General features: G+C 33.5%; 53 protein-coding genes and 3 tRNA genes (1 of these 56 running past the window's edge). 34 read left to right on the top strand and 22 right to left on the bottom strand.

Annotated elements, in window-relative coordinates:
• On the top strand, positions 1-3644 hold the 3' portion of the coding sequence (locus tag ACWA1F_RS17515) for an alpha-2-macroglobulin family protein (protein ID WP_456895501.1). 2650 nt of this gene lie to the left of the window's left edge; only the last 3644 of its 6294 coding nucleotides appear in the window; the start codon falls outside the window, past its left edge; its stop codon occupies positions 3642-3644.
• Between the two features lie 416 nt (positions 3645-4060).
• Here the strand turns inward: ACWA1F_RS17515 and ACWA1F_RS17510 are convergent, their stop codons facing one another.
• Complete coding sequence (locus ACWA1F_RS17510) at positions 4061-6205, bottom strand: S46 family peptidase (RefSeq protein ID WP_456895499.1); 2145 nt, start codon at positions 6203-6205, stop codon at positions 4061-4063.
• 315 nt (positions 6206-6520) lie between these two features.
• Between ACWA1F_RS17510 and ACWA1F_RS17505 the strand changes: the two genes are divergently transcribed.
• A complete protein-coding gene (locus ACWA1F_RS17505; protein WP_456895497.1) occupies positions 6521-7048 on the top strand; it encodes an outer membrane beta-barrel protein in 528 nt (175 codons plus the stop codon).
• 98 nt (positions 7049-7146) lie between these two features.
• On the opposite strand, the gene obgE is transcribed toward ACWA1F_RS17505, so the two are convergent.
• The 4 genes from obgE to hpt form a co-directional block, all read right to left on the bottom strand.
• On the bottom strand, positions 7147-8148 hold the full coding sequence (gene obgE / locus ACWA1F_RS17500) for a GTPase ObgE (protein WP_306158286.1): 1002 nt from the start codon (positions 8146-8148) through the stop codon (positions 7147-7149).
• Positions 8149-8265: 117 nt separating this feature from the next.
• Positions 8266-9540 carry a hemolysin family protein gene (locus ACWA1F_RS17495; protein WP_456895495.1) on the bottom strand — a complete coding sequence of 425 codons (1275 nt, stop codon included), beginning with the start codon at positions 9538-9540 and terminating at the stop codon, positions 8266-8268.
• 189 nt (positions 9541-9729) lie between these two features.
• Entirely contained in the window at positions 9730-10302 is a 573-nt protein-coding gene (locus ACWA1F_RS17490) for an adenylate kinase (RefSeq protein WP_306158290.1), read from the bottom strand.
• Between the two features lie 66 nt (positions 10303-10368).
• Positions 10369-10899 carry a hypoxanthine phosphoribosyltransferase gene (gene hpt, locus ACWA1F_RS17485; protein WP_306158292.1) on the bottom strand — a complete coding sequence of 177 codons (531 nt, stop codon included), beginning with the start codon at positions 10897-10899 and terminating at the stop codon, positions 10369-10371.
• A gap of 186 nt (positions 10900-11085) precedes the next feature.
• Here hpt and ACWA1F_RS17480 point away from each other — a divergent pair, with 186 nt between their 5' ends.
• From ACWA1F_RS17480 to ACWA1F_RS17440, 9 genes are all read left to right on the top strand, one after another.
• The gene (locus ACWA1F_RS17480; protein ID WP_456895492.1) at positions 11086-12360 is read left to right on the top strand and encodes a PQQ-dependent sugar dehydrogenase; all 1275 of its coding nucleotides are present in this window, start codon (positions 11086-11088) and stop codon (positions 12358-12360) included.
• Positions 12361-12804: 444 nt separating this feature from the next.
• Positions 12805-14907: a TonB-dependent receptor gene (locus tag ACWA1F_RS17475; RefSeq protein ID WP_456895490.1), complete on the top strand. Its 2103-nt coding sequence runs from the start codon at positions 12805-12807 to the stop codon at positions 14905-14907.
• A 22-nt stretch (positions 14908-14929) separates the two neighbouring features.
• The gene (locus tag ACWA1F_RS17470) at positions 14930-15481 is read left to right on the top strand and encodes a hypothetical protein (protein ID WP_306158296.1); all 552 of its coding nucleotides are present in this window, start codon (positions 14930-14932) and stop codon (positions 15479-15481) included.
• 213 nt (positions 15482-15694) lie between these two features.
• Positions 15695-15943: a DUF6364 family protein gene (locus tag ACWA1F_RS17465; protein WP_456895488.1), complete on the top strand. Its 249-nt coding sequence runs from the start codon at positions 15695-15697 to the stop codon at positions 15941-15943.
• The gene (locus ACWA1F_RS17460) at positions 15940-16362 is read left to right on the top strand and encodes a type II toxin-antitoxin system VapC family toxin (protein WP_456895486.1); all 423 of its coding nucleotides are present in this window, start codon (positions 15940-15942) and stop codon (positions 16360-16362) included. The genes ACWA1F_RS17465 and ACWA1F_RS17460 overlap by 4 nt, the downstream gene beginning before the upstream one ends.
• 34 nt (positions 16363-16396) lie before the next feature.
• The gene (locus ACWA1F_RS17455) at positions 16397-17551 is read left to right on the top strand and encodes a 5-(carboxyamino)imidazole ribonucleotide synthase (RefSeq protein ID WP_456895484.1); all 1155 of its coding nucleotides are present in this window, start codon (positions 16397-16399) and stop codon (positions 17549-17551) included.
• Between the two features lie 303 nt (positions 17552-17854).
• Positions 17855-18340, top strand: a complete 486-nt coding sequence (gene purE, locus ACWA1F_RS17450; RefSeq protein ID WP_456895482.1) for a 5-(carboxyamino)imidazole ribonucleotide mutase — start codon at positions 17855-17857, stop codon at positions 18338-18340.
• A gap of 115 nt (positions 18341-18455) precedes the next feature.
• Positions 18456-20483: a M3 family metallopeptidase gene (locus ACWA1F_RS17445; RefSeq protein ID WP_456895480.1), complete on the top strand. Its 2028-nt coding sequence runs from the start codon at positions 18456-18458 to the stop codon at positions 20481-20483.
• Between the two features lie 152 nt (positions 20484-20635).
• Positions 20636-21295 (top strand): SanA/YdcF family protein, encoded by a 660-nt coding sequence (locus ACWA1F_RS17440; RefSeq protein WP_306158310.1) that lies wholly within the window; start codon positions 20636-20638, stop codon positions 21293-21295.
• 14 nt (positions 21296-21309) lie between these two features.
• On the opposite strand, the gene ACWA1F_RS17435 is transcribed toward ACWA1F_RS17440, so the two are convergent.
• The 3 genes from ACWA1F_RS17435 to ACWA1F_RS17425 form a co-directional block, all read right to left on the bottom strand.
• Positions 21310-21660: a type II toxin-antitoxin system HicB family antitoxin gene (locus ACWA1F_RS17435; RefSeq protein WP_456895477.1), complete on the bottom strand. Its 351-nt coding sequence runs from the start codon at positions 21658-21660 to the stop codon at positions 21310-21312.
• Position 21661: 1 nt separating this feature from the next.
• Positions 21662-21904 (bottom strand): type II toxin-antitoxin system HicA family toxin, encoded by a 243-nt coding sequence (locus ACWA1F_RS17430; RefSeq protein WP_456895475.1) that lies wholly within the window; start codon positions 21902-21904, stop codon positions 21662-21664.
• 192 nt (positions 21905-22096) lie between these two features.
• Complete coding sequence (locus tag ACWA1F_RS17425; RefSeq protein WP_456895473.1) at positions 22097-23359, bottom strand: cation:proton antiporter; 1263 nt, start codon at positions 23357-23359, stop codon at positions 22097-22099.
• A gap of 138 nt (positions 23360-23497) precedes the next feature.
• On the opposite strand from ACWA1F_RS17425, the gene ACWA1F_RS17420 reads away from it, so the two are divergent.
• The 6 genes from ACWA1F_RS17420 to ACWA1F_RS17395 all read left to right on the top strand — a co-directional run bounded on the left by ACWA1F_RS17420 (position 23498) and on the right by ACWA1F_RS17395 (position 27835).
• Positions 23498-24001, top strand: coding sequence for a GbsR/MarR family transcriptional regulator (locus tag ACWA1F_RS17420; protein ID WP_456895471.1), 504 nt, complete (start codon positions 23498-23500; stop codon positions 23999-24001).
• A gap of 73 nt (positions 24002-24074) precedes the next feature.
• Positions 24075-24812 (top strand): YqjF family protein, encoded by a 738-nt coding sequence (locus ACWA1F_RS17415; RefSeq protein WP_456895469.1) that lies wholly within the window; start codon positions 24075-24077, stop codon positions 24810-24812.
• Positions 24813-24842: 30 nt separating this feature from the next.
• Positions 24843-25661, top strand: coding sequence for a thiol-disulfide oxidoreductase DCC family protein (locus tag ACWA1F_RS17410; protein ID WP_456895467.1), 819 nt, complete (start codon positions 24843-24845; stop codon positions 25659-25661).
• A 68-nt stretch (positions 25662-25729) separates the two neighbouring features.
• Positions 25730-26635, top strand: coding sequence for a TIGR01777 family oxidoreductase (locus tag ACWA1F_RS17405; protein ID WP_456895465.1), 906 nt, complete (start codon positions 25730-25732; stop codon positions 26633-26635).
• A gap of 279 nt (positions 26636-26914) precedes the next feature.
• Positions 26915-27370 (top strand): SRPBCC family protein, encoded by a 456-nt coding sequence (locus tag ACWA1F_RS17400; protein WP_456895463.1) that lies wholly within the window; start codon positions 26915-26917, stop codon positions 27368-27370.
• Positions 27371-27439: 69 nt separating this feature from the next.
• A complete protein-coding gene (locus ACWA1F_RS17395) occupies positions 27440-27835 on the top strand; it encodes a DUF1090 family protein (protein WP_306158324.1) in 396 nt (131 codons plus the stop codon).
• A 352-nt stretch (positions 27836-28187) separates the two neighbouring features.
• Here the strand turns inward: ACWA1F_RS17395 and ACWA1F_RS17390 are convergent, their stop codons facing one another.
• The gene (locus ACWA1F_RS17390; RefSeq protein ID WP_456895461.1) at positions 28188-29000 is read right to left on the bottom strand and encodes a UbiA prenyltransferase family protein; all 813 of its coding nucleotides are present in this window, start codon (positions 28998-29000) and stop codon (positions 28188-28190) included.
• 197 nt (positions 29001-29197) lie between these two features.
• Here ACWA1F_RS17390 and gcvP point away from each other — a divergent pair, with 197 nt between their 5' ends.
• The 6 genes from gcvP to ACWA1F_RS17360 all read left to right on the top strand — a co-directional run bounded on the left by gcvP (position 29198) and on the right by ACWA1F_RS17360 (position 36989).
• Positions 29198-32047, top strand: a complete 2850-nt coding sequence (gene gcvP / locus ACWA1F_RS17385; protein WP_456895459.1) for an aminomethyl-transferring glycine dehydrogenase — start codon at positions 29198-29200, stop codon at positions 32045-32047.
• Between the two features lie 631 nt (positions 32048-32678).
• Positions 32679-33737, top strand: coding sequence for a 3-oxoacyl-ACP synthase III family protein (locus ACWA1F_RS17380; protein WP_456895457.1), 1059 nt, complete (start codon positions 32679-32681; stop codon positions 33735-33737).
• 163 nt (positions 33738-33900) lie between these two features.
• Positions 33901-34428 carry a methyltransferase gene (locus tag ACWA1F_RS17375; RefSeq protein WP_456895455.1) on the top strand — a complete coding sequence of 176 codons (528 nt, stop codon included), beginning with the start codon at positions 33901-33903 and terminating at the stop codon, positions 34426-34428.
• Positions 34429-34553: 125 nt separating this feature from the next.
• The gene (locus ACWA1F_RS17370; protein ID WP_456895453.1) at positions 34554-35402 is read left to right on the top strand and encodes a glycosyltransferase family 2 protein; all 849 of its coding nucleotides are present in this window, start codon (positions 34554-34556) and stop codon (positions 35400-35402) included.
• Positions 35403-35481: 79 nt separating this feature from the next.
• Positions 35482-36228 (top strand): MlaE family ABC transporter permease, encoded by a 747-nt coding sequence (locus tag ACWA1F_RS17365; protein WP_012022541.1) that lies wholly within the window; start codon positions 35482-35484, stop codon positions 36226-36228.
• A complete protein-coding gene (locus ACWA1F_RS17360; protein ID WP_306158338.1) occupies positions 36228-36989 on the top strand; it encodes an ABC transporter ATP-binding protein in 762 nt (253 codons plus the stop codon). Before ACWA1F_RS17365 ends, ACWA1F_RS17360 begins: the two co-directional genes overlap by 1 nt.
• Before the next feature lie 122 nt (positions 36990-37111).
• Here ACWA1F_RS17360 and ACWA1F_RS17355 read toward each other — a convergent pair whose 3' ends face one another.
• The 5 genes from ACWA1F_RS17355 to ACWA1F_RS17335 form a co-directional block, all read right to left on the bottom strand.
• Positions 37112-37711, bottom strand: coding sequence for a SprT-like domain-containing protein (locus tag ACWA1F_RS17355; RefSeq protein ID WP_456895450.1), 600 nt, complete (start codon positions 37709-37711; stop codon positions 37112-37114).
• 12 nt (positions 37712-37723) lie between these two features.
• Positions 37724-38092: a four helix bundle protein gene (locus ACWA1F_RS17350; protein WP_456895449.1), complete on the bottom strand. Its 369-nt coding sequence runs from the start codon at positions 38090-38092 to the stop codon at positions 37724-37726.
• A 27-nt stretch (positions 38093-38119) separates the two neighbouring features.
• The gene (locus ACWA1F_RS17345) at positions 38120-38797 is read right to left on the bottom strand and encodes an SDR family NAD(P)-dependent oxidoreductase (RefSeq protein WP_306158343.1); all 678 of its coding nucleotides are present in this window, start codon (positions 38795-38797) and stop codon (positions 38120-38122) included.
• 35 nt (positions 38798-38832) lie between these two features.
• The gene (locus ACWA1F_RS17340) at positions 38833-39810 is read right to left on the bottom strand and encodes a M20/M25/M40 family metallo-hydrolase (RefSeq protein WP_456895447.1); all 978 of its coding nucleotides are present in this window, start codon (positions 39808-39810) and stop codon (positions 38833-38835) included.
• A 136-nt stretch (positions 39811-39946) separates the two neighbouring features.
• Complete coding sequence (locus ACWA1F_RS17335; RefSeq protein WP_456895445.1) at positions 39947-41089, bottom strand: acyl-CoA dehydrogenase; 1143 nt, start codon at positions 41087-41089, stop codon at positions 39947-39949.
• 491 nt (positions 41090-41580) lie between these two features.
• Here ACWA1F_RS17335 and ACWA1F_RS17330 point away from each other — a divergent pair, with 491 nt between their 5' ends.
• The 3 genes from ACWA1F_RS17330 to ACWA1F_RS17320 all read left to right on the top strand — a co-directional run bounded on the left by ACWA1F_RS17330 (position 41581) and on the right by ACWA1F_RS17320 (position 45084).
• Positions 41581-42156, top strand: a complete 576-nt coding sequence (locus ACWA1F_RS17330) for a chalcone isomerase family protein (RefSeq protein WP_456895443.1) — start codon at positions 41581-41583, stop codon at positions 42154-42156.
• Positions 42157-42298: 142 nt separating this feature from the next.
• Positions 42299-43525, top strand: coding sequence for a Glu/Leu/Phe/Val dehydrogenase dimerization domain-containing protein (locus ACWA1F_RS17325; protein ID WP_456895441.1), 1227 nt, complete (start codon positions 42299-42301; stop codon positions 43523-43525).
• 659 nt (positions 43526-44184) lie between these two features.
• On the top strand, positions 44185-45084 hold the full coding sequence (locus tag ACWA1F_RS17320; RefSeq protein ID WP_456895439.1) for an energy transducer TonB: 900 nt from the start codon (positions 44185-44187) through the stop codon (positions 45082-45084).
• 455 nt (positions 45085-45539) lie between these two features.
• On the opposite strand, the gene ACWA1F_RS17315 is transcribed toward ACWA1F_RS17320, so the two are convergent.
• Both ACWA1F_RS17315 and ACWA1F_RS17310 read right to left on the bottom strand, forming a co-directional pair.
• The gene (locus ACWA1F_RS17315; protein ID WP_008464192.1) at positions 45540-45935 is read right to left on the bottom strand and encodes an ExbD/TolR family protein; all 396 of its coding nucleotides are present in this window, start codon (positions 45933-45935) and stop codon (positions 45540-45542) included.
• Positions 45936-45938: 3 nt separating this feature from the next.
• Entirely contained in the window at positions 45939-46634 is a 696-nt protein-coding gene (locus ACWA1F_RS17310; protein ID WP_306158357.1) for a MotA/TolQ/ExbB proton channel family protein, read from the bottom strand.
• Between the two features lie 130 nt (positions 46635-46764).
• Between ACWA1F_RS17310 and ACWA1F_RS17305 the strand changes: the two genes are divergently transcribed.
• From ACWA1F_RS17305 to ACWA1F_RS17275, 7 genes are all read left to right on the top strand, one after another.
• Positions 46765-47991, top strand: a complete 1227-nt coding sequence (locus ACWA1F_RS17305; RefSeq protein ID WP_456895436.1) for a bifunctional folylpolyglutamate synthase/dihydrofolate synthase — start codon at positions 46765-46767, stop codon at positions 47989-47991.
• A 178-nt stretch (positions 47992-48169) separates the two neighbouring features.
• Positions 48170-48244: transfer RNA gene (locus ACWA1F_RS17300), tRNA-Val, on the top strand.
• A gap of 211 nt (positions 48245-48455) precedes the next feature.
• Positions 48456-48734: a GIY-YIG nuclease family protein gene (locus ACWA1F_RS17295; RefSeq protein WP_456895434.1), complete on the top strand. Its 279-nt coding sequence runs from the start codon at positions 48456-48458 to the stop codon at positions 48732-48734.
• Positions 48701-48773 (top strand) — tRNA-Leu (locus tag ACWA1F_RS17290). The genes ACWA1F_RS17295 and ACWA1F_RS17290 overlap by 34 nt, the downstream gene beginning before the upstream one ends.
• Positions 48774-48998: 225 nt before the next feature.
• Positions 48999-49520 (top strand): hypothetical protein, encoded by a 522-nt coding sequence (locus ACWA1F_RS17285; RefSeq protein WP_456895432.1) that lies wholly within the window; start codon positions 48999-49001, stop codon positions 49518-49520.
• 156 nt (positions 49521-49676) lie between these two features.
• A tRNA-Val gene (locus tag ACWA1F_RS17280) sits at positions 49677-49751 on the top strand.
• A 130-nt stretch (positions 49752-49881) separates the two neighbouring features.
• Entirely contained in the window at positions 49882-50781 is a 900-nt protein-coding gene (locus ACWA1F_RS17275; protein ID WP_456895430.1) for an alpha/beta hydrolase family protein, read from the top strand.
• An 8-nt stretch (positions 50782-50789) separates the two neighbouring features.
• Here ACWA1F_RS17275 and ACWA1F_RS17270 read toward each other — a convergent pair whose 3' ends face one another.
• The 3 genes from ACWA1F_RS17270 to ACWA1F_RS17260 all read right to left on the bottom strand — a co-directional run bounded on the left by ACWA1F_RS17270 (position 50790) and on the right by ACWA1F_RS17260 (position 53701).
• Entirely contained in the window at positions 50790-51152 is a 363-nt protein-coding gene (locus tag ACWA1F_RS17270) for a MerR family transcriptional regulator (protein ID WP_456895428.1), read from the bottom strand.
• Between the two features lie 230 nt (positions 51153-51382).
• On the bottom strand, positions 51383-52438 hold the full coding sequence (locus ACWA1F_RS17265; RefSeq protein WP_456895426.1) for a hypothetical protein: 1056 nt from the start codon (positions 52436-52438) through the stop codon (positions 51383-51385).
• A 162-nt stretch (positions 52439-52600) separates the two neighbouring features.
• Positions 52601-53701 (bottom strand): acyltransferase family protein, encoded by a 1101-nt coding sequence (locus ACWA1F_RS17260; RefSeq protein WP_456895423.1) that lies wholly within the window; start codon positions 53699-53701, stop codon positions 52601-52603.
• Positions 53702-54047: 346 nt separating this feature from the next.
• Between ACWA1F_RS17260 and ACWA1F_RS17255 the strand changes: the two genes are divergently transcribed.
• Positions 54048-54938 carry a DMT family transporter gene (locus tag ACWA1F_RS17255; protein WP_456895421.1) on the top strand — a complete coding sequence of 297 codons (891 nt, stop codon included), beginning with the start codon at positions 54048-54050 and terminating at the stop codon, positions 54936-54938.
• A 62-nt stretch (positions 54939-55000) separates the two neighbouring features.
• On the opposite strand, the gene ACWA1F_RS17250 is transcribed toward ACWA1F_RS17255, so the two are convergent.
• The 3 genes from ACWA1F_RS17250 to ACWA1F_RS17240 form a co-directional block, all read right to left on the bottom strand.
• Positions 55001-55594 (bottom strand): YdeI/OmpD-associated family protein, encoded by a 594-nt coding sequence (locus tag ACWA1F_RS17250; protein WP_456895419.1) that lies wholly within the window; start codon positions 55592-55594, stop codon positions 55001-55003.
• A 48-nt stretch (positions 55595-55642) separates the two neighbouring features.
• Positions 55643-56416, bottom strand: a complete 774-nt coding sequence (lpxA, locus tag ACWA1F_RS17245; protein ID WP_456895417.1) for an acyl-ACP--UDP-N-acetylglucosamine O-acyltransferase — start codon at positions 56414-56416, stop codon at positions 55643-55645.
• A gap of 63 nt (positions 56417-56479) precedes the next feature.
• Positions 56480-57043 carry a Crp/Fnr family transcriptional regulator gene (locus ACWA1F_RS17240; RefSeq protein ID WP_456895415.1) on the bottom strand — a complete coding sequence of 188 codons (564 nt, stop codon included), beginning with the start codon at positions 57041-57043 and terminating at the stop codon, positions 56480-56482.
• Positions 57044-57671 lie beyond the last annotated feature (628 nt).

Raw genomic sequence — 57671 nt, 5'->3', positions numbered from 1 at the left:
AAACAATTTCAGCATCTGAATTTGAACGGCTGTTTCCTTATGAACAAAGGCAAAATGAGTTCGCAGAAAAAACAGATGATGTTCTAGTCTTTTCTAAAAAAATTGATACTGAAAAAGAAAAAACTCTAGCGCTTGACTTTATTTCCAATTACAAATCAGGGAATTATAAAATTGTTTTTTCTTCAAAAGATTCATATAATAATCCTATAGAAGCGGTTTCAGTTTTTCAAATTAAACAAAGTAAAGACAAATTTGATCCTGGAAAATTATTTACCGCAACACAACTGAATGCCGATCCTAAAAAAGATGGTTTTATAGAAGTCCAATTATCTTCTGTAATTCCAGAGCTTTATATTATGGCAAGCGGCAATTACGAAAACAAAAGGTATTTTGAAAACACGTATCATTTAGAAAATAACCAAATAACAATCAAAATTCCGTTGCAGAAAGAATTTGAAAAATCGGTACGTTTGGGTTTTGAAAGTATTTTCGAAAATGAAATTTTTGTTGATGAAATAGAAAGCACCTTAAAATCTGATGAATCTAAACTAGAATTATTGGTAGAAAGTTTTAGAAATAAAATTGAACCTGGAAGCAATGAAAAATGGTCATTTAAATTAAAAAACACTAATACAAAAGCTGAAGCAGAAGTATTGGCGTCGATGTACGACAGCTCTTTAGATCAATTTACTCAAAAAGACTGGCAAAACTTAATTATAGACCGATACCGTTACAATACTGCAAATTTTAGATCTGGAATAGGTTTTGAGAAAAGCTACACCTCTATCAGAAATCTAAATAAAATTAAACCCGAAATTGAATTTCGAGACGAAGAAACAAAATTAAACTGGTTTGGGTTTGATTTTACTAACAGCACATATGGTTATGCTGCTGTAACAATAATGGATCTAAAAGATAAAAAAGTGGGCAGCGAAATGATAAAAGGAGAGGCTCATGCGGTCATGGCAGCTAGCGCACCTCCACCAGCTGGCGCTCCAAATGAAGAAGTTCAGGAAGACAACGCTGTTTACAATTATTCATCTAGTGATAAAAAAGCTAATTCAGTAAAATTTGTTAAACCAGTCATTAGAGGCTTAAGCTCAACCGTTGGCGGGACATCTATGTTGTATATCGTCGATGGAGAAATTTCATCAGAAAGTGCAGTAAACGCTATAAATCCAGCAGATATTCTTTCGGTTGATGTTTTAAAAGATGCTAAAGCAACTGCTCTTTACGGAGCAAAAGCTGCAAACGGAGTAATTATTATTATTACCACAAAAAAATCTCTTGAAGCCTTAACACAAGTAAAAGCTAGAAAAAACCTTTCTGAAACAGCTTTCTTTTATCCAAATTTAAGAACAGATGAAAAAGGAAAAGTAAGTTTCAATTTTACATCTCCAGAAGCTTTAACGGCTTGGAAACTTCGTTTGCTTGCGCATAACAAAGATGCTGTTTCTGGCTATTTGAAGAAAAGCGTTGTTACTCAAAAAGAATTGATGGTTTTGCCAAATTTCCCTCGTTTCTTTAGAGAAAAAGATACCATCGTAATTAGTGCTAAAATTTCAAATATTACCGCTGAAGAGAAAACTGGAATTGCAAGTCTACAGTTTTTTGATGCTGTAACGATGCAGCCAATTGATGCGAAAATGCTTAATGCGAAAAACATTAAAAACTTTACAATTTCAGCGTATGGAAATACAACTGCAAATTGGAAAATTACAATTCCAGAAGGATTGCAAGGCATTCAATATAAAATAGTCGCCAAAGCTGGTAATTTCTCAGATGGAGAAGAAAGCATTCTTCCAGTTTTAACCAATAATATGCTGGTTACAGAAAGCATTCCGATTTGGGTTCGCGAGAATTCAACCAAAGAATATACGTTTGAGAATTTAAAAAACAATAATTCGACCACTTTAAGAAATCATCAGTTTACTTTAGAATATACTTCAAATCCGACTTGGATTGCGATTCAGTCTCTACCCTATTTAATGGAATACGAACACGAATGCGCCGAACAGACTTTTGCTCGTTATTACGCCAATGCGTTGGCTTCGGAAATTATTTCGAGTAATCCGAAAATTGCAACTGTTTTTGATAATTGGAGAAAAAATGGAAAACCGATTTCTAAACTAGAAGAAAATGAAGAATTAAAATCATTGATTCTTGCCGAAACGCCTTGGTTAAAAGATGCTCAAAGTGAAGACGAAAAGAAAAAAAATCTGGCGCTATTATTCGATTTAGAAAAAATGAAAACTTCTCAGGAAGCAGCTTTCGAAAAATTAAAACAAAAGCAAAAAGCCTCTGGCGGATTTACGTGGTTCGGCGGAGATTATGAAAGTGAGTATATCACAAGACACATTTTGGCAGGCTTAGGTCATTTAGAAAAACTAAGTAAAATCAACACGGCAAAAATAGATGAAATTGCTAAAAACGGAATTCCGTTCTTAGATGACAAATTTTTAGAATATCATAAAATAAGAACAAAAAACTTAAAAACAACCGATAAATTAATTTGGATCAATCCGTACTCTGATTTGCATTATTTGTATACCAGAAGTTTTTATTTAAATAAATATCCGTTGTCTGATACTTTGAAAAAAGCTACAAAAGTATATTTGGAAATCGCTAAAAAAGATTGGCTGAATTATTCGATTTATGAAAAAGGTCTAGCGGCTTTGACCTTGAATCGTTTTGGAGAAAAAGAAAGCGCTAAAAAAATCATCGAAAGTTTAAAAGAAACTTCATCCAATAATGAAGATTGGGGAATGTATTGGATTGCCAACAAATCGGGTTGGTATTGGTATCAGGCGCCAATAGAAACTCAGTCTTTATTAATTGAGGCTTTCTCCGAAATAAGCAACGACAAAAAATCTGTCGATGCGATGAAAGTCTGGTTATTAAAAAACAAACAAACCAAAAACTGGCCAACAACCAAATCTACAACCGAAGCTATTTATGCTTTATTAATGCAAGGAACTGATTGGCTTTCGGTAAAAGACAACACGGTTATAAAATTGGGAGACGAAAAAATCATCACCAAAAAACTAGCCGAAAAAGAAAAAGAAGCCGAAACAGGTTACATCAAACTTAACTGGAAAGCCGATGAAGTGAAAAAAGAAATGGCTTCAATAAGCGTTCAAAACAAATCGAAAGTTCCAGGTTTTGGAGGCATTTATTGGCAGTATTTTGAAGATTTAGATAAAATTAAAACGAACAAAGGAGCTGTTTTATCTGTTTCGAAAGAATTGTATCTGAAGAAAAACACTTTAAAAGGAAATGAATTAGAAAGAATAACTTCTAAAAACCCATTAAAAACTGGAGATTTAGTAACCGTGAGATTGGTTATTTCTTCTAAAGAAGATGTCGAATACATTCATTTAAAAGATATGCGAGCTTCTTGTTTTGAACCTGTAAATGTACTTTCTGAATATCAATACAAAGATCGTTTAGGATATTATATAAGCACAAAAGATGCTGCAACGCATTTCTTCTTTGATCAAATCAATAAAGGAACGTATGTTTTAGAATATGATATTCGCGTAAATAACAGTGGTGAATTCTCTAACGGAATTACAACTATTGAAAGTATGTATGCGCCAGAATTTACAAGTCATACAAAAGGAATTCGAGTGAAGGTAAATTGATAATAAATTCCAAACCAAAAACTCCAAATTCCAAATAGGAATAGAATCTGTTTTTTTAAAACGTAAAAAGCCCGACAGGCTTTAAAAACCTGTCGAGCTTGTATATATAAGCTAACGACCATTATTCATTCCGTAGGAATGTCTCATCGGTAGAACAAAATTTGAATTGTGATTTTACGTTCCGTAGGAACGTTTGATTAATTGCATTTCATTTCCGTAAAACAGGTGTCCCTACAGGACACAAAACATCCTATAATTCTTTTTCTACCGATGAGATATTCCTACGGAATATAAAATCGCTCACACTGTGATACGTTTTAAAACGAAAAAAACCCGACAGGTTTAAAACCTGTCGGGTTTGTATATAAAAGCTAACGACCGTTATTCATTCCGTAGGAATGTTTCGGCGGTAGATATTATTTTGTAATCGTCAATTCGTCGATAATGTTTTTAGCACCAGCGTATTTGTCGATGATCCAAAGCACATAACGAATATCTACGTTGATTGTTCTTTGTAAATTAGAATCAAAAATTACGTCTCCAGCCATTGCTTCGATGTTTCCGTCAAAAGCAATACCGATTAATTCTCCTTTTCCGTTAAGAACTGGCGAACCAGAGTTTCCTCCTGTAATATCATTATCAGTCAAGAAGTTTACTGGCATGTAACCTGCTTTGTCAGCATACTGACCGTAATCTTTTTTCTTGTTCAATTCTAACAAACGAGCAGGCAAATCAAACTCAGCATCTCCTGCTTTGTATTTTTTCACCATACTCTCCATTGTAGTATAGTTGTTGATTTTTGCATCGTTGCGAGGATCTGCAGGTAAAGCGCGAACTTTTCCGTAAGTCAACCTCAACGTAGAGTTTGCATCTGGATATTTAATTGCATTTAATTTAGATTCTCTTAAACCTTCAACCAATTTGCGGTAAGCAGTTGCAAAACCATCATCAGCTTTTGCTTGGTCGTCTGTTTTAGCGCGGTATTTTGTCAATAAATCATTAGAAATAATATACAACGGATCGTGTACAATTGCCAATGGTTTTGGATCTGCTAAGAACGCTAATACTTTTTCTTTATTTGTAAAATAACTAATCTCCGTTGCTTTTGCTACATCTGCAGTAAAATCACCATTATTAGCTGTTTTCATTTTTGCAATTTCTGGAGCAAGTCCGTACTCAGCACCTTTAGAAGCGTATAAATTTAATTGCGCCGCTAAAATATCTTTTTCTAATGGAGCGTAAAACTCACCATAAATGCTTTCAACCATCGCATTGATTTTAGGAAGCATTTCTGCTTTCTTAGCATCATTTTCTTTGTAGTAAGCAATTAATGCATTTCCTAAATTAGCTGGTCCAGTTGCATAACTAGAAGTACGTAAAAGCTGCATCAAATAATTATCGTGGCGTGCTTTTAAGTTTGTTTCTCTATAATAATCGTTGATTGTCGGAATTACATTTTCATATTTCTCTTTGTTTGCAGGTTTGCTTGCCCACTCGTAGAATTTATCTTCTTGTTCTGCTTTTGTATCTACAGTTCCAGCTTTTGTTAAAGCATCGATCATTCCTTGACGGTTTTTCCAGTAGTTTGCAGTCGAAGCATATTTAGAAGCGTACTGTAAACGAACAGTTGCATCTTTATCCATATACTTTTTCATTACATCCATTCCTGTTTTTGCACCTTCAACCCACGCAGGATAAGCATATTTAATGTTTTGCTCAATTCCTCCAGCTGGCATCCAACGGTTTGTTCTTCCTGGATAACCTAAGATCATAGCAAAATCATTTTCTTTAACTCCTTTTAAACTTACAGGTAAATAGTGTTTTGGTTTTAAAGGCACATTGTCTTTAGAGTAAGCTGCAGGATTTCCGTCTTTGTCAGCATAAACTCTAAACATAGAAAAATCTCCAGTTTGACGAGGCCACTCCCAGTTGTCTGTATCTCCACCAAATTTACCAACACTTTCTGGCGGTGTTCCTACTAAACGAACATCTGTGTAATCTTGGTAAACAAAATAGTAATATTCATTTCCTTGAAAGAAAGGACGAACAGAAACCGTATATTTTCCATTTTCGCTATTTTCTTTTTCAATCAAAGCGATTTCTTGCTGAATGATTTTGTTTCTTTCAGTTTCAGTCATAGTATCGTTTACTTTAGACAAGATTCTTTTAGAAACGTCATCCATACGCACGAAGAAACGAACGTATAAAGATTTTGGTTTCATTTCGGCACTTTTATCTTTTGCCCAAAAACCATCTTTTAAATAGTTTTGTTCTGCAGACGAAAGTTCAGCAATTGCATTATAACCACAGTGGTGATTTGTTAAAACCAAACCGCTGTTAGAAACGATTTCTGCAGTACAGCCACCGTTGAATTGTACAATTGCATCTTTCAAACTGTGATGATTAATACTGTAAATTTCTTCGGCTGTCAACTGCAAGCCCATTTTCTCCATATCTCTATGGTTCAATCTTTCGATAAACATCAAAAACCACATTCCTTCATCAGCTCTCATTGGGAAAGCCATAAGGCACATGGTCAAGAATAAAATTACTTTTTTCATGTTATTTTGTTTAAGTGATGCGAATATAAGCCATTTTCACAATAAAAATAAATTTAAAGGTTCAAAACAAAATTTATTAAGGCTATTTGTTTCCAATTTTACGAAATTCACAATTTTTGTAAGTCTACAATTTAACTTAATTTTTAGAGTAAAAGTGTAAATTAAAGATTAAAAAATCAGCATAAATTATAAAGATCCATTTAAACACCATTATAATTTGTAAAAATTAAGCTTCAAAGTAAAAATAATAATTTAAAATATTTCTTACAAATATTATTCTTCTAAATTTGTAATTGTATTTAAACATAAATGAAAATGAAAAAATTATTATTTGCATTACTTTTTGCTACAACAATTGTAAGTGCACAAAAAGGCTCCATTTTATTAGGTGGAAATGTTGGTTTTTCTTCAGAAAAGATTGGCGATTCTAAATTAGAAAATTTTGAATTCTCTCCGAAAGTCGGGTATCAATTTGCAGAAAAATGGACGTTGGGAGTTGAAGGTTCTGTTATGAATGTTAAAAAGCCTGGAGAAGACTCTACAGAAAAATACAAAATTGGTGGCTTTTTACGTTATTCGACGCCACTTTCGGACTTGTTTTCTATATATGCAGATTTAGGAGCTGGCTACCAAAGTGCCTCTTTGAACGACGCCAAAGGAATGTACGCCAATTTAACTCCAGCCTTATTCATTAATATGAAAAACGGATTTGGATTGAATTTTTCTATCGGAGGAATTAATTATGACAACCTAGATGGAAAAAATGATCCGAGACAAGAACGCCTTGGTTTCGATTTTGGAAAAACCTTCAAAGTTGGTGTTTCTAAAAACTTTGGTTTGTAATTCTTACTTAAAATTTTATAAAAGGCTCTTATTTTTTTGTTACAAAAGGAAAAACCCGGCAATTGTTAATTGTCGGGTTTTATTTTATTCTTAAAAATTTACTCATTAAGCATTTTCCAAAGCCTGTCTTTCAAATCTGTAAGACCTTGCTGGGCAACAGATGAAATAAACATGTAAGGAACACCTTTAAAAGAAACATCCAATTCTGCTTTCAATTCTGCCTTCAATTCATCATCCAGCATATCGCATTTTGAAATAACAACAAGACGTTCTTTGTCTAGCATTTCAGGATTATATTTAGTCAGCTCGTTAACTAAAATATCATATTCTGCTTTAATATCTGCTGTATCAACAGGAATTAAAAACAATAATGTTGAGTTACGCTCAATATGGCGCAAGAAATAATGTCCTAAACCTTTTCCTTCTGCAGCACCTTCAATAATTCCAGGAATATCGGCAATTACAAAAGACTGAAAATCTCTGTAAGCCACAATTCCTAAATTTGGTTTTAAAGTCGTAAACGGATAATCTGCAATTTTTGGTTTTGCCGAAGTTAAAACAGAAAGCAAAGTTGATTTTCCTGCATTTGGAAAACCTACCAAACCAACATCTGCCAAAACTTTAAGTTCCAAAATTACATCCATTTCTAAACCTGGCAAACCTGGCTGTGCGTAACGAGGCGTTTGGTTAGTCGAACTTCTAAAATGCCAGTTTCCTAAACCTCCCTTTCCTCCTTTTGCTAGAATTCTTTTTTCTCCGTGTTCTGTAACTTCAAAAAGTGTCTCTCCAGTTTCTTTGTCTTTTACAACAGTTCCTAGAGGCACTTCAATTATTTTATCTTCACCGTCTGCTCCAGTACTTCTGTCAGAACCTCCATCTCCGCCGTGACCAGCTTTAATGTGACGCGCAAACTTTAAATGAAATAATGTCCAGAGTCCTTTATTTCCAACTAAATACACATGTCCTCCACGGCCACCGTCTCCACCGTCTGGACCTCCTTTTTCAATAAATTTCTCTCTATGTAAATGCGTAGATCCTTTTCCTCCTTTTCCGGAAGAAACATATATCTTAACGTAATCTACAAAATTTCCTTCTGTCATTTTTCTGAATTTCAGATTTTAGATTTTAGATTTTAGATTGCAACCAAACTAAAACTAATTTCCTCCTCTATTTTAATATTATGTTCAGTTGAAAGTTTCGAACTCTTAACTTAATTTTTATTCTTTTAATGCTTTTACAAGCACTTTGTCAATTTTAACTCCGTCCATGTCAACTACTTCTAGAACAAATTTCTGCCAGATCAGTTTTTCGCCTTCTTTAGGAATATGCGAAAGCTCCGTCATGATCATTCCGCTTACGGTGTTTACTTCGTAATCGTTTGTCAATTCGTCCAATTCGAAATACGTTAAAAAGTCGTGTAACGAATAATGTCCATCAACTAGCCACGAACCATCTTCTCTTTCAATTAATTGAAATTCGTCTTTATAAAATTCTGCGGCATCACCTACTAAAGCTTCTAAAATATCATTCAACGTAATCATACCCTGAAAAACACCATATTCATCTGAAACTAAAGCATAGTGAACACCTGTTTTTTTGAAATTTTCTAAAGCTTTGTAAGCTGTAGTTTGTTCCATTAAATAGGGCGCGTCTGACAATATCGATGATAAATCGAAATTATCTTTTTCGATATTGGCGAAGATATTTTTAAGTGTTACCACCCCAACAATATCATCGTAATTATCATTATAAACAGGATAAACGGCATGAAGATCCTGAACAACCAATTCTTTAATTTTTTCTTTATCTTCTTTTAATGGCAACATGTCAACCGACTTGCGGTGCGTCATTAAAGAATTTACTTTTCGGTCTCCAATATGGAAAACACGCTCCACGATATCTTGTTCAATTTCTTGAACTTCGCCTACTTCTGTTCCTTCTTTGATAATCGCTTTAATTTCTTCCTCAGTCACTTTTCCGTCAGCAGTTGGTTTTATTTGAAGAACATTCAATAAAAAATCTGTTGAAGAAGTCAATAACCAAATAAATGGAGCCGTAATAATCGAAATTACTTTCATTGGCATCGCTACCATTTTTGCAATTGCTTCTGGATAATTTAATCCAATTCGTTTTGGAAGCAATTCTCCTAAAACCAATGAGAAAAAAGTTAAAACCACCACTACAATTCCTACTGCGATAGAATGTGCATAAGGTTTAAGAGCAGCAAATCCGGCTACAAAAAGTTCAACATCGGCCGTAATTTTATCTCCAGAATAAATACCTGTCAAAATTCCGATTAAGGTAATTCCGATTTGTACTGTAGATAAAAACTTATTTGGCGAGTTGGCTAAATCGAGTGCCGTTTTAGCACTTTTATTGCCTTTTTTCGCAGCTGTTTCTAGCCTGTTTTTACGGGCCGAAATCAGGGCGATTTCAGACATGGAGAAAACTCCGTTTAATAGAATTAGAAAAAATATAATTAGTATTTCCAATTGATAGGGGATTCGTTATAAAATAGTCTCGTTACTATAATTTGCATTCTAAATTTAAATATTCCTGATGGAAGTAAAAAGTCCACAACCAAAAAAACTAATTTTCATGAAACAATCAATGTTACGACTGCTTCGCACAAAAAATAGTTTTTTTAGTCAGGACCTTAAAACGGCAGCTGGAATAAGCTTCTACAAATTATCTATAACTGACGTTAATCGCTCTGTAATTTGTTCAATAGTTCCGATACCATCTACGGCGTGAAACTTGTTTTGTTCTTTATAATATCCAATAAGAGGAGCTGTTTTTTCGTTGTATTCTTGGTATCTCACACGAATTTTTTCTTCGTCTTGATCGTCAGCTCTTCCGCTTGTTTTTCCTCTTTCCAATAAACGTTTTACCAAAATCTCATCATCAGCTTCTAAAGCAATTGTTGCTGTTACACTTGAGCCGATTGTTGGTAAAAATTGATCTAAAGCCTCAGCCTGATTAATTGTTCTTGGGTAACCGTCGAACAAAAATCCTGCAGTATCTGGATGTTTTTTTACCTCATCAATTAACATTGCAGTCGTTACTTCGCAAGGAACCAATTCTCCATTGTCCATAAAAACTCTTGCTTTTTTTCCTAGTTCAGTATCATTTTTTAAATTGAAACGAAAAATATCTCCTGTTGAAAGGTGTGTTAAATTGTATTTCTCTTTTAAAAATTCTGCCTGAGTTCCTTTTCCTGCACCAGGCTTTCCAAATAAAACGATGTTAATCATAATTGAAATGAGTGTTGTTACTTCTGTCTTTCAGAAGTCTTTAAATGAATATTTAGTTGTGTTTTGTTATTCTGCTAATTTATACACTTCGGTTAAGTTTCTTCCTAAACCATCATAGTCCAAACCATAACCCACAATAAATTTGTTCGGAATACGAATTCCGACATAATCTATTTTAATGTCTTTTTTATACGCTTCAGGTTTAAAAAACAAAGTTGCAATTTTAAAATGCTTTACATTTTGTGCTTTAAACAAGTGCTTCAATTCTTCGATTGTATTTCCGGTGTCAATAATATCTTCAATAATTACAACCGTTCTATCGGTCAAATCTTGATTGATTCCTATTAATTGTTTTACCGATTCTGTCGATTCCGTCCCTTCATACGAAGCCATTTTGATAAACGAAACCTCGCATGGTTTTTTATATTTTTTCAAAAAATCCGACACCACCATAAAAGCACCATTCAAAACTCCAATAAAAATTGGTGTTTCATCTCCAAAATCATCTTCTACTTGAGCAACCATTTTGGTCAAAGCAAAATCAATTTCTTTAGCCGAAATAAACGGAACAAATTGTTTATCGTGAAGTTGTATCATTATTTTTCTTTTTAAAATAATGGACAAAGATAAAGAATTAGAACTTAACAGCTTCTATCAAAATAAACTGTATCGAGATATTTTTTCGGAATGTTAAATATCAGTTAATGTTTACAAATTATTTTTTGACGCTATTTGATTTTTAAGTAAATTGTTGTTATGTAAATATTTAACTCCAAAAAACCGATGAAAAAATCCTTAACCCTACTTTCAATACCCTTATTAGCCTTAATGACAGCCTGCAACGGACAGGTAAAAAAAGAAGAGAAAGAAGCTCTAGCCAAACAGCCAGACAACATTGTAAAAACAGCTATCGGAGACATTACGCTGCCTCCGCCCTACGCGACAGAATCGAAAACCAATAATAGTAAAGTTATTGGATGGCCTGCAGGCAAAACTCCAAAAGCGCCTGAAGGTTTTACGGTTACTAAATTTGCAGATGGATTCGAAAATCCGCGCTGGACGTATATTGCATCAAACCAAGATATTTTTGTTGTAGAAAGTGGCACAAGAACTAGTAAAAACCAGATTACAGTTTTACGAGATAAAGACAAAGACGGAAAATTTGAAACACGCGAAGTTTTTATTTCCGGTTTAAACAAACCTTTTGGAATGCTGGTTTTAAAAGACTTTTTCTACATTGCCAACACCGACGGATTATACCGTTATCCTTATAAAAACAATCCTTTGAAATTGGAAACTAAAGGAGAAAAAATTCTTGAACTTCCTGCAGGTGGTTACAACAATCACTGGACAAGAAATTTATTGGCTAGCCAAGACGAAAGCAAAATTTATGTTTCTGTTGGTTCTGGAAGCAATAATGCAGAACACGGAATTGACAAAGAAGTGCGCCGTGCCGCAATTTTAGAAATTAATCCTGACGGAACGGGTGAAAAAACCTATGCTTCGGGACTTAGAAACCCTGTGGGAATGGACTGGAATCCTGTAAACAAAGAATTATGGACTGCTGTTAATGAACGTGATGATTTGGGAGACGATTTGGTTCCCGACTATATTACGAGTGTAAAAAGAGATGGTTTCTACGGTTGGCCCTATTCTTATTTCGGAAGCATTCCTGACCCAAGAATGAAAGGCGAAAGAAAAGATTTGGTCGAAAAAGCAATTGTTCCCGATGTTCCAGTTGGCGCTCACACCGCTTCTTTGGGATTGGCTTTTTACACCAAAGATAAGTTTCCGGCGAAATATAAAAACGGAGCTTTTGTTGGTCAGCATGGATCTTGGAACCGTTCTAAAATTTCTGGTTATAAAGTACTTTTTGTTCCGTTTAAAGACGGAAAACCTTCAGGAAAACCAGAAGATTTTTTAACTGGTTTTATCTCCGATCAAAATAAAGCCGAAGTTTACGGACGCCCTGTTGCGGTAACTGTTATGAATGACGGATCGCTTTTGGTAAACGATGATAGCAGCAATACTATTTGGAAAGTTACTGCGAATAAATAATCAAATTTGGTTTAACCACAAATTACACAAATTTTCGCAAAATTAATTTGTGTGAATTTGTGTAATTTGCGGTTAAAAAACTTTCAAATTAAATATTTTAAACACATAGAGACATAGATTTTATTTAAAAAGAAGTTGATAAAAGAAAACTTAGTTTTCACACATAGATTGCTATGTGACTTTTATAAGTAAAACGCCTTTTTTGCCTCAATGAAATGCTGTGTCTCTATTTGTTAAAAAATAAATTTCAATTTTCATTCGCCTAGATAAAATTCCAAATTCCAAGAATTGAGATAAAAATTTAAACACATAGATTTTCACAACATAGCCCACGGTTTCAACCGTGGTAGCGCAACGCATATCGCAAACCGAGTTCCCACGGTTGAAACCGTGGGCTATGTTTAAATTCTATATCAATAGTTGTGTTTAAACACAAACCTTTTTATGATTTTTAAAAAAAATTACCTGCCTCTTTTTGCAATCATTGCTTCTCTAAACATTTTTGCACAACAAAAAGAAACCCACAATATTGACTCCACCAAAACTCAAAAACTCCAAGAAGTTTTAATCAGTCCGCTTCATATCAATCGGGATTTGCAAAATAGTCCAGCTTCGATTGGCATTTTATCCCAAAAAGAATTACTTCAAAATAATACGACTGACATTAGTAATGTGATTAATACTATTCCTGGTGTTTTTATGCAGTCTTCTAATATTACAACAACCCGAATTTCGATTCGAGGCATTGGTGCGAGAACTCCGTACGGAACCAATAAAATCAGAGCTTTTTACGGCAGTATTCCGCTAACTTCTGGAAACAGTGAAACCGTAATTGACGATATTGATCTTCAAAACATCAATCAAATTGAAATCATAAAAGGACCGCTTTCGAGTGTTTACGGCGCTGGATTGGGCGGTGCAATTTTAATTTCGCCTCAATCTTTAAAGAAAGGGAATTATCAAACGGAAATCAGTTCTGTTTTTGGCTCTTTCGGATTATTGAAAAACAGAGTCAGTTTTGATTTGAATGAGAAAAATTCCTCCCTAAATCTGAGTTATCACAATTTAAAAACCGACGGCTGGCGCGAAAACAGCGCTTACAATCGGGAAGGAATTACGCTTTCTGGAGAATTGTTTCGAAAAGAAAAAAGCAAACTGACTTACTTTTCTAACTATACTTATTTAAAAGCTTACATTCCTAGTTCGATCAACAAAACCACTTTCGAAAATAATCCGCAGGCTGGCGCACCGACTTGGGTCGCTTCACAAGGATTTAAAGAATACAAATCGACTTTGGCAGGATTGGCGTATGATTTTAAACTAAATGACCATCTAAACAATTCAACTTCGGTTTTTATCAATTATAAAGACAGCAACGAACCACGTCCTTTCGATGTATTGCGTCAATACACTTTTGCATCGGGCGTACGAACGCAGTTCTCGGGTGATTTTGAAATCGGAAAAATCAAAAATCAATTTATTGCCGGATTAGAATATTTCAGGGATAATTACAGCGGTAACACTTTCGAAAATCTCTATCAGCAAAATAATGGAAACGGAAGTTTACAAGGCGATCAGCTTTCAGCAACCGATCAGAAAAGGCATTTTTATAATGTTTTTTCACAAATTAGAACTTTACTTTCTGATCAATTTGAAATTCAAGCAGGATTAAATTACAACAAAACCAAATTTGAATTGCAAAATGATTTTCCCGCTTCCGCGAATGATCCAAAGGAAACTTATAGTTATGATGGCATTTTTTCGCCACAGCTTTCTTTTCTATACAAACCTAGCGAAGTCCGAACTTTATACATTTCTGTAAGCCGAGGTTTTTCTCTTCCCGCGACTGAAGAAACTTTAACCAGCACCGGAAATATTAATCAGGACATAAAACCAGAAACCGGTTATAATTTTGAATTTGGCGGCAAGTTTCATTTTTTCAATAAAAAACTATACACCGAAATTGCTGTTTTCAGAATGGAAATAAAAGATTTATTGGTTGCCAAAAGAATTGGAGATGATCAATATGAAGGCGTGAATGCTGGAAAAACTTTTCATGAAGGAATTGAAGTTTCATTAAGACACAATTGGACAATTAATAGAACTTTAAATTTGAACTCTTATGTTGGCGCTTCCGTCGGAAATTATGAATTTAAAGAATTTGATGACAACGGAAATGACTATTCGGGAAATAAATTGACTGGAGTTCCTGCCAATACCGCAAGTGCAGGTTTTAATTTGAATACCAATTCAGGATTTTATTTTGCAGCCGATTTTCAATTCACAGACAAAATTCCGATGAATGACTCAAACGCTAATTTTTCAGATTCTTATTCTTTATTGAATTTAAAAACTGGCTATCAATTTGAAATTTTGTCTGGGCTAAAAGCTCATTTTGATGCAGGAATAAACAATGTCACAAACGAAAAATATGCTTCTATGATTCTTACCAATGCAACAGCAGTTGGAAATGCACAGCCTAGATTTTATTATCCTGGACTACCTATAAATTATTACGGAATTATCTCATTAAATTACTTATTTTAGCAGTGTATTAAACATCATAAGAATGCTTTCTGAATTACAAAAAAAACTAGATTATGTCAATGCTTACAGAGAAAACCGTCTAAAAGTAGCGCAGGATATTTTAGAGAATCCTTTGCTTTTTAGCGAGCTCATTTCAATATGTTTTTCGCCAGAAGACAAAAACAACCATAAAGCCTGCTGGATTCTAGAATTTGTTTCTTATGAAGAATTGCTTTGGCTACAGCCACATCTTGATTTTTTCTGTTCCAATTTGAAAGTTTTAAAAGACGAAAGTTCACTGCGTCCAGTTGCAAAAGTCGTTCAGCTTCTGGTAAAATCACATTATAAAAAAGGCGAAAACTGTATTAAACTTTCAGAAGAAAACCTGCAGGATTGTATTGAAGCTTCTTTTGACTGGTTAATTACAGATGTCAAAGTGGCGACAAAAGCATACTCTATTCGAACTCTATATATTTTAGGCAATCATTACGATTGGATTCATCCCGAACTAAAAGTTATTATTGATAAAGATTTTGGAGATCATTCAGCCGCCTATAAAGCCGTTGCCAAAGAAGTTTTGAAGAAAATGAAATAAAGTTTTGCCACAGATTAAACAGATTTAAATGTTGTTAGCCACGACCCGAGCGATAGCGAACAGGCGAAGCAATTTCACGAAGTACACTAATTTATTCTGGTAGAAAAAATCCTAAAAATCTTTTTAATCTGTGGCTGAAAAAAATTCGAGCAATTCGTGTAATTCGTGGCAGAAAAAAAAATATTACGTACATTTGTAAAAACTTTACGTATCATGAATACTAAACTCACATTATCGCTAGAAAAAGAAGTTATCGAACAGGCAAAATCGTATGCAAAAAAAACTGGCAGAAGTTTATCTGAACTTGTCGAAAGTTATTTTAAGAATCTAACTGAAAAAGAACAAACATACGATGACATTCATCCTAAAGTAAAAAAACTTATTGGAATTGTTACTTTGCCAGATGATTTTGATGAAGAAAAAGTAAAAGAGAAGCATTATAGAGAAAAATATGGTCTATGAAAAACGTATTTATAGATACAAATATTTTAATGGATATTTTTGCAAACAGACAACCTTTTGTCCATAATTCTTTAAAAATTTACACTTTAGGAGTTGACAAAAAAATTCAGCTTTTTTCAACTTCAAACACTATTATTACATTGCATTATCTTTTGAAAAGGCTAATTCCTGAAGAAAAGATAAGAATGGCATTAGACGAGATTATACAAAACATAGAAATAATTCCGGTTGACGCGACGATTATAAAGAAAAGTTTAAAATCTAATCATAAAGATTTTGAAGATGCTATTCAGATTGTTTCAGCTCAATCAATCCATAATATGGATTGCATTGTAACGAGAGATTTGAAAGACTTTAAATTTTCTGAAATCAATGTATTCACACCAGATGAATTTTTAACAAAAATAAACAACAATTAACTAAGTGAATTTCACAAAATTCAAACAACACACAATGAATTATTTTTCTTCTGATTTTAAATTAGGAATATTAGGCGGCGGACAATTAGGCAAAATGCTTTTGTTCGATACACGCAAATTTGACATACAAACTTACGTTCTCGATCCAAGCGACGAAGCGCCGAGTAAAATTGCCTGCAACAAATTCTTCAAAGGCGATTTAATGGATTATGAAACGGTTTATAATTTCGGAAAACAGGTTGATGTTTTGACTTTCGAAATCGAATTGGTTAATCTTGAAGCTTTAACACAATTAGAAAATGAAGGCGTAAAAGTATATCCATCTCCAAAAACTTTAAAAGGAATTCAGAATAAAGGTGTTCAAAAACAATTTTATGCTGAAAATGATATTCCAACAGCATCTTTCTTGAGATTCGACAGTCCGGAACAATTGATAAAATCGGTTGGAAATAATGAAATCACAATTCCGTTTGTATGGAAATGCACGGAATTTGGTTATGACGGAAACGGTGTAAAAGTAATACGTCAAACTTCCGATTTAGATAATCTTCCAAATGTAGAATGTATTGCCGAAACTATGGTTCCGTTCAAAAACGAATTAGCGGTCATTGTTTGTAGAAGTCCGTTAGGCGAAATCAAAACGTATCCGGTTGTTGAAATGGAATTTCATCCAGAAGCCAATCAGGTAGAATACGTAATTTGCCCAGCAAGAATCGACGAAAAAGTAGCAGAAAAAGCAAGAGCGATTGCCCTGAATGTTTCAGAAAAATTCAATCACGTCGGACTTTTGGCAGTAGAAATGTTCCAAACCAATGAAGATGAAATTTTAGTGAATGAAGTAGCGCCGCGTCCGCACAACTCTGGACATTATTCAATAGAAGCGAGTTACACTTCACAATTCGAAAATCATTTGCGCGCTATTTTAAATCTTCCGTTAGGAAACACTGATAGTAAAGTGGCTGGAATTATGGTAAACTTAGTTGGCGCCGAAGGACATTCTGGAAATGTAGTTTACGAAAATATTGAAACCATTTTAGGTTGGAACGGTGTTACGCCGCATATTTACGGTAAAAAAGAAACGCGTCCGTTTAGAAAAATGGGGCATGTTACGATTGCAAACGAGGATATGAACGAAGCAAGAAGAATTGCTGAACAAGTTAAAAACACTATTAAAGTGATCTCTCAGTAATTAACATTCGAAAATGGATTTTGTAGAAATCATAATGAATATTTTAAATTTATCTAGCATTTCAAATCTGTTTAAAACTCATTTTGAAAAATTTACAGATAAATATGAATACAAAGGAGAAAGAATAAAAAGTTTTATAGCTTTTGCAATTCTTTGTCTTTGCTTCATACTATTTTCAATCGGAAGCACATTTTTGTTTTATACAATCTTACTTAAACTAAAATCATAATTATTTAAATACTTCAGTTACAGCGCTCAACTTGAAACCTGAAACCTGAAACAAAAATAAACAACACAAAAAAAATGAGCAAAGTAGCCGTTATCATGGGAAGCATTTCAGACATGCCAGTTATGCAGGATGCAATTGACATGTTGAAACAATTTAATATAGAAGTTGAAGTCGATATCGTTTCGGCACACAGAACACCAGAGAAATTGGTAGATTTCAGTAAAAATGCACACACACGCGGAATTTCCGTAATTGTTGCCGGTGCGGGCGGTGCTGCACATTTACCAGGAATGGTGGCTTCGATGTCTCCGCTTCCTGTAATTGGAGTTCCTGTAAAATCTAGCAACTCGATTGATGGTTGGGATTCAGTTTTATCTATTCTTCAAATGCCGGGTGGCGTTCCAGTTGCTACTGTTGCTTTAAACGGCGCAAAAAATGCCGGAATTTTAGCGGCACAAATTATTGGAAGTTCTAATAAAACTGTTTTAGATTCTATTATTGTTTATAAAGAAGAATTGAAAGCGGCGGTTAATAAAGCCGCTGAAGGATTAAAAAAATAAAAGTTAATTTCACAGAGATTCACAAAGCAAACACAAAGCTTCGCAAAGGTTAATTTAAAAAACTTTGCGAAGCTCTGTGCCTTCTTAGCGGAACTTTGCGTAACACAACAACACTATGAGCGTATTAACACAATATTTCAACACCAAACATAACACAGCACCTTTTTCGCAAATCAAAATCGAAGATTACGTTCCTGCTTTTCAGGAAGGAATTAAATTGGCTAAAGCTGAAATTGATGCGATTGTAAATAATCCAGACGCACCGACTTTTGAAAACACAATTGTCGCGATGGATTATTCTGGCGATATTTTGGATCGTCTTTCTAGTATTTTCTTCAATTTGAATTCGGCTGAAACCAATGACGAAATGCAGAAAATTGCTCAGGAAGTTTCGCCTTGGCTTTCTGAACTCGGAAATGACATTCGCTTAAATGCTGAATTATTTGCTCGTGTAAAATCGGTTTACGATCAAAAAGAAAGTTTGAACCTCAACGCAGAGCAAACTACTTTATTAGACAAAAAATATAAAAGCTTCTCAAGAAACGGAGCAAATCTTCCAGAAGACAAAAAAAATCAACTGAGAGAAATCGACAAAGAATTATCGAAACTGAGTTTGCAATTTGGTGAAAATGTTTTGGCAGAAACCAATAATTTTGAATTGCATCTAACTGATGAAAAAGACCTTTCAGGTTTGCCAGAAGGAACAATCGAAGCCGCAAGATTATTAGCCAAAAATCAGGAAAAAGAAGGCTGGATTTTCACTTTAGATCATCCAAGTTATGTTCCGTTTTTAACATATGCAGATAATCGTGAATTGCGTAAAAAAATGGCAATTGCTTTTGGTGCGAAAGCTTTTCAGAAAAATGAATTCAATAATGAAGAAAACGTTCTGAAAATTGCAAAACTGCGTCACGAAAGAGCCAATCTTTTAGGTTATAAAACCCATGCTCATTTTGTTTTGGAAGAAAGAATGGCTGAAAGTCCAGAGAAAGTTTTTTCTTTTTTGAATGATTTATTAGCGAAAGCAAAACCTGCAGCTCAAAAAGAATTTGCGGAATTAACCGCTTTCGCGAAAGAATTAGACGGAATCGAGCAGTTAGAAAAATGGGATGGCGCTTATTATTCTGAAAAATTAAAACAACAGCTTTTTAATTTAGATGATGAAAAACTGAAACCATATTTTCAGTTAGAAAAAGTTTTAGACGGCGCTTTTACGGTTGCTAAAAAATTATACGGTTTAACTTTTACGGAAGTTTTTGATATTGACAAATACCACGAAGAAGTTACAACTTACGAAGTTCGTGATGCAGATAATAATTTAGTTTCGATTTTCTATGCCGATTTCTTTCCAAGAAAAGGAAAAAGAAATGGCGCCTGGATGACTTCATTCAAATCACAATACGTAAAAGATGGCGTGAATGAAAGACCACATATTTCGAATGTCTGCAACTTTACTAAACCAACCGAAACAAAACCTTCATTATTAACTTTTAATGAAGTGACGACTTTATTCCACGAATTTGGACACGGTTTACACGGAATGTTAGCTGACACGGTTTACCCAAGTTTATCCGGAACTTCTGTTTACTGGGATTTTGTAGAATTGCCAAGTCAGATTATGGAAAACTGGTGTTACGAACCGGAAGCTTTGGCTTTGTTTGCGAATCATTATGAAACGGGAGAAATCATTCCGATTGAATATGTGCAGAAAATTAAAGAAAGTGCCAGTTTCCAAGAAGGTTTGGCTACTTTACGTCAGTTAAGTTTTGGACTTTTAGATATGGCGTGGCACGGACAAGATCCGACAAACATTACCGATCTTAAAACTTTCGAAACAGAACAATTTGCAAATACACAATTGTATCCAGACGTAAAAGAAAATGCAATGAGTACAGCATTTTCTCATATTTTCCAAGGCGGATATTCTTCTGGATATTACAGCTACAAATGGGCAGAAGTTCTAGACGCTGATGCTTTCGAATTTTTCCAAGAAAAAGGAATCTTTAACGAAGAAGTCGCGAAAAAATTCAAAGACAATGTGCTTTCAAAAGGAGGAACAGAACATCCGATGACTTTGTACAAACGTTTTAGAGGTCAGGAACCAAAACCTGAAGCGTTGTTGAAGAGAGCGGGATTATTATAAAGCGCCTAAGATACTAAGTCTCTAAGTTGCTAAGCTTCTTTGAGATTCAAATACTAGAACCGAAGTTTTCCGCTTCGGTTTTTTTATTGTATTTTGTCAAAAGCAAATTTAGCTATCTTCGCATTTTAAATCTTAATCTTACAAAATAAGCCGTGAAAAAATATTTCAAAATCTTTCTTTACCTCGCCATTATCGGAATAATTACAATCCTTTCTGTAAACTATCACATCACCTCATCAACTAAAAAATACATTCATTATTCGATAAAGAAATTCCCAAAGAATGATGTTGGAATTATTTTTGGCGCAGGAATTAACGGAGATCAGCCTAGTAAATATTTAAAAGATCGTTTGGACGCAGGAATAATGCTTTGGAAAGCAAAACGTATCAATAAAATTTTACTTTCGGGAGATAATGGCCGTGAAGAATATGATGAATTAACCGTGATGAAAAATTACTGTTACAGAAATGGTGTTGACACCACAAAAATCTTTATCGATTATGCTGGATTTGACACGTACTCTACAATGTACCGCGCAAAACATATTTTCAAAATCAGAAAAGCAACTTTAATTTCGCAGGAATATCATTTAAATCGAGCAATTTACATTGGAAGAAGTCTGGGAATAAAATCGGCGGGATATTCTGCCAACAGAGGAGAATATTTAGGTTATAAATATGTAACATTTAGAGAATATCTTTCTAGATTTAAATCATTTCTCGATGTTCTGAGAAATCGCGAACCTCATTTTCTAGGCGGAGAAATTAATATTAATGGAGAATCGAATTATTCGAAAGACGATAAAAGATAAGCTCTTGAATGTTTTTAATTTAAAACCTCTTCATGTTTTACAACATAAGATATTGCTTCTTTTACAATTTCATTTAAATTGAGTCCTTTCTTAACTGCCAAAAGAGCAATTTTTTGGTGTAACTCTTGAGAAACTCTAACGTTAAAAGATCCTTTATAAATTTTTTCCGGAGATTTATTCAACATCTTGCATGTCTCTAAATAATCTTCGACAGCCTCTTTAAAAGATTCTTCCAAATCAGTAACTGAAGAACCTTCAAAGGTTACTAAATCATTGATACCTTGAATTTTTCCAAAGAATATTTTATCATCTGCAGAGAATTCTAATGTACCAATATATCCGTTATATTCTAAATAGTTTTTCATCTTACAATTCTAAATGTTCAATAATAATATTAAGCTGATACACCTTCAAAACCTTCTGTGGATGTGGTTCGTGTAAACTTATAATTTGTTTATTTTCATTTACAAATTTCCTTCTTGATCCACCTGTTTTTCCTTGCGAAATCTGTGTATATCCAAAATGATTTAGAACTTTCAGCATTTCATCCCAAGAAAAATCTTTTGGTTTTGATTTTAACTTCTCAATAAGTTTATCAATTTTACTCATACAAATTTATCATTAAATTTCAATTTAGCAACTAAATTTTAGTCGCAGAATTAAATCAAGATTAAAAATTAAGAAAAATCTTTCAATAAGCGTAATTTTGTAACGTTGTTCATTTACGAATAAATAATAAAGCCTGCAGAATATACAGGCTTTTCAATCTATGATGATTTTTGAATAGAGAATCTTGCCACTCTATTCTTTCTCTAAAACTCGTTTAGCCAGTTTTCCAACAGTTAGTCCCTGTACCACAATTGAGAATAAAACGACGATATACGTTATTTCTAGCAATAAGTTTTTGTATTCACTTTCTGGCATCGAAAGTACTAAAGCAATAGAAACTCCTCCGCGAATTCCTCCCCAAACCAAAACCATTAAAGAACCTTTGTTGTAAGCCGATCTAATTCCGAAGAACTTGAAAATATCAAAGAATTTCCATGGTAAAACTATAGAGGTAAGTCGTGAAAACAGTACGATAAAAATAGCCACAAAACCTGTTAATAATTGTTTGTTCAAGTCTGGAAGCAATAACAATTCGAAACCAATAAAAAGGAATAAAACAGCATTTAGAATCTCATCTATAAGTTCCCAGAATTTACCTAAGTAATCTTTTGTGACTTCACTCATCGCCACTTTTTTGCCATAATTTCCGATAATTAATCCAGAAACTACCATCGCAAGCGGACTCGAAACGTGCAAACTTTGAGCTACTAAGAACCCTCCTGTTACAATAGAAAGCGTTATTAAAACTGAAACTTTATAATCGTCAATTTTCTTCATGACTTTTGAAGCTGTGAATCCGAAAACTGCTCCTAATAAAAGCCCGCCAATTCCTTCTTTTATAAACAACCACGTAATCGAGCCAAAAGTCGCATCAAATGTCGGATCTGTTGCCATTTTTAAAACAACAGCAAACATTACTACCGCTACTCCATCATTAAACAAAGATTCTCCCACAATTTTAGTTTTGATTCTTTTAGGAACTTTAGCTTCTTTTAAAACTCCCAAAACCACAATTGGATCGGTTGGAGAAATTAATGTTCCGAAAACTAAGCAAAATATATAAGGTATTTGGATTCCAAAAAGTGGTGCTATATAAAACAGAAGCATCGAAATAATTAAAGCAGAAAGCACAACACTTACCGTAGAATAAATCATAATCGGCACTTTTTGCTCTTTAAGATCAGCCATATTCACATGCAGTGCACCTGCAAACAGAAGAAAGTTTAGCATGGCGCCCATCAAGATTTCGTTGAAATCAAATTGTTTTATTAATTCAAAAAAATGTTTGGTGGTTGCCGGAAAATAAGAATCTCCCAAAAGACGAATTCCGACAGAAACAAGCATCGCAATAATCATAATTCCGATTGTTCCTGGAAGTTTTAAAAATCTTAAATTTAAATAGGCGAAGAAAGATGCTAATACAATAAGCACCGAAAAAGTGTAGTATAATTCCATAAAATGTGATTTTTACAAAAATAGCTGTATCATTATTTAATCAAAAATTTCGTGGGTTGAATTAACATAACTTTACAACTTGTTAAATATGTTTCAATTATTTTTGAAAGTTTAAAAACTTTTGCCTACATTTGAACTATGGAATTCAAAGAAGCAAAAAATAAATTCATTCAAACTTGGGGAGCTTTAGGTTCTCAATGGGGCATTAATAAAACCATGGCACAGATCCATGCTTTATTAATGGTCTCTAACGAAGCGGTTTCTATGGAAGACATTATGGAAGAATTACAAATTTCGCGAGGAAACGCAAGCATGAACCTTCGTGCTTTGATGGACTGGGGAATTGTTTACAAAGAGCTTAAAGCGGGAGAAAGAAAAGAGTTCTTTACTGCTGAAAAAGATTTAGACGAATTGGCTGTAAAAATTTCGAGAGAAAGAAGCAAAAGAGAAATTAAGCCTGCGCTTAAAATCTTAAAAGAGGTTTCGACAATTGAAGCCAAAGATTCTTCGGAAGAAAAACACTTTGTTGACCAGACTTCTAAACTGTATGATTTTGTTTTAAAAGCAGATAATGTCTTAGATAAAATGACCGAATTAAATGATAATTGGTTGGGAAAATTGGTTATAAAAATGATGAAGTAAAACTCAAAAGTAAAAAAATTTTAATTCAAACTTTCAATTTTTTCTGAAAGTTCAAAACTTAAAAACAATTGATATGAATTTTTTAAACGCAAAATGGAAAAATTTAGCCTTATTTAATTATGAGGTTAATCGCGAATACTTAGAAAAATATGTTCCCGCGGGAACTGAGATTGATATCTGGAATGGCAAATGTTATGTGAGTTTAGTCGGATTTCTTTTTAAAGAGACAAAAGTTTTAGGATTGAAAGTTCCTTTTCATATCAATTTTGAAGAAGTGAATTTAAGATTTTATGTGAAGCGTTTTGAAAATGGAGAATGGAAACGCGGCGTGGTTTTCATTAAAGAAATTGTTCCTAAAAAAGCAATCACTTTTATTGCGAATACTTTGTATCAGGAACATTATGAAACTCGAAAAATGAAACACGGAATCTTCGAAAATGAAAGCACGAATACTTTTGTTTATCAATGGAAAAATGATAAAAAGTGGAATACAATTCAGTTAGAAACTCAAAAAAATCCAACGGAAATTAAAGTTGATTCTGAAGCTGAATTTATTACAGAGCATTATTTCGGATATACAAAAATCAGCGATGAAACTACTTTTGAATATGAAGTTACACATCCGCGTTGGGAGCAACTGGAGGTTCTAAATCATTATGTTGATATTGATTTTAGAAAAACATACGGAGACGATTTTGAATTTCTTCAAAACTTAAAGCCGACTTCTGTTTTTCTTGCAAAAGGCTCTAAAATAGGAGTTAAGAATAAAAGGAAATTGCAAATAATGCCTGTTTTAGAAGAAATGTACTAAGCTATTTTTTAATCCAAAAAACCAAAAATTATGAAAACGCTCGAAAACCAAACTTTACTTTACGATCAAGATTGTCCGCTTTGCAATTTATACACAACAGGTTTTGTGAAAAGTGGAATGCTAGATCAAAACGGCAGAAAATCATATTGCGAATTATCTGTTGAAGAACAGAATTTTGTAGATCTGAATCGCGCTCCAAATGAAATTGCTCTGGTTGACAACAAAAACAAAACAGTAATTTATGGAATCGATAGTTTGATAAAAGTGGTTGGATTTTCTTTTCCGTTGATTGAAAAAATTTCAAACCTAAAACCAATTCATTTCATCCTCAAAAAAATGTATTCTTTTGTTTCTTACAATCGAAAAGTAATTATTCCGGGGAATGCAAAGGAAGAAAACAAATTACAATGCACGCCCGATTTCAATTATAAATATCGTTTTCTGTTTATTGGTTTTGCTTTGGTTGTGACTACTTTTATTTTATTCGGCTATTCTAATCTGATTCTGAATTTCCCAAAAAGCACTATTACGAGAGAATTTATTTTGGCTTTTGGGCAAATTGTTTTTCAAAGTCTGTTTCTTTTTAAATTGGACAAACAAATGATCATCAATTATGCAGGAAATCTAATGACGGTTTCTTTGATGGGAAGTTTGATACTAAGTCCGATTTTGATATTGAGTCAATTCATTAATCTTCCACAAATGATGATTTTAGGTTGGTTTGGCGTGACGGTTTTCATTATGTTTTTGGAACATTCTCGAAGAATTAAAATTTTAAAACTTCCATTTTACTTAACTTTCACTTGGGTTTTGTACCGAATTATCGCTTTAATTCTGATTTTAAATTAATTTTATTCGCCACGAATTCACCAATTTTTTAATATGTAATTCGTGAATTCGTGGCTAAAAAAAATCTTATGAGCAAACTTATCATAGCAGCTGGAACTGGATTTCTAGGACAAGTTTTAGTAAATCATTTCAAAAATAGATTTAACGAAATTATAATTCTAACCCGTGGAAAATCTAAAAATATTGACGGAGTAAAATATGTAAACTGGAATGCCAAATATTTTTCTGGTTGGGAAAAGGAATTAGAAAACGCTGCCGTTTTAATTAATCTCGTCGGGAAATCTGTGGATTGCCGTTACACCAAAAAGAACAAACAGGATATTTTATGGTCAAGAATTAAAAGTACCAAAATATTGAACGAAGCAGTTTTAAAATGCCAAAATCCGCCGAAACATTGGTTGAATTCTTCTACAGCGACAATTTATCGTTTTTCTTTGGATAAAGAAATGGATGAAATTGACGGCGAAATCGGGAATGATTTTTCTATAAATGTTGCTTTGTCTTGGGAAAAAGCATTTTTTAAAACCGAAACGCCAAAAACTTTAAAAACCGCTTTACGAACTTCTATTGTTTTAGGAAAAAATGGTGGCGCTTTAATTCCGTTGAAAACTTTGGCTAAGATTGGTTTTGGAGGAAAACAAGGAAATGGAAATCAGTTTGTAAGCTGGATTCATGAAGAAGATTTTGCTCGCGCAGTCGATTTTATTCTTGAAAAAGAATTGACGGGAAAAATAAATATTGTTTCTCCTAAACCAATTCGGAACAAAGATTTCATGCAAAAGCTGAGAAAAGCTGTTGGTTTTCCATTTGGGATTCCGTTAAGTAAAACGCTTTTGGAAATTGGATCATTTTTTATTCGCACCGAAACGGAATTGGTTTTGAAAAGTAGAAATGTAATTCCGAAAAGACTTTTGGATAGTGGGTTTGAGTTTAAATTTGGAAATATTGACGAGGCTTTTCGAGATTTATTGTAATATTTCAATACGTTTCCCACGATTGAAAACGTGGGCTATGTTTTTAAATTCTAATTTTTTCTTATTTCAGCATAGCCCACGATTTCAACCGTGGGGACACAATCAAAATCCGCAGCGATTTGTCATTTCGACGAAGGAGAAATCGCACTAGAAATTCCGTTCTGAATGTCGCCAATCTTTGTCGATTTACGAGTGCGATTTCTCCTTCGTCGAAATGACAAGATCGCGCAAAAACTTTGTCAAAGTTCCAAACTTTGACAAAGTCAAACCTCAACAATTATGACTATAATTAACTTAACAACAAAAATAAAAGCTCCAATAAAAACCGTTTTTGATGCTTCAAGAAATATTGATGTTCATCAGCAATCTGCCAGTAAGTCAAAAGAAAAAGCAATTGCGGGAATAACTTCGGGTTTAATTAATTTGGATGAAACGGTAACCTGGCGCGGCAAACATTTCGGATTTTATTTACAGCACAAAAGCCGAATTACTGCGATGAATTTTTACGATTATTTTGTTGACGAAATGGAAGAAGGCCATTTTAAATCTTTCAAACATGAACATTTTTTTGAAGAAGAAAATGGGTTTACAATTATGAAAGACCAATTGCAATATGAAACTCCGTTTGGGATTTTTGGGGAGTTGTTTGATGTTTTGTTTTTGAAAAAGCATTTAGTTTATTTTCTTCTGGAAAGAAATACGATTTTGAAAAAGGTCTCTGAGAATCAGAATTAAAATAATTTTCTTACTTTTAAAGTATCATGAATTTAAAATGATATAATTAAAACTTTCAAAAATATATTTATGAAATTAAAATTCTTATTATCAGCACTTCTTTTTTCAATTTCGTTTATCGGATTTTCTCAAAGCAATTGTACGACTTTAAAAGGCTGCGAAAGAAAATTATGCGAATTGAACACAAAATTGGCTGCAGCTAAAAAAGCAGGAAATCAAAATCAGATAAAAGGTGTTGAAGATGCTATTGCGCAGACAAAGAAAAACTGCACTACTAAATCTGTAAATAAAGATCTTGACAAGAAAGTAAAAGAGAAACAGCAGAAAGTTAATGAAAGAACAGCCGATTTGAATGAAGCGATTAAAGACAACGAAAGCAAAGAAAAGATCGACAAAAAAAGAAAGAAACTAAATGAAGCAAAAGCTGATTTGAATAAGGCTTTGGCGGAACAGAAAACGAAATGATTTTTTACCTCTCGCAGATTTAGCGGATTTGGCAGAATTAAAATATATTATTAATTGCCTCCAGCTTTAGCTGGAGGTATGAAAAGTATTCCATTTTGGCTTTAGCCTAACTAATTAAGTTGGGCTAAAGCCAAGATTTTTTTGTCTTATATTATTCCACCAGCTAAAGCTGGAGGCAATTGATTTATTTCTCTTGAAAATGAATTTTCTCGTTTTACGTTTGCGTGAGGGATAGTAGCAATCCGCCGCAGCGGAGCGGATAGCCCGACCCCGATCTGGTAAGCGGGCGAATAAGCGCAAAGAATGTTTGCCCGCTTACCAGATCGGGGGCACGCCCAAAATAAATTTACTCTTAGAAATAAACAATCATCAACCACCAGAAAATTGGCACGGCTTCTACCCAAAAAGAAGTATAATATTTGGATCTGTTTGGGTTGGCAAAAGCGATAAATAGCATTAGGGTTATGACCATAATCAAATTGATAATGGCATCGTGATAATTGAATGTTGAGATAAAAACTTCTAAAAACCAAAACGGAACAAGAAGTGCAAATCCTAAATATTTTGTTTTTTGAACGCCAATTGTCTGCGGAACGGTTTGCAAATGCGGATCGTCATTGGCGAGGTCTAAAATTTCGAAAACCAAAATAAGTACAAAAACCAAAACAAAACGCTGCAGGCATTTGATAAAGAAATCTGCTGTAAACGGAATTTCGGCATTTATAAAAGGCAGAACTAAAGTAGCGCCAACCCAACAGATGGCAACAATGTAGATTTTTACTCCAGCCCAGTTTCGGGCATTTCTTCGGTTTGGAAAAAAGGGTAAAGTATACAGTGCCGTTATGGCAAAGATTCCAAACGAGACAATTTGGGTGATTCTTTTTAATTGAAAAAAATAATAGCCGACTAAAATCACCGAAATAAAACTCAAAACAGCGATAATTTTGAGCTGTATTCCGATTGGATTTTTCTTCACTCGAACTAGGGCATCATATTTTACGAAATTATATCCTACAATTGTTCCGAAAAAAACAAAAAGTGCCATTGGCTCATCATATTGAATATGAAATACATGGAAAGTGATATGCACTAAAGCGAAACACGACAAAGCCACGTGAATACTGCTGTTTAAATAAAAATTTAATATCTGTTTTAAAAGTTTCATAGCTCAAATCTAATCAATTAGTAACAAATCAACTCTTTAGTTATAAAATTGATAAAAATTGAAGTTAAAAATACCTATTAAATTATTAATAATACTTAATTTTGCGCCACAAAAAAACAACACATTTACTTTGAAATGTTATTTGCCCCACAAAACTGAGGCTGATGGCATTGACTAAAAAATTTAGATAGCTACAAATGAGAACAGATGCTTTTGCTTTAAGACACATTGGCCCAAGAGAAACCGATCTTCCATTTATGTTGAAGACTATTGGAGTTGACTCTATTGAACAACTGGTTTATGAAACACTTCCAGATGATATTCGTCTAAAAGCACCTTTGAATTTAGAACCTGCAATGACAGAATTCGAATATGCAAATCATATTCGCGACTTAGGAAAGAAAAATAGAACATTCAAATCATACATTGGTTTAGGGTATCACCCAACTATTGTTCCGGCTCCAATTCAAAGAAATATTTTTGAAAATCCAGGATGGTATACAGCTTACACTCCTTATCAGGCAGAAATTGCTCAAGGTCGTTTAGAAGCTATTTTAAATTTCCAAACTACAGTTATCGAATTAACAGGAATGGAAATCGCAAACGCTTCTTTATTAGATGAAGGAACGGCTGCTGCAGAAGCTATGGCGTTATTATTTGACGTTCGTACTCGTGACCAAAAGAAAAACAATACACACAAATTCTTCGTTTCTGAAGAAATTTTACCACAAACTTTATCTGTACTTCAAACGCGTTCAACTCCAATTGGAATTGAATTGGTTGTTGGAAACCACGAAAACTTTGATTTTTCTACAGAGTTTTTCGGAGCGATTTTACAATACCCAGGTAAATATGGTCAAGTAAATGATTATAGTTCTTTTGTTGCTAAAGCAAAAGAAAACGAAATCAAAGTTGCCTTTGCTGCTGATATTTTATCATTGGCGACATTAACTTCTCCAGGAGAAATGGGAGCTGCAGTTGTAGTTGGAACTACACAACGTTTTGGTGTTCCAATGGGTTACGGCGGTCCTCACGCTGCATTTTTTGCGACTAAAGATGAGTACAAACGTTCTATGCCAGGTCGTATTATCGGAGTTTCTATCGATGTAAACGGAAACCGTGCTTTACGTATGGCTTTAGGAACTCGCGAACAGCACATCAAACGTGAAAAAGCGACTTCAAACATTTGTACTGCTCAGGTTTTATTGGCTGTTATGGCCGGAATGTACGCAGTTTACCACGGACCAAAAGGCTTGAAATATATTGCAAACAAAGTTCACGCATCTGCAGTTACTGCTGCTGAAGCTTTAAATAAATTAGGAGTTTACCAAACTAACACGGCTTACTTTGATACTATTTTAGTAAAAGCAGATGCTCAAAAAGTAAAAGCGATTGCAGAAAAAAACAAAGTAAACTTCTTCTATCCTGATGCTGATAGTGTTTCGATTTCATTTAACGAAACGACTGCAGTTGCAGACATCAACGAAATCATTGCGATTTTTGCTGAAGCTTTAGGAAAAGAAACTTTTACCGTTTCTGAATTAAGCGCTGCAAGTCAATTACCAGCTTCTTTAGAAAGAACATCTTCTTTCTTGACACATGATGTTTTCAACAATCATCATTCAGAAAGTCAGTTGATGCGTTACATCAAAAAATTAGAGCGTAAAGATTTATCATTGAATCACTCGATGATTTCATTAGGTTCTTGTACGATGAAATTAAACGCAGCTTCAGAAATGTTACCTTTATCTATGCCAAACTGGAACAGCATTCACCCGTTTGCACCGGTTGATCAAGTTGAAGGTTACCTTACAATGCTTAAAAAATTAGAGCAACAATTAAATGTAATTACAGGTTTTGCTGGCACAACATTGCAACCAAACTCTGGAGCTCAAGGAGAATATGCTGGTTTAATGGCCATTCGTGCTTACCACATGTCAAGAAATGAAGGTCACCGTAATGTATGTTTGATTCCTTCATCTGCTCACGGAACAAACCCTGCTTCTGCAGCGATGGCGGGAATGAAAATTATCGTTACAAAAACGACTCCAGAAGGAAACATTGACGTAGAAGATTTAAGAGAAAAAGCAATTGAACATAAAGATGATTTATCTTGTTTAATGGTAACGTATCCTTCTACTCACGGGGTTTTCGAATCTTCAATTATCGAAATCACAAAATTAATCCACGATAACGGCGGATTAGTATATATGGACGGTGCAAACATGAACGCACAAGTTGGATTAACAAATCCGGCTACAATTGGTGCTGACGTTTGTCACTTGAACTTGCACAAAACTTTCGCTATTCCTCACGGTGGCGGTGGACCTGGAGTTGGACCAATTTGTGTGAACGAAAAATTAGTTCCTTTCTTGCCAACAAACCCAATCTTAAATGTTGGTGGCGAACAAGCGATTACCGCTATTTCATCTGCACCTTATGGATCTGCTTTAGTTTGTTTAATTTCTTACGGTTACATCACGATGATGGGAGCTGAAGGATTAAAAAGCGCTACAGAACACGCCATCTTAAATGCTAACTATATGAAAGCGCGTTTCGAAGGTCATTACCCTATTCTTTACACTGGAGAATGCGGAAGAGCGGCTCACGAAATGATTCTAGATTGCCGTGCATTCAAAGAAAACGGAATCGAAGTTGGTGATATCGCAAAACGTTTAATGGATTACGGTTTCCACGCTCCAACGGTTTCTTTCCCTGTTGCTGGAACTTTAATGATCGAACCTACAGAATCTGAAGATTTAGCAGAATTAGATCGTTTCTGTGATGCATTAATTTCTATCAGAAAAGAGATTGAAGAAGCAACTGCAGATGATAAAAACAACGTATTGAAAAATGCTCCACACACATTAGCAATGTTAACTACTGATAACTGGGATTTCCCTTATACAAGAGAAAAAGCAGCTTACCCATTAGATTACATCGCTGAAAATAAATTCTGGCCATCTGTTCGTCGTGTAGATGACGCTTACGGAGACAGAAATTTAGTTTGCAGCTGTGCTCCTATTGAAGCTTATATGGAAAGCTAAAAATTAGTTTTCTCTAAATATTTAGAACCCGACAGATTTTAAAAAACCTGTCGGGTTTTTTATTGTTAAAAATTTGTTTCAGGTTTCAAGTTTCAAGTTCTGTTGCGGACTGAAACCTGACAGGTTTTAAAAACCTGTCAGGTTTAATTGCGTAAAAAAAATTCCAAATTCCAAATTCCACAATCCAAATTCCACAATCCACAATCCACAATCTAAAATCTAAAATAATGAGGGCGTGCCCCCGTTATAGTAAGTGGGCAAAAATACTTTGCGCTTATTAGTCCACTTACTATAACGCGGTCGGGCTATCCGCGCTACTTCGGTAGCATGCTCCTATCCCTCACGCGATCAAAACAATAAAGAAGATTCCGATATATTAAAACATAACTTTTTGTTAGACTTTTGTGAAATTACATCTCTAAAATAAAAATAACCGTAAAAATATTTTGTTCTACAGTTTTCCTTCAATCGTTTGAAATCTAGGAAAAATCAAAAATTCATTAGAAGAAACACAATATATCCTGCAAAAATTTGTTATTTCATAATTATATGCATGCATACTATTTTTTATGATAGTTATCATAATATTATTTATACATTAGCGCTAAATTTATCGGATAAACTGGGAATAATGAAAATTAAAATAATTGGAACAGGAAGTTACATTCCAACTAAATCAGTCAGCAATACTGACTTTGGCGATCATGTTTTTTTAAATGAAGATGGATCTCCTTTTGCTTACCCGAATGAAGTTGTAATCAAAAAATTTAAAGGAATTACGGGAATCGAAAACCGTCGTTATGCAGAAGATCAATATAATGCTTCAGATTTAGCTTTTTTTGCTGCCGAAAAAGCAATAGAAAATGCGAACATCGATAAAGAAACTTTAGACTATATTATTTTTGCTCACAATTTTGGTGATGTTAAAACCGGAACCAATCAAACTGATATTCTTCCGAGTTTAGCAACGAGAGTTAAAAATAAATTAGCCATCAAAAACCCTAAATGTGTAGCTTATGATATTCTTTTTGGATGTCCGGGCTGGATTGAAGGAGTTCTTCAGGCAAATGCATTTATTAAATCAGGAATGGCAAATAGAGTTTTGGTTATTGGAGCCGAAACTTTATCAAGAGTGGTAGACGATCATGACCGTGACTCTATGATTTATTCTGACGGTGCAGGAGCTTCTGTTTTGGAACTTTCTAATGATGAAGCAGGTTTACTTTCTTACGAAAGTGCCACTTTTGCTAATGAAGAAGCCAATTTCCTTTTCTTCGGAAAATCATATAATCCAGATTTAGATCCAGATATTAAGTACATTAAAATGTACGGCCGTAAAATTTATGAGTTTGCTTTAAGCCAAGTTCCTTGCGCCATGAAAAACTGCCTAGACAAAAGTGGCATAGGAATCGATGAAGTGAAAAAGATTCTTATTCATCAGGCTAACGAAAAAATGGACGAAGCTATTATCGAACGTTTCTACAAACTTTACGATAAAACTGCGCCTAAAGATATTATGCCAATGAGTATTCATGATTTAGGAAACAGCAGCGTAGCAACCGTACCAACTCTTTTTGATTTAATATTAAATGGAGAAATTGAAAATCACGAAATCAACAAAGGCGACGTTGTCATTTTTGCTTCAGTTGGAGCAGGAATGAATGTAAATGCTTTCGTTTATAGATACTAATAATCAGTATTCAGTGTTCATCTTTTTAGTATTCAGTCAAACTGTAAACTAATTAATATAAACTGAACACTATAAAACTGATTACTGAACACTAAAAAAAGTCCGCACCCAAAATGCGGACTTTTTTAGTATATTTGCGCCTTGTTGTTAAAAAACACATATAATGTACGAAAAAACATTTCCGAATAAAAGATTCAAACTTACCTTAGAGTTTTTACAAAAGCACGTAAGCACATCAGAAACCATTTTTGATTTTGGTGTCCCAAATCCATTTTCTAAAATAATGGAAGAAAATGGATATACCGTAAAAAACACAAAAGGCGAAGATTTAGACAACGATCAAACCGCTTTACAAACAGAAGAATATAGCGTTTTTACTGCATTTGAAATTTTCGAACATTTACTAAATCCGTACACTATTTTACAGAATGTAAAATGTGACAAACTATTAATTTCGATTCCGTTGCGTTTATGGTTTTCACCAGCATATCGTTCTAAAACTGATATGTGGGACAGACATTACCATGAATTTGAAGATTGGCAATTGGACTGGCTTCTTGAAAAAACAGGCTGGAAAATAACCGACCGCTTACAATTTACACATCCAGTAAAAAAGTTTGGCTTGAGACCTTTATTAAGATACTTCACTCCGAGATATTATCTTGTTGTTGCTGAAAAAATAAAAGCCTAAAGGCAAATTCCAGTATTTAAATTCCAAATTCCAATTGAATTGTATTTAATTGGAATTTGGAATTTTAAGAAATTGGGATTTATTCTCAAAAATTGGAATTTTAATTTAAAAAATTGGAATTTAATATGAAATATTACATCGTCATTCCCGCTCACAACGAAGAAAACCTTATTGGCTTGACTTTAGAATCTTTGGTTTCCCAAACCGTTCTGCCTTCAAAAATTGTGGTGGTAAATGACAATTCGACTGATAAAACTGAAGAAGTAGTTTTAAGTTTTGCAAAAGACAATCCGTATATTTCTGTTGTAAACAAAACTTCAGATGCTATTCACCTTCCTGGAAGTAAAGTAATTCAAGCATTTCAGAAAGGGTTTGAAACTTTGGATTCTAATTATGATATTATTGTAAAAATAGACGGCGATTTAATTTTTCCGCCAAACTATTTCGAAACCATTATCAAACATTTCGAATCAGATTCGAGAGTTGGAATGGCTGGCGGATTCTGCTACATCGAAAAAAATGGTGATTGGATTTTAGAAAACCTTACCGATAAAGATCATATTCGCGGTGCTCTAAAAGCTTACCGAAAAGAAACCTTTCAGCAAATTGGCGGTTTACGTCCTGCAATGGGCTGGGACACGGTTGACGAATTACTTTGTAAATATTACGATTGGAAAATTGTTACCGATGAATCTTTACATGTAAAACACTTAAAACCAACTGGAGCGAATTATAACAAAACTGCTCGTTACAAACAAGGCGAAGCTTTTTATACTTTAGGTTACGGTTTTTGGATCACAGCAATTGCATCGGCAAAACTGGCGATGATGAAGAAAAAACCCTTTTTATTTTTAGATTACATTAGAGGATTTTGGAAAGCAAAAAATGCCAAAACACCTTTATTAGTTACCTCTGAACAAGCTAAATTTATTAGAAATTACCGTTTGAAAAAAATCAAGGAAAAGATTTTCTAATCTTAAAAAAATTAAAAAACTGCCGACCGAAACGGTAAACTGTAAACTAATCCTTAATTTAGCAAATATTTCAAAACTTATGATGCTAATTCGTTATTTATCCCAAATAGGAAAATATTTTTTAATGCTGAAAGAAATTTTCAATAAACAGACTAAATGGCCTGTTATGAAAAATTTAATTTTCAAAGAAATTGATGACTTAATTATTGACTCTCTTGGAATTGTCTGCTTTATCTCTTTCTTCATCGGAGGAGTTGTAGCCATTCAAACAGCCCTAAACTTAACAAACCCTTTAATCCCTAAATACTTAATTGGTTTTGCTACCCGTCAGTCTGTAGTTTTGGAGTTTGCCCCTACTTTTATTTCGGTAATTATGGCTGGGAAAATGGGATCTTACATTACGTCAAGTATTGGAACAATGCGTGTTACAGAACAGATCGATGCTTTAGAAGTTATGGGAGTTAACTCAGTAAACTATCTTGTTTTTCCAAAAATTATAGCTTTATTAATGTATCCTTTTGTAATCGGAATTAGTATGTTTTTAGGAATTTTTGGAGGATGGCTTGCTTGTGCTTACGGAGGATTTTCAACAGGAGCAGATTTTATTATGGGAGCTCAGAAAGATTTCATTCCCTTCCATATTACGTATGCCTTTATCAAAACTTTGATCTTTGCTATGTTATTGGCAACAATTCCGTCTTTTCACGGTTATTACATGAAAGGTGGCGCATTAGAAGTTGGTAAAGCAAGTACAACATCGTTTGTATGGACATCTGTAACTATCATTCTTCTAAATTATATATTAACTCAATTATTACTTGGATAATGATAGAAGTAAAAAATATAGAAAAATCATTTGGTGACAGTAAAGTTTTAAAAGGCGTTTCGACCGTTTTTGAAACTGGAAAAACCAATTTGATTATCGGACAAAGTGGATCTGGAAAAACGGTTTTATTAAAAACGTTGTTAGGAATTCACACCCCAGACGCAGGAACAATTGAATTTGATGGAAGAGTGTATTCTGATTTAGATAAAGATGAAAAACGTGACTTGAGAACTGAAATCGGAATGGTATTTCAGGGAAGTGCTTTGTTTGACTCGATGACTGTTGAAGAAAATGTGGCTTTCCCGTTAAAAATGTTTACTAATAACAATAAGGCACAAATTAAAGAACGTGTTGATTTTGTTTTAGAAAGAGTAAATCTAATTGATGCGCATAAAAAACTACCTTCTGAAATTTCTGGAGGGATGCAAAAACGTGTGGCAATTGCCCGCGCGATTGTAAATAATCCGAAGTATTTGTTTTGCGACGAACCAAACTCAGGTCTTGACCCGAACACTTCTACTTTGATTGATAACCTTATTCAGGAAATTACGAGAGAATACAATATTACAACTGTGATCAATACACACGATATGAACTCGGTTATGGAAATCGGTGAAAATATTGTTTTCTTAAAGAAAGGATTAAAAGCTTGGCAAGGAACTAAAGAGGAAATCTTTACAACTGAGAATGAAGCAGTAGTTAAATTTGTTTATTCTTCAAACCTTTTCAAGAAGGTAAGAGAAGCTTATTTGAAAGGTTAAAAGGTTTTTAAAATTTCAATAAAAAAAATCCAAATTCCAACTTTTACAATTGGGATTTGGATTTTTTACTTTTAAATATTTATCCCAATTTTTAGAATTTGGGATTTTTTAAATTGGAATTTCTAATTTTTAATTAGCTCCACTTCCGCATTCGGATTAAAGAGATAGGTTTTCCCTGAGCTCAGTTCAATGCATTCGAAACGTTTGGTACGAACTGCTAATTTCTTAAAAATCTTTCCGTTTTTAATTCTAAAAACACTGCCATACGGAATCTCAAAAACATAACTCTTATCGTTTTCTTTATCATATTGTTTTAAAGCCAAAGATAAAGTCGTATCGGTATCACTGCTTGCCGATGGGTTTTTAAAATGTCTTGCCAGTAAAGGCAAAATATGTCCTGGAAATATTTCTGGTCGAATAAACGGAACCATCAAACGCTGAAAAGTAAATTTCCATTCATTTCCATGCGGTTTGATATTTCGCCCAAACTTTTCAAAAGCAACCAAATGTGCAATTTCATGAATTAACGTAATCAAAAAACGATACTTATTTAAGCTTGCATTTACCGTAATTTCATGTTTGCCGCTTGGCCCTCTTCTATAATCACCGTGACGTGTCTGACGCTCGTTTACAATTTTCAAGTGCACCTGATTGGCCACTATCAAATCGAAAACGGATTTTACCGCATGTTCGGGAATGTATTTAGCTAGAGTTTCGCTCAAAATAATTATAAGTTATGAATTATGAGTTATGAGTTTGTTTTTGGACGTAATTATAATACTTCTAATTATTTTCATCACTTCGTTGCATTGTTTATGAATGGAATCAAATTCTATTTTCGAAATATAATCTGTTTCTTTTAATAGTTCAAGCCAATACATTGACTCATCACATTCTTTTTGAGAAATAGACAATTTATGAATAAAATCGGCTTTACTTTGCGCATTTATTGCTTCACGAACATTTGCACCGATTGATGTAACAGAACGTAAAAATTGTTTACTCATTACGAATTCTTTTCTTTCCGCAACTAACCATTTATAAAAATTAACTCCTCTTACAGCTGATTCAAAACTTTTAGTTTTCACAATACTATCACTCATAATTCACAACTCATAATTCATAATTAATTAAGGATTCGTTGAAGAAACTTCAAGCACTTTTCCATTAAAATATTTATTTCCGTTAAGCGTAAAATCATAAATGTACGTTGCCATTCCTTCCGCAGAAATTGGCGCTTGATAACCCGGGAAAGCTTCATTTAGCATTTCAGTCTGGACAGAACCTAAAGCTAGAACATTAAACGAAATTCCTTTTTCTTTATATTCTTCAGCTAATAATTCTGTTAAAGTAATTACAGCGCCTTTACTTGAACTGTAAGCCGCTAATCCTGCAAACTTTAAACTTCCGCGTACACCGCCAATAGAACTGATCGTAACAACATGGCTTCCTTTTTCTAAATACGGAATACAGATGCGAGTTAAATTCGCAACTGCGAAAACATTCACTTTATAAATACTTTCAAAATCTGCCTGAGTTGTTTCTGCGAAAGGTTTTAAAAGTAAAGCCCCAGCATTGTGAACCACAGCATCTACTTTTTTCCAAGTTGAAGAAAGAAAATTTTCAACCTGATCTAAAGCCGTTTCATCTGCCAAATCAACAGACAGACAAGTTATATTTTGATGTTCTAAAAGCGTTTGTGGTATTTTTCTCGAAATGGCTAAAACCTGATTTCCTGCATTTGCAAACTGCAAAGCCAATTCATAACCAATTCCTCTACTCGTTCCGGTAACAATAATATTTTTCATGTCGCAAAAATAATCAAATGCTGTAAAACAGCCTCTTATTTATTCATGGTTATTTCTTGTGTTGGCGAAACTGCAATTTTTGTAACCGCAGGCAACAATTCTTGTGTGAATGAAGTAATATGAGGGATATCCATTAATTTAAATTCATCTGAAACATGATGATAAAAATCAAAGTTTTCAAAGTCGAAAGTACTTAAAGATTGGCATGGTTTCCCAAACGCCTGAAAAAACGAATAATTATCTGAACGGTAGAATAATTGATACTCTGCTTCTTTTGGCAAAAATCCGATTGTGTTTTTTCCTGTGTATTCGTTTATTTTTTGTGCCATATTCGATTTATCAAAACCTGTAATATAAGCCAAATAATCTCGTTTCATTGGCACACCAATCATTTCAATGTTTAATTGTGTATAAAGATTGAAGTTTTGCTTTTTCAATTTCTCAACCAAACTTTTAGATCCTAAAAGTCCTTTTTCTTCCCCAGCAAAAAAGACAATCAGTATACTGCGTTTGTTTGCTTTAGTTTCAGAAAAATATTTTGCCATCGCAGCAACAGAAGTCACACCCGAAGCATCATCGTTTGCTCCGTTATTAATCTTATCAGCCTGCTCTTTTTTCTCTAGACCAATATGATCATAATGCGCACTCAATACCACGAATTCTTTTTTAAGTTCTGGATCTGTCCCTTCTATAACCCCAACAATATTAAAAGCTGGAGAATCAAAATTGGTCAAAGTATCTCGATAGGTTTTAAAATAAGGTTTAATTTTATTTTTCTTTAAAAAGTCTTCCAAGAAAACAGCCGCTTTTTCAATTCCTTGAGTTCCGGTTTCGCGTCCTTCCAATTCATCGGAAGAAAGGTATTTTAGAAAATCTGAGATTTCAGTTTCTTTTATTTTATAGCTGACTTGTATTGGTTTCGAATCTGTTTTTACTTCACTCTCCTTTGCGGTTGAAGTTCCCGATTTACAAGCAAAAAAAATAAATGGAAGCAAAAGGTATAGTTTTCTCATGATTTTTCTGTTTTTTACTGATGATTGAAAATAAAAATTAATTAGACCATAAACTTATGAAAAGTAATAGAATATTCATAAAAAAACCCTTTCAAACAAAAATCTGAAAGGGCAAACAATCTATTTATAAAAAAAATTATCCAGCAATAACTGCTCTTGAAATTACGATTTTCTGAATTTCAGAAGTTCCTTCGTAAATCTGAGTAATTTTAGCATCACGCATTAAACGCTCTACATGGTATTCTTTTACATACCCGTTTCCACCATGAATTTGAACCGCTTCAACAGCAGTATCCATTGCAACTTGCGAAGCAAAAAGTTTTGCCATTGCACCACTTACGTCATAGTTTTTATGGTTGTCTTTATCGCAAGCCGCTTTCATACATAAATGACGAGCTGCTTCAATATTTACAGCCATATCTGCCAATTTAAAAGCAATTGCCTGATGATTGCAGATTTCCGTTCCAAAAGCTTTACGCTCTTTAGAATATTTCAAAGCCAACTCATAAGCTCCAGAAGCAATTCCTAAAGCTTGAGAAGCAATTCCGATTCTACCTCCTGCAAGAGTTTTCATTGCAAATTTAAATCCGAAACCATCTTCACCAATTCTATTTTCTTTCGGAACTTTCACATCAGAAAACATTAAAGAATGCGTATCAGATCCGCGGATTCCCATTTTTTGTTCTTTTGGACCAACTGAAAAACCTGGCATATCTTTAGTCATAATCAAAGCATTGATTCCTTTGTGCTTTAATTCTGGATGTGTTTGTGCAATTACTAAATATACAGAAGCTGTATTTCCGTTTGTAATCCAGTTTTTTGTACCATTAACTAAATAATGGTCACCCATATCAATAGCTGTTGTTTTTTGTGAAGTCGCATCACTTCCAGCTTCAGGTTCACTTAAACAAAACGCACCGTGAATTTCTCCAGAAGCCAAACCTGGAAGGTATTTTTGTTTTTGTTCTTCCGTTCCGTATTCTTGTAATCCCCAGCAAACTAGCGAATTGTTTACCGACATTACTACAGAAGCAGAAGCATCAATCTTAGAAATTTCTTCCATTGCAATAACATAAGAAATAGCATCAAGTCCGCTTCCTCCATATTTAGGATCAACCATCATTCCCATAAAACCCAGCTCGCCCATTTTTTTGACTTGCTCAGTTGGAAAAATTTGTTTTTCGTCACGTTCAATAACTCCCGGCAATAATTCATTTTGAGCAAAATCTCTTGCTGCCTGCTGAATCATTAAATGTTCTTCGGTAAGATTAAAATCCATAGTAGTTTACTTTAAATGTTTTTCTCAACCAGATTTCAAACAGATTTCTTTAGTTGATTATTTTTTGTTTTTGTGTTTTTTAGATGCCTTGTTTTTTTAACGCAAAGGCTTCCAAAGATACTTTTTAAATGTTTAAATTACAATGCATGCATACAAAATTAATAGATCAGCAAAGATTACGATAACGTTTTCGTTATTGTTTATCTTTTTTTTCAAAACAGCGTTAATTTGATAACAAAATTTCTAAAATTTAAGATTCAAATTACACCTAAAAATTATTTTTAATTAAGAAAATACTGCTTTGTAAATGTGTCAAAAATTAAACAATTCTTAAAATGAGTAAAACTACGTAAACTTACTCTTACTAAATTGATTTTTAATGTAATACAAAAATTAAACATCAAAATTTGAAGAAAAAAACATTCTCAATATGAACCAAATATTAATAAATTACTATTATTTTTGCCCTAAAAATAAAAATTTGATAGAATATGAAAAAGATTTTACTTTTACTGACAGTCTTGTTAAGCTTGCAATTTTCGACTGTTTCTGCTCAAACTCAAATTGAAGTAAATGGTGTAAGTGTTCCTAGAAAAATAGAATTTCAAGGAAAAACATTGCAGCTTAATGGTGCGGGCGGAAGATCAAAAATGTGGTTGGAAGTTTATGTGCAAGCACTGTATTTATCTCAATTAGCCCAAGATCCTCAATTTATCATAGACAGTGATACTGAAATGGCCGTTAGAATTGAAATCACGTCTTCGATGGTTTCTTCTAACAAACTGACGAAAGCCATGAATACAGGTTTTGAGAAATCAGCAGGAGCAAATCTGGAACAATTACGCCCTAGAATAGAACAGTTAAAAAGTTTTCTAAGTGACGCAATCACAGAAAAAGATGTGTTTGTTTTAGCCTACAATCCTTTTGACCAAAATGTTTACGTTTCTAAAAATGAAGTTTTGAAAGGAAAAATTCCAGGATTTGATTTCAAAAAAGCATTATTCGGAATCTGGCTTTCTGACAAACCAGTTGATGAGACTTTGAAAAAACATTTATTAGGACAATAATTCTTAATTTTTTGAATATTCGAAAAGCCGAAAACGGAATAGTTTTCGGCTTTTCTTTTTTGTTTTATAAATTTGATGCAAAATACATTATTCGCATTATTCTATTTTATACATTTACACAAAATAAACATATCACAACAAAATGAAAGATTTATTACAACAATTTGAAAACAAGGCACCTGAAATTGTTTTTAATTGGAAAGATTCAGAAACAGAAGCCGAAGGGTGGACTGTTATTAATTCACTTCGCGGAGGAGCTGCAGGTGGAGGAACAAGAATGAGAAAAGGCTTAGATATGAATGAAGTTTTATCTCTGGCAAAAACTATGGAAGTTAAATTCTCTGTTTCAGGCCCTGCTATTGGCGGCGCTAAATCTGGAATAAATTTTGATCCGAACGATCCTCGCAAAAAAGGTGTTTTACAGCGCTGGTACAAAGCGGTTTCTCCTTTATTAAAAAGCTATTACGGAACTGGCGGTGATTTGAATGTTGATGAAATTCACGAAGTTATTCCGATGACAGAAGAATGTGGTGTTTGGCATCCGCAGGAAGGTGTTTTTAACGGACATTTTAAACCGACGGAAGCCGATAAAATTAATAGAATTGGTCAGTTGCGTCAGGGTGTAATTAAAGTAATCGAAAACCCAAAATTCTCACCAGACGTTACTAGAAAATATACTGTTGCCGATATGATTACTGGTTTTGGTGTTGCAGAAGCAGTTCGCCATTTCTACGCAACTTACGGCGGAGACATTCAAGGTAAAAAAGCAATCGTTCAAGGTTTCGGAAACGTAGGTTCTGCTGCCGCTTTTTACTTGGCTGAAATGGGTGCAAAAGTAATCGGAATTATCGATCGCGATGGCGGATTAATTAAAGAAGATGGTTTTTCTTTTGAAGAAATTAAAACGTTATTCTTAAACAAAGATGGAAACAAATTAGTTGCAGATAATATGATTCCGTTTGAGGAAATCAATTCAAAAATCTGGACAATTGGTGCTGAAATATTCACTCCTTGCGCGGCTTCAAGATTGGTTACTCAAGACCAAATCGACAGCTTAATTGCCAACGGATTGGAAGTTATTTCATGCGGTGCAAATGTTCCTTTTGCTGACAAGGAAATTTTCTTCGGTTCTATTATGGAGCAAGTGGATCAAAAAGTAAGCTTGATTCCTGACTTTATCTCAAACTGCGGAATGGCGAGAGTTTTTGCTTACTTCATGGAGAAAAAAGTACAAATGACAGACGAGGCTATTTTTAATGATACTTCTGAAATTATCAAAAATGCGATTGTAAAAGCTCATGCTTTAAATTCGTCTAAAACAAATATCAGTGCAACTGCTTTTGAAATTGCTTTGAAACAGTTGGTGTAATTTTTCTGTACAGTTTTTTTAACGCAAAGCACGCTAAGTTATTTTAATTTGGAACGCAAGTGTTGTCTAAATATTAAGTTCGCAAAGCTTTGTGTAATCTAGCTTTGCGAACTTTTTCAATTTATTGAACCTCATAAAAAATTCTTTGCGCTCTTTGCGCAAACCTTTGCGAACTTTGCGGTTAATTTTTTTTAACACAAAGCACGCTAAGTCCTTTTAATTGGGGCGCAAGCAAGATCTAAATATTAAGTTTGCAAAGCTTTGTACATATAGCTTTGCGAACTTTTTCAATTTATTGAGTCTACTATAAAAAACTCGTTGAGTCCTTTGCGTAAACCTTTGCGAACTTTGCGGTTAGTTTTTTTTAACGCAAAGCACGCTAAGTCCTTTTAATTGGGGCGCCAGCATGATCTAAATATTAAGTTCGCAAAGCTATATAGATAAAGCTTTGTGAACTTTTTCAATTTATTGAATATCATAAAAAACTCTTTGCGTTTCTTTGCGTATCCTTAGCGAACTTTGCGGTATAATAATTTAAGTCTCGCACAAAAAACCTTTGCGTGTCTTTGCGGTAAAATTAAGTACCGTACTTCCGTTCTAAACAATTTTTACTACTTTTAAACGTTTTTAAAATAATACATTTCAAAATTCAGAATTCAATGAGTTTCACTATTTCTTCAGATAAAAAGAAGTCGTTACTAATCACAACTGCAATTTATGCGGCAATAATTTTATTGCTGGTTTTTATACGTTTTTGGCCTCCATATAACCCTGAAAACAATGTCGCTCTTGCTGATGGCGGAGGTGGCGGCGGAGGTGTAACGGTAAACTTTGGAGATAGCGATTTAGGTTCTGGAGCCAATTACAAAAGCGAAGTTTTAGATGTAAAGAATAATGCAAAACAAACACCTGCAAAAGCTGTAGAGGAAGAAGCCATTATCTCTCAGGAAAACACAACTGCTGATAATGATGTTGTTATTCCGACAAAAGAAAAACCAAAGAAACCAGTTCCCGTAAAAGTAGATCCTAAACCTGTTCCCGAAAAACCAAAAGTTTCTAACTCAACAAATGATGCTTTAGCCAGCATTATGAAAGGTTCGAACAAAGGTGGCGATGGAGATGATAAAACCGCAGGAAATAAGGGAAAAGCTGGCGGAAGTTTAAACTCTAACGGTTATTACGGATCTGGAGGTTCTGGCGGAGGAACTGGAGGCGGTAACGGAACTGGAAATGGCATTGGAACAGGAAGCGGTTACGGGGCTGGAAGCGGTGGCGGTTCTGGTGGTGGATCTGGATATTCTTTAGGAAATAGAAAAGCGCTTTCTAAACCTGCACCAAAATATACTTGTAACGAAGAAGGAAAAGTGGTAGTTGAAGTTAGCGTTGACCAAAACGGAAAAACAATTAGCGCAACTGCTGGAATAAAAGGAACTACTAATACTGCAAAATGTTTATTAGACCAAGCGAGAATTGCTGCAATGAATACCAAATGGGAATCTGATAGTGACGCTCCAGCTAAACAAGTTGGGAAGATTATTTATAATTTTAGTTTGGATTAAAAAACACGAATTTCACGGATTACACGAATTCAATTTATATCAAAAACGCTTTCTGATATTTTTTCAGAAAGCGTTTTTTATTTCTCTTAAAGTTTTTCTATCATCAGAGACCTGACAGGTTTTAAAACCTGTCAGGTCTAATACGCACAATAATTGCGGTTGGTTTGTCATCCTGAGCGGAGTCGAAGGACACGCTAGAAGCTCGACAAAGATTGGCGATTTAGATTGAGGAGTTACTTGTGTGTCCTTCGACTCCGCTCAGGATGACAAAAAATGAGAAAATGTAGTTTGGAATTTGGAATTTAAAAATTGGAATTTTATATGATTTTGCTCGCGTGAGGGATAGGAATAATCCGCCGCGGCGGAGCGGATAGCCCGACCAGAATAAAAAAATGGGCGAATCAACGTTATGCTGATTGGCCCATTTTCTTTATTGTGGTCACGCCCTAATTATTTTACTTAGGACTTGTAGCAATTACAAACTTCAAATTGTTCTTCACTCCTATTTGTAAAACATCAACTAAGTCTTGAACTTGTAGGTTAAACGGAATTCGAACAACAACGGTTTGTTCTTTATCGGTTCCTATTTTGGACATCAAACTGGTTTCTAGATTTTCAAAATCTACTTCCTGTTTATCGATATAGAACTTTTTATCTTCTGTAACCGATAAACTAATTAATTGTTTATTGGTTTTTTCATTCGCTTTAGCTTTTGGCAACGTCATCTTAATCACATTCGGATTTGCCAGTGTTGAAATAATTAAGAAAAACAACAGCAGGAAAAACATAATGTCACTCAAAGATGAAGTGGCAACTTCGGCGTGAAATCTTCTTTTTCTCTTAATAGACATGGCTTATGCTCTTTGAATTATATTGACAAATTCTAAAATCTGTTTCTGAATTTTTAAAGCAAAATTATCAATCTTTCCGTTTAATAAGTGGTAAGCGCTATAAGCAATAATACCCACAATTAATCCAGAACCAGAACTGATCATTTTTTCGTATAAACCTCCAGAAATGTTTCCGATACTAATATTTTCAGTTACCGAAATGCTGTAGAAAATCTTGATAACTCCAGAAATTGTCCCGATGAAACCTAGCGTTGGCGCGATACCAGCAATAAGTCCAAGGTGACCTAAATGTCTTTCCATTTCGCCAATTTCGATATCGGCAGCACGATCCATATTGGCTTCAATTTCTGAAATTGGTCTTCCAATTACTAGAACGCCTTCTTTTAAAATATTCCCGGCTGCAGTATTATTTCTTTCTACAATTGTTCTTGCCAATTCAATATTTCCAGAATGTAATTTTTCACCAATATCTTGCATTAATCGGCTGTCAATTTTAGACGCGCGGTTAATGTACATATAACGTTCAAAAATCAGGTAAATAGTGTAAAACAATAAAATCGCGATCGGAATTAAGAAAACTCCCCCTTTCATGATGAACCCAAACATTGAAATTTCGTTTTGCGGCTCTGCAATCTTTTCGACCACTACATTTGAAGCATTTGCGATTGTATCTGTTTGTAACTGAATAAAACTAAACATATATTAATTCTGGTTTTTAATAATTAATTCTAAAAAATATTTGAAATTTGCAATAAAGATAATTTTCGCTGTAATATTAAACTACAAAAATCGAAATTTATTTCAATCGACAACCATTTTATCTAAACAAATGAACTATCAAGAGACGACCAATTGGATGTTTAATCAGCTTCCAATGTACCAATTGCAAGGTGCTTCTGCGTATAAAGAAGACTTAACGAATATCAAATTATTGGCTGCTCATCTTGACAATCCACAGAGCAGACTAAAATGCATTCACGTGGCGGGAACGAACGGAAAAGGTTCTACTTCGCATATGCTTTCGTCGGTTCTACAAGAAGCGGGTTACAAAGTGGGTTTATACACTTCTCCGCATCTGAAAGATTTTAGAGAAAGAATTAAAATAAACGGTCGAGAAATTTCAGAAGAATTTGTAATTGAATTTATCGCTAAACACAAATCTTTTTTTGAAGCAAATGATATGAGTTTCTTCGAAATGACGGTTGGTTTGGCGTTTGATTATTTCGCTTCAGAAAAAGTCGATATCGCAATTATTGAAGTTGGACTTGGCGGAAGATTGGACGCAACGAATATTATTATGCCTTTGGTCTCTGTAATTACGAATATTGGTTTGGATCATACTCAGTTTTTAGGCAATACATTGGAAGCAATTGCGGGTGAAAAAGCTGGAATTATAAAACCAAATGTTCCTGCTGTTATTGGCGAATATACCGAAGAAACGAAACCAGTTTTTTTAGCTAAAGCCGAAGAGAACAATGCGCCAATTTCTTTTGCATCAGATTTGATTGACCAAATTTATTTATCGGATTTGATTGGCGATTATCAGTTTCATAATAAAAAAACGGTTCAGCAGACGATTTCGATTTTAAACAATGAAACCAATTTTAAAGTTTCGACCGAGCAGCTGAAAGAAGGTTTATTGAATGTGGTAAAAAATACTGGTTTACAGGGAAGATGGCAGCAATTGGGCAAAAATCCAAAAATTATCTGCGACACGGCACACAACAAACATGGCTTAACGGTTGTGATGAATCAGCTTAAAAATGAAAAATTCGAAAACCTGCATATTGTTTTGGGTGTCGTAAACGATAAAGATCTGGATTCGATTCTGCCTTTATTTCCAAAAGAAGCGAAATATTATTTCTGCAGACCCGATTCTTCTCGCGGATTAAACACAGAAATTTTACAAAGCGAAGCTAAAAAACACGATTTAATCGGAGAAAAATATGATTCTGTTGCCAGCGCTTTCGCGGAAGCGAAAAAAAATGCTTCAGAAAATGATTTCATTTACGCTGGCGGAAGCACTTTTGTAGTTGCAGAATTGCCTTTGGGTTAAAATGTATTTTGAATTTAGAAAAAACTTCAAAAATTTCATTTTAATAACAAATTCATAAACAAATAGATATAGATTATTTTTAAAAAAGTTTTATTTTTTATTCCTTTTTCTTTGCAGGACTCGAAAACAAGCGTATATTTGCACTCGCAATCACAAACGATAGCAACCTAGTAAAATAGGGCGATTAGCTCAGCTGGTTCAGAGCACCTCGTTTACACCGAGGGGGTCGGGGGTTCGAACCCCTCATCGCCCACAAATTTCCAAAAACTCTAAAATCATTTGATTTTGGAGTTTTTTTTTTGCATTATGCGGATTAGCTCAGCTGGTTCAGAGCATTCCGATTAGCATCGGAAGTGGTCGGGGGTTCGAACCTTCCGATGAATCGGAACAAGCTATCATCGCCCACAAATTTCCAAAAACTCTAAAATCATTTGATTTTGGAGTTTTTTATTTTATATCTATTTATGAATTTTGTTGTTTACATTTTATTTAGCGAAAGCAAAAACAAATACTATATTGGTTTTACTTCTAATTTAGAAGAAAGAATTATTAGACATAATCAAAAAAGCAAAGGTTTTACAGGAAACACAAATGACTGGAAAGTAGTTTATACAGAAAACTATCAAACTAAAGAACTTGCACATAAAAGAGAACTTCAAATTAAGTCTTGGAAAAGCAGGATCAAAATACAGGAATTAATCGCTAAAAAGATTAGCTCAGCTGATTCAGAGCATTCCGATTAACATCGGAAGTGGTCGGGGGTCCGAACCCCTCATCGCCCACAAAAAACTCCTTAAGCAATTAAGGAGTTTTTTTGTTTAATATGTCTTCTGCAATATTAGAATTCCACTGATTATTTTTAGAATAGTTTCTATATTAGTAAAAAAATCATACCTGATATTTCTCCTTTTTATACAAATTAATCAAGCTTAATAAGTCTAGTGCTATCAGAGCCAAATATGATTTTAGAGATATCACGCAAAAAACATTATAAAATAATTTAATCTATGGATTTCATCATAAATGTAAACGAAGAACAAATATTACCTGAAAATAGATTTTTGTTAATAGACTCTATATATACTTTTGAATTCCCAAAAACTGTAGATAAATTAAATAAAAATCGTTATCCCAATACAAGTGACGAAGAATTTGAATTAATAAAACAAGAGTTTGAATCTTTTGTGAGAGAAAATAGCAATCCCAATTTAATTTCAGTTGGAACCTTCATGCCTTATGCAGACATTCATCTACCTAAGGTTTATGAAATTATTTTTGATTTATACAATAAAGAAAGATTTTGGAAACAAAAGACAATTGTAAAATATGCTTACAACTATAGAGATGTTTTTCACGCAAATTTATGGCAAGGACACTCAAGTCATATAATAATTGAAGTCATCGGAAAACTACCAATTTTATTTGAAGAGTTACCAATAAATCATAAACGTGAAGACAATAGAAAAACAGTTATCGGAATATGCAGCGAGAGTGACTGGAAAATTATTAAAAAGAACAACATCACATAAAAGGTAAAGAGAAATTAAAGGCATTAAACAAAAAAACTCAGTAAAAACTTATAATAAATTTTAAAAAGTTACAAAAGTTAAAAATTCTTTGCAGAACTCAAAAACAAACGTATATTTGCACTCGCAATCACGAAATGATAGCAACCTAGTAAAATAGGGCGATTAGCTCAGCTGGTTCAGAGCACCTCGTTTACACCGAGGGGGTCGGGGGTTCGAACCCCTCATCGCCCACAAAATTCCAAAAACTCCAAAGTCATTTGATTTTGGAGTTTTTTTTTACTTTCAAAATAACAGCATCTTTTCTTGTTTAAAAACAGTAATTTTATAAATCTCATAAAATCAATTTTTACATTAAGAAGAAATGAAATCTAACTTTTTCTCCAACATATTTTTTTGGCTACTATTAATCGCTTTACCAGAAATGACATTTTCTCAATCTGCTAATTTTACTATTCAAGATGTAAAGTTCGAAAGTCAAGGCATCACTCTTGCTGGCTCGGTTCTAATGCCTGAAAAAGCATTTGCGGCAGCAGTAATTGTTCACGGGTCTGATCCTGTAAAAAGAGAAATGGAGTTTGCAAAACGTCTTGCCAAAGAAGGCATTGCTGTATTGACCTATGATAAACGCGGAGTAGGTGAATCTGGAGGTGTGTATGTAGGACCAACTGTTGGCACAAACAATATTGACACTGCTAACCTTACTTTATTAGCTCAGGATGCCAATTCTGCTGTAAACACATTTCAAACTTATCTTAAAGATAAAAAAATCCCAATCGGATTAGTTGGATTTAGTCAGGCGGGGTGGATCATACCAATTTCTGCAAGTAATAATCCTAAAATAGATTTTATGGTTTTATTTAGTTGTCCAACTATTACAACTTTAGAACAGCTTCGTTTTCAATTTTACACTAATGGAAACAACAATTTCTGGGATAATCACACAGAATTGGAGGCACGTGAACATACTAAAAATGATCCCGACAAATATCAGTTTGTTGCGACCGACCCTAAAATTTCGCTGAATACGCTTTCTATTCCTGGACTTTGGCTTTTTGGAGAAAAAGACATACAAATACCCGTAAAGTTATGCATTGAAGAATTAAACACATTAAAAGCTAAAGGCAAACCTTTTGAGTATACTTTATTTTCTAATCTAGGGCATAATACCGTTTCTGATAAAGACACAACACCTTTCAATATTTCAATTCAATGGATAAAGCAGAAGGCTTTTAATAACAGAAAATCTAAAACTTCTAACTAACTTAATAACTAAAAGTCATCATTCTCTAGTTTTTCGCAAACTTTCTCAAGAAGCTTTCTAGTTTGTTTGAAGTGTTTTATCTTATTATCAATCTCTTTTATTTTCGCTTGAAAAAGTTCCAATGTTTCAGGTTTCGAATCGGTGCTTTCGAACCAAGCAGTCAAAATCTTTTTTATTTCTGCTAAAGTAAACCCGACTTCTTTGGCTTCAATAATAATTTCTAAACGCTCAACTACATTATCATTATAATGTTTGTAATTATTTGATTTTACCTTTTCATTAGCGACTCCTTCAATCATTCCTAAATTCTCATAGTATCTAATAGTATGAATTGACAGTCCCGTTTTCTTCGATAATTCGTTTACCAGCATAGCTTTATTCTTTTTAACATAAAACAAAAAAGTATAGAGCATAGTCTATACTTACGAGTTACAAATATAGAAATTAATTCTGCATTTAATTTTTTTTAAACACTAGAAAAGACAACAAATATTATTCGGCAGAAAATAAAAATTAATCTGAGAATATTGTGAAAAGATGAGGCAGAATTTTCTATAAAAAAAGAGACTTTTATAAAGTCTCTTTTTACTGGCTATATTTTTTATTTCAATTTCGTTAAAGCTTCAGAATTTCTCAGCAAGAATACATACTGAAAATAATCTGTTACCGAAGATCCTTCAATAGGAACTATATTTTCGCCAAAAACTCTTGATTTTACATTTACCAAGTTTTGTGATTTTAAATAAGGAGAATCTTTTCCATCAAGTTTAAAAAGTGTAATAGTTTCAGGCTTGCTCAATTCTTTCAAATCATTAATTCCTTTTACCAGCATTAACGGGCCATCAGCATTCAACCAATCGACTCTTTCGTTTTCTGGAGTTGGAAATTGAGGATTTTTCGGCAAATACATTTCGCTATCTATAGTATAGCTTACAAAACTTGTTACTTTAATCCCAGAATCTTTTATTCCTTGAGCAAATGTTTCTCTTCCAGATTCTGTTTTCTTTTGAAGTGTATGAAAATATCCGAAAAGCCCGTAGAATTTTTCATTTTCAAGATGCTGCTTTTTTACTGTATTCTTAAAATTACTTACCATAGCCACATCTCTAGAACCTTTTGATTCATCATCAAAATTTTTATCAATTCCGACAACTGTAATTTTTAAAGAATCGGCTAAGCTTTGGTTATAATCATAAACTGCGCTCCATTTATCAAATAATTCTTGACTAGATTGTTGCGGAATTCTTCTTTTTATGTTTTCAACAACTTCTTTTAAAGCTGTTTTATTCTTTTGCTTTTCAGCCAAAAAGACATTTAATTTTTTCGCCGTCAAACTATCCATTTCGGCAATATAATATTTCACGCCAATTTTCTTATTCAAAAAGAAAAGCATCTCTTTATCTATAGTTTGATTATCGGCATAACCATGAATTTCCCCTAACAAGAAAACTTGTGATTTATAAAAATCGGCATCAAATAATTTTTCATTTATAGAACCTGAAACTTCAATATTATTTTTTGACAAGTAACTGATATTGTCATCATTTTTAGATTCCAAAAATATTTTACTGCTGATATACAAATAAGCAATAAAAACTAAAACAATACTTAAAAGGGTAATAAATGTAATTTTGGCGATTTTTAAAATTTTCTTCATAGTTCTGGTTATATTTATTTTGATGTAAAAGTATTTTTCTCAAATAAAATAATCAATTTTTATAGACCGAATTGTCGTTTTAATATGATGAACCGTACTCAAAATATATAATTTAGTATAAAAAATAAAACTCCATAATTGCTAATGGAGTTTTATTTTGAATTATGCTTTTGCTGAAAGCTTCTCTTTTCGTTTTCTATTTAAGTAATCTCTCAACGGAATATCGTAAAACACCATGACTAAATAAGCAAATCCGACAAGTAAAACAACTGAAGTCACTACAATTAAAGTCAGTTGAGTGGTATCGGGTTTGTAATTGGTATAATAATTTCCAAACATCCACAAAACGGCATAATGCGTCATATATAATGGATAGGAAATTTTTCCTGAAAATACACAAAATTTTTCCAAACCTGGTTTCAAAACAGCTCCCGCGCCAAGAGAAACCAGCAACGGAAAATATAGCAATACAACCAAAGGTTCTGTAATCCAATTCCATTTTGAAGACGGCATAATAAAAGCCAAAAGCAATAAAATAGTTAATCCGCCGAATCCAAGTTTATTTTTGATAATCCAATTTGATCGGTAAATAAGCAATCCCGCCAAAAAAGAATACGATATTCTAGCAAAGCCATCCCAAAAAGTGGGTCCGCTCCATCCTCCTACCAAATTACCAGAACTATATCCTACATAACAAATAGCTGCTGCAGAAAGTAAAGTAAAAATCATTACGTAATTTTTTCTCATTCTGCAAAGCACCAATGCATACACAATATTGGCAACATATTCCCAAAACAGCGACCACGCCGGCGCATTAAAACTAAATAAATTGAAGGAACGATCTGCAATAACTGGAAACGGAATGAGAAATAGGGAACAGATAAAGGTCAAAATAATTTTTCCAGTACTATACAATTCCAAATGTCCGCCAAACGGATCAAATAAAAAGGCCAATAATCCTAAGATTGATCCAGCAATAACCAACGGATGTAATCTAATAATTCTTGCTATAAAAAAATTACGAAGGCCCATTTTGGCAATACGATCATCATAAGCATATCCGATTACGAATCCTGAAAGACAAAAGAAAAAGTCGACAGCTAAAAATCCGTGTCCGATAAAATTTTGGCTTGGGTCGATAAAAATCCATTCCATAAAATGAAACACAACAACAGCAAAAGCTGCGATGCCACGCAAACCGTCTAAAATTTCAAAATGTTGTTTTGTCTCAAGAATTACTGTAGATGACGGACTGGTATTCATTAAATTGTAATATTTCGTAATAAATTAAGTTGATCTGGTATCGATGCAAGTTCTACAAATTAATATTTAAATCAAAATAAGATTCATTTAATTCAGCTGCTAAATGTTTGAAGTTTCACATTTATATAACTTTTTAAACTTTTTCATTCCCTCACATTTTTATAAGTTTGCTAAAATTCAAATTTAGTATGCACGTAGCAGGTTGTCTTTCACCACCAGAAAATTAATACTACTTCTTTAGTATTGACACTTGACTGAATCTCTTCAGTCCGATTCATTGTGTCTTTACCTCAATTCACATTATTAATATTCAAATCATATCCTCAAAAAGGATAAACAACCTCTTATGAAAAAATCTTATTTGATACTGCATACTGCAGTTTTACTCGCTGGTTTTACTGGCGTTTTCGGAAAACTTATTTCTCTTAACGAAATTACCTTAGTTTGGTATAGAGTATTATTTGCTTCTATTATTCTATTTTTTATTTTAAAAGTATACAATATTAAAATGCTGAAGTCATTTTCTGAAGCAGCAAAAATTTCTAAAGCTGGTATTCTCATCACCATTCACTGGATTTTTTTCTATGCTAGCATTAAATATTCAAACATTTCAATCGGAGTTGTGTGTTATTGTCTGACTAGTTTTTTTACCGCTTTTTTTGAACCTATTCTCAATAAAAAAAGATTCAATCTTGTTCAAGTTTTGCTTAGCATGCTTACTTTATTGGGTATAAGTTTAATTTTCCATTTTGATTCTTCTTATCAGCTGGGCATTTTACTCGGAGTAATTTCTTCTGCATTTGCCGCTTTGTACACTATTTATAACGAAAGATTAGTGCAATTCTACGACAGCAAACTCATTAATTTTTATCAAATGCTCGGCGGAACTTTAGTTTTAGGACTCACTCTGCCATTCTATTTTTACAATTTTCCAGATCAGACTTTTATTCCAAGCATACAAGACATTTTCTATTTATTGATTTTAGCTTCTTGTTGTACTGTTGCGCTTTATGTAATGTTTGCAGAATCACTTAAAAAGATTCCAGCATTTACCATAAATCTAACCTTCAACCTAGAGCCAATTTATTCGATAATATTAGCCTTTTTATTTTTTAACGAAGGACAATCAGTCAATTTCTCTTTTTATATTGGAATAAGTCTAGTTATGACATCTGTTTTATTGCAGTCTATAATTTCTATTCGAAAGAAAAACATTATCGAACAGCAAAGCTCTTAGAATACAAAAACAAAAAACTCCTTTTGTGAAAAAGGAGTTTTTCTATTTTATTTCTAAATCTATCAATCATTCAATCCTTTTCCATCTAAAATTCTTGGAATATTTTTTTCTACTCTAGCTTCTCTTGTTTTAGATTGCTTTGGTTGAGAAAAATGAAGCAAATACGCTCGCTGTCTTCCAGGAGTTAAAGCATAAAAAGCTTCTTTAAAATTTAGATCGGCATCAAACTTATTCTGGAGTTCTTCTGCAATCTCAAATTCTGAAACTTTTTTCAATTCCACTTTCTGTCCTGACTTTTCAATTTCAGCTGCTTCAAAAATATACTTTTTCAAAATTTCTTTCTTCGCTACAATATCTTCAGCATTGGTAAATCGAACCTGTCGAGCCGCTTGAACATTATCTGACTGCTGAATCAATATTTCATCTGGATCTTTCATTAAAGCCCCCTTAAAAAACAGAAAAGCGCAATATTCTTTGAAAGTATGAATTAATATGATGTTTGCATTTTCAAAAGTATAACACGGACATCCCCATTTTAACTCTTCAGACAAATGGCAGTCTAAAACAATATCTCGCATCTCTTCTATTTCTGACTTCCATTTTTCTGCTTTTTCAAAATAAAAATCAACTTTAGAATTTCCACTATATTTTGTCATAAACAACTTTATTAAAAATTAGTTCATTAAAGATAATAAATCTGTCAATTAAAAATTAAAACCTTTCAGAATTCCTCTTTCAGAACCTCTCACAAAATTTATAATTTTATCTCTTTCCAAAGTTCGTTCAAATTCGTTTTCAATAAGTTCCAAAGCAAATTTAGTGTTCCGCTTCTCTTGAAATAAAACCCTGTAAATTGCTCTAAGTTCATCAATCTTAGCAGATACAAATCCTCTCCTTTTTAAACCTACTGTATTTAATCCCGTAAATCTTAGAGGTTCATGTGCGGCAATAATATAAGGCGGAATATCTTTCACTACTCGACTTAAACCACTTACCATAGCGTGTTCACCTATAACGGAGAATTGATGTATAGCAGTCAAGCCACTTATATTGGCCCAATCTTGAACAACTACTTCACCAGCCATCCCAACACTAAATCCAATAATAGCATTATTGCCTATTACACAATCATGCCCAATATGCGCATTAGACATAATCAGATTAGAATTGCCAATACATGTTTTACCTTTCGAAATTGTTCCTCTATTAATAGTTACAAACTCTCTTATAATATTGTTATCGCCAATTTCTAGCAGAGTATATTCACCTTTATATTTCAAATCCTGAGGTATACCGCCTAACACTACATTAGAATGGATCTGACAATTCTCACCGATTCTTGAACCACTTAAAACAGTAACATGATTCCCAATTTGCGTGTTATTGCCAATTACAACATCCGCCTCGATAGTAACACCGTTTCCTATAGAAATGTTATTCCCAAGAAAAGCATTTTTATGAATAAAACTATCTTTCAATTTTTACATCTTTTATTAAGTGCAAAAATTGAAAAAGTTTAAATACTTTTTATTGACCTAATATCAAATAATTGATGCCCGAATTCGGCTCAAAGTCTCTTGACTAACACCAATTAATGAAGCGATATACTTTAATTTGGCCTTTTTAATAATTTGGGGAAATAACTCTAAGAGAAACAGGTATTTTTTCTCTGCAGTCATTAAACGGAATAAATGATTGAACTCATTTATTTTAGAAAGATAATGCCGAAGCTGTTTAATATGAAACTTTACAAATAACGGATATTCTAACAAAGCCTGTTCATCAGAATAAGACAACGAATACACAATTGTTTCTTCACAAGTTTGAAAATTCTCAAATGAAGGTTTTTGCTCAAAAAAACTGCTCATTGAAGTCACAAATTGATTATCTGTATAAATCCATTTGGTGACTTCTGCTCCATCTTCAACACAAAACCTTCTAACAGCGCCCGATTTTATAAAATAAATTTTAGCACAGATCTTGCCTTCTTCTGCAAGAAATTCTCCCTTATTAAAAGTTTCTTCAACAAAACTTCTTTTAATAACAAGTTCAGTTTCTAAATCTAATTCTTGAAAACTACTTATAATATGAATTAACTCTTCCATCTATTTTTAAATTTCATAATAATCAAAAATAAACTTTAATTAAGAGAAAAACTAAATCCATTAAGCAAACCACATGGTCAGTTTACTATTTCCCACGAATTTCACCCATTTTAATGATCAATCTACAAAAAGACAAAGGCGAAGCCTACTGATAAAAATTAATTCATTACAAAGCGTAAATTAATTCAAAGAAACAGCAACACGAAACCCCTCTAATTATAGTTATGGCGTTCCCCTACGGGTCGGGCTGTCCGCTGTATTCCCGATTAACAAAAACTGCGGCTAAAAAGCCTTGTTTTTCCAAATCGGGAGATGCCGCTTTTATTATTTCAGCATAAGAAAATCCATAGCCGCGAAGCTATTTCCGAATTAAAACGAATATGCTTTTCTTTTTTTTTTAAATAAAAACACAATTCCAAAATAACAGAATAGCTTTTTTTTTGCAAAAGACAATTATGCATGAAGCCAGATTAAACGATCTTAAAAATCTAAAAACAATATGCAAATATCATTCAATTGCATTCAGGCTTGCCAAACTGCAGATCTGGCACAATAAAAACCAATGCAAATAAATCATGGCTTCCAAAAACGGTTATAAAACAGAAAACCCCATCCGGTTCGGATAGGG

Source organism: Flavobacterium erigeronis, assembly GCF_054075165.1.
Note: the sequence above shows the minus strand (reverse complement) of the source record. Positions and strands in the feature narration are given on the sequence as shown.

Coding starts and splice junctions, on each gene's coding strand:
- ACWA1F_RS17510 (WP_456895499.1), bottom strand. CDS start 6,205: ATGAAAAAAGTAATTTTATTCTTGACCATGTGCCTTATGGCTTTCCCA.
- ACWA1F_RS17505 (WP_456895497.1), top strand. CDS start 6,521: ATGAAAAAATTATTATTTGCATTACTTTTTGCTACAACAATTGTAAGT.
- obgE (WP_306158286.1), bottom strand. CDS start 8,148: ATGACAGAAGGAAATTTTGTAGATTACGTTAAGATATATGTTTCTTCC.
- ACWA1F_RS17490 (WP_306158290.1), bottom strand. CDS start 10,302: ATGATTAACATCGTTTTATTTGGAAAGCCTGGTGCAGGAAAAGGAACT.
- hpt (WP_306158292.1), bottom strand. CDS start 10,899: ATGATACAACTTCACGATAAACAATTTGTTCCGTTTATTTCGGCTAAA.
- ACWA1F_RS17480 (WP_456895492.1), top strand. CDS start 11,086: ATGAAAAAATCCTTAACCCTACTTTCAATACCCTTATTAGCCTTAATG.
- ACWA1F_RS17475 (WP_456895490.1), top strand. CDS start 12,805: ATGATTTTTAAAAAAAATTACCTGCCTCTTTTTGCAATCATTGCTTCT.
- ACWA1F_RS17470 (WP_306158296.1), top strand. CDS start 14,930: ATGCTTTCTGAATTACAAAAAAAACTAGATTATGTCAATGCTTACAGA.
- ACWA1F_RS17465 (WP_456895488.1), top strand. CDS start 15,695: ATGAATACTAAACTCACATTATCGCTAGAAAAAGAAGTTATCGAACAG.
- ACWA1F_RS17460 (WP_456895486.1), top strand. CDS start 15,940: ATGAAAAACGTATTTATAGATACAAATATTTTAATGGATATTTTTGCA.
- ACWA1F_RS17455 (WP_456895484.1), top strand. CDS start 16,397: ATGAATTATTTTTCTTCTGATTTTAAATTAGGAATATTAGGCGGCGGA.
- purE (WP_456895482.1), top strand. CDS start 17,855: ATGAGCAAAGTAGCCGTTATCATGGGAAGCATTTCAGACATGCCAGTT.
- ACWA1F_RS17445 (WP_456895480.1), top strand. CDS start 18,456: ATGAGCGTATTAACACAATATTTCAACACCAAACATAACACAGCACCT.
- ACWA1F_RS17435 (WP_456895477.1), bottom strand. CDS start 21,660: ATGAAAAACTATTTAGAATATAACGGATATATTGGTACATTAGAATTC.
- ACWA1F_RS17430 (WP_456895475.1), bottom strand. CDS start 21,904: ATGAGTAAAATTGATAAACTTATTGAGAAGTTAAAATCAAAACCAAAA.
- ACWA1F_RS17425 (WP_456895473.1), bottom strand. CDS start 23,359: ATGGAATTATACTACACTTTTTCGGTGCTTATTGTATTAGCATCTTTC.
- ACWA1F_RS17420 (WP_456895471.1), top strand. CDS start 23,498: ATGGAATTCAAAGAAGCAAAAAATAAATTCATTCAAACTTGGGGAGCT.
- ACWA1F_RS17415 (WP_456895469.1), top strand. CDS start 24,075: ATGAATTTTTTAAACGCAAAATGGAAAAATTTAGCCTTATTTAATTAT.
- ACWA1F_RS17410 (WP_456895467.1), top strand. CDS start 24,843: ATGAAAACGCTCGAAAACCAAACTTTACTTTACGATCAAGATTGTCCG.
- ACWA1F_RS17405 (WP_456895465.1), top strand. CDS start 25,730: ATGAGCAAACTTATCATAGCAGCTGGAACTGGATTTCTAGGACAAGTT.
- ACWA1F_RS17400 (WP_456895463.1), top strand. CDS start 26,915: ATGACTATAATTAACTTAACAACAAAAATAAAAGCTCCAATAAAAACC.
- ACWA1F_RS17395 (WP_306158324.1), top strand. CDS start 27,440: ATGAAATTAAAATTCTTATTATCAGCACTTCTTTTTTCAATTTCGTTT.
- ACWA1F_RS17390 (WP_456895461.1), bottom strand. CDS start 29,000: ATGAAACTTTTAAAACAGATATTAAATTTTTATTTAAACAGCAGTATT.
- gcvP (WP_456895459.1), top strand. CDS start 29,198: ATGAGAACAGATGCTTTTGCTTTAAGACACATTGGCCCAAGAGAAACC.
- ACWA1F_RS17380 (WP_456895457.1), top strand. CDS start 32,679: ATGAAAATTAAAATAATTGGAACAGGAAGTTACATTCCAACTAAATCA.
- ACWA1F_RS17375 (WP_456895455.1), top strand. CDS start 33,901: ATGTACGAAAAAACATTTCCGAATAAAAGATTCAAACTTACCTTAGAG.
- ACWA1F_RS17370 (WP_456895453.1), top strand. CDS start 34,554: ATGAAATATTACATCGTCATTCCCGCTCACAACGAAGAAAACCTTATT.
- ACWA1F_RS17365 (WP_012022541.1), top strand. CDS start 35,482: ATGATGCTAATTCGTTATTTATCCCAAATAGGAAAATATTTTTTAATG.
- ACWA1F_RS17360 (WP_306158338.1), top strand. CDS start 36,228: ATGATAGAAGTAAAAAATATAGAAAAATCATTTGGTGACAGTAAAGTT.
- ACWA1F_RS17350 (WP_456895449.1), bottom strand. CDS start 38,092: ATGAGTGATAGTATTGTGAAAACTAAAAGTTTTGAATCAGCTGTAAGA.
- ACWA1F_RS17345 (WP_306158343.1), bottom strand. CDS start 38,797: ATGAAAAATATTATTGTTACCGGAACGAGTAGAGGAATTGGTTATGAA.
- ACWA1F_RS17340 (WP_456895447.1), bottom strand. CDS start 39,810: ATGAGAAAACTATACCTTTTGCTTCCATTTATTTTTTTTGCTTGTAAA.
- ACWA1F_RS17335 (WP_456895445.1), bottom strand. CDS start 41,089: ATGGATTTTAATCTTACCGAAGAACATTTAATGATTCAGCAGGCAGCA.
- ACWA1F_RS17330 (WP_456895443.1), top strand. CDS start 41,581: ATGAAAAAGATTTTACTTTTACTGACAGTCTTGTTAAGCTTGCAATTT.
- ACWA1F_RS17325 (WP_456895441.1), top strand. CDS start 42,299: ATGAAAGATTTATTACAACAATTTGAAAACAAGGCACCTGAAATTGTT.
- ACWA1F_RS17320 (WP_456895439.1), top strand. CDS start 44,185: ATGAGTTTCACTATTTCTTCAGATAAAAAGAAGTCGTTACTAATCACA.
- ACWA1F_RS17315 (WP_008464192.1), bottom strand. CDS start 45,935: ATGTCTATTAAGAGAAAAAGAAGATTTCACGCCGAAGTTGCCACTTCA.
- ACWA1F_RS17310 (WP_306158357.1), bottom strand. CDS start 46,634: ATGTTTAGTTTTATTCAGTTACAAACAGATACAATCGCAAATGCTTCA.
- ACWA1F_RS17305 (WP_456895436.1), top strand. CDS start 46,765: ATGAACTATCAAGAGACGACCAATTGGATGTTTAATCAGCTTCCAATG.
- ACWA1F_RS17295 (WP_456895434.1), top strand. CDS start 48,456: ATGAATTTTGTTGTTTACATTTTATTTAGCGAAAGCAAAAACAAATAC.
- ACWA1F_RS17285 (WP_456895432.1), top strand. CDS start 48,999: ATGGATTTCATCATAAATGTAAACGAAGAACAAATATTACCTGAAAAT.
- ACWA1F_RS17275 (WP_456895430.1), top strand. CDS start 49,882: ATGAAATCTAACTTTTTCTCCAACATATTTTTTTGGCTACTATTAATC.
- ACWA1F_RS17270 (WP_456895428.1), bottom strand. CDS start 51,152: ATGCTGGTAAACGAATTATCGAAGAAAACGGGACTGTCAATTCATACT.
- ACWA1F_RS17265 (WP_456895426.1), bottom strand. CDS start 52,438: ATGAAGAAAATTTTAAAAATCGCCAAAATTACATTTATTACCCTTTTA.
- ACWA1F_RS17260 (WP_456895423.1), bottom strand. CDS start 53,701: ATGAATACCAGTCCGTCATCTACAGTAATTCTTGAGACAAAACAACAT.
- ACWA1F_RS17255 (WP_456895421.1), top strand. CDS start 54,048: ATGAAAAAATCTTATTTGATACTGCATACTGCAGTTTTACTCGCTGGT.
- ACWA1F_RS17250 (WP_456895419.1), bottom strand. CDS start 55,594: ATGACAAAATATAGTGGAAATTCTAAAGTTGATTTTTATTTTGAAAAA.
- ACWA1F_RS17240 (WP_456895415.1), bottom strand. CDS start 57,043: ATGGAAGAGTTAATTCATATTATAAGTAGTTTTCAAGAATTAGATTTA.